This window comes from Bradyrhizobium macuxiense, assembly GCF_007993935.1.
GTDB classification, from domain to species: domain Bacteria; phylum Pseudomonadota; class Alphaproteobacteria; order Rhizobiales; family Xanthobacteraceae; genus Bradyrhizobium; species Bradyrhizobium macuxiense_A.
In genome coordinates, this window is record NZ_VITY01000003.1 from 1 (window position 1) to 55,798 (window position 55,798).

The window sequence follows — 55,798 nt, forward strand, 5'->3', positions numbered from 1 at the left end:
TCGCCAGCTGGCAGGTCGCATCAATCGACTTGACCAATGGCGGACCTGTCAGTGATGTGTCGGAACAGGTGTCAGCAATGTCTCCGGTCTAAACACTCGACCGGGCGATCCAGTACACCGCGGCTTTTCGGCTCAATAACGACGGCCTCTGGAATACTGGATCACCCGCTTTCGCGGGTGATGACGCTGCGGACGCCGCTTGAAATGTGAATCGGTATCTACCCTCGCGTCGTCCCGGGCAAGCGAAGCGCGACCTGGGATCCATAACCACAGACCAATGTTGTTGCGCACCGTTGGGGCCACAGCTTGCTTCAACAACGTAACCCTGTGGTTATGGGTCCCTGCTTTCGCAGGGACGACGGATGGAGAGAGCGATCCTACTTCGACGCCAGCGGCACGTAGTCGTACTCTCCGACGCCTTGCAGGATCAGGAAGGTCAGCGACGTCGTGCCGGCGTTGGTGACGAGGTGCGGGCGGGTCGGGCGGACGGCGTAGACTTCGCCGACCTTCAGGTTCACTTCCTCTTTCGGCTCCTGCAGGAACAGCCGCATCTGGCCCTCCAGCACGTAGAACGTGTCGGAGATGTTGCTGTGGGTGTGCCACGGCACTTTCTGGGTCGGCGAGAGCTGCAGTTCCATGATGCGAAAGCCGGGGCGGGCGGCGTGCAGGGCGCGGCGTTCGACTTCGTAGAGGTGGCTGGCATCCTTGAGCGGTTGTCCTGACTTCACGGTGGCCTCCCAGAGATCTTCTTGTGATGCGCGATGCTAGTCCTGTTCGGCTGTCCATGAAACGCTCGGAATGAGCATGACCGATGCGCGCGGACGAGCCGTCGGATCGTGATGGTTGCGTGACGTCACGGCGTTGTGGATGCTCGCTGCGAGACGTCGAGTTCCGCGAAACGTGATCGTGCGGTTCAGCGAACGTTCAGGTCGGGGCGAAAAAACTCAGGGAGTGCAGTTGGTCCAACTCAGCAACAAAGGGAAACTCTCATGGAACGCCGCGATTTTCTGAAGATCGCCTTCGGTGTCGCCGCCGGAGCAGCCACGTTCGTAGCGACAGCCCAGGCGGCACCGCTCGCGCCGCTTCCGCTCAACCAGGATGCACGTGCGCCGGCGGGCAGCGACGCGCATCCGGCCGTCACCACGGGTGACGAGGTTGATCACATGAAGCCCGAGCAAGTGCGCTGGCATCATGGCCATGGGCGTTGGCATCATCGGCACTGGCACCACCGGCATTGGGGCTGGCGCCACCGCCATTGGGGCTGGCGGCACCACCATTGGCGTCGTCATCACTGGCGCCACTGGTGATTGAGCCGTCGACCGTAGGCGCCTGCCGCGCTCATCACAAGAGAAAAACCCCGCGCGAGGCGGGGTTTTGTTTGCTCGAGATGTGCCGCGATCAGATCGGGCGGCAACGGCCGTAACGCCAGCCGAAGCCATAGGGGCAGGCGCGGACGCGCGGCGCCACCACGACCGCGCCGGGCGCGACGACGACGGGGCGCTCAACCACGACCGGGCCGGGGGCAACGACGACGGGACCACGATTCCTGACGCAGCCGCCATAGGGACCACGATGCCAGCCGGGGCCGCAGCCACCAGCCGCATCCGCGGCGCTGATACCGGCGAATGCGGTCGTCACCAAAACTGCCGCTGCAAAAAGATACTTCATGACTTCTCCTGTTATTTGGGCCGCGCTGCGGCACCGCAACAAACTTTTAGATTACCGATTCGCCCGGCCGGATCATTGCAGAAGCCGTGCCCGATGTCGCCGACCATAATGTTGCGGGCTGAATGCGACATGAATGTTGCAGCTCACCGCTGCGTCAGTGCGCCGCAAGCAAGCTCAGCATCGTTTCGAAATATTTCGTAGCCGCGTACGCAGCGCACGTCACGACGCGGATGCAAATGTATCGGAGCGCGAGACAAGCGTGACCGAGAGGGCGCGCACAAAATTGCCGACGCTGATTTGAATGCGCGATGTTACTCGCCGGCGCCGAACAGCGCCGCGAACCGCTTCTCGCCATTGCGCGAGAAATTGACCACGCGGCTGCCGGGCGTCGCGTCACGCGCGGCCCATTTCAATTCGGTGAAGCGGTCCATCATCGCCGCGCCCAGCGTGCCGGCGAGGTGGTGCCGCCGCTCGCTCCAGTCGAGGCAGGCCTTGCACACCGGACGGCGCGGATGCGTCAGCGCATCGGCGTCGATCTGCAGCTCCTCGGCCATGAAGCGCTTGCCTTCGCCGGTCAGCTCGATCGCCTGCTTGCTCTGGCGCACCAGCTTCTGCCGCTTCATGCTGTCGAGCATCTGCACGCCGAGATCGCCGGCGAGATGGTCGTAGCAGATGCGGGCGCGGCGCAGTGCCGGATCCTTCGGCCCGGTGCGCACGCGCATGTGGCCGGCGCGGGCCGCGATGCCCTGCAGGCCTTCGAGCACGTCGGCGACGTCGGGGTCGCTGAGGCGATAATAGCGGTGGCGGCCCTGCTTCTCGGGCTCGATCAGCCCGCCGGCCTCGAGCTTGGCGAGATGCGAACTCGCCGTCTGCGGCGTGATGCCGGCCTCCTGCGCCAGCTCGCTCGCGGTCAGCGCGCGGCCGGTCATCAGCGCGGTCAGCATGTTGCAGCGTGCGGGATCGCCGACCAAAGCGGCGATCCGGGAGATGTCGGGTCCTGCTTTCATAGTTCGATGATAGCCGAAGCATCGAGGTCGGGCAAGGCGGTAGTGTCTCACCACCTCGTCATTGCGAGGAGCGCAAGCGACGAAGCAATCCATCTTCCCGCATATGCGGAGCGATGGATTGCTTCGCTGGCGCTCGCAATGACGGAAACCACCAGGAGGCACACCCAATGACCATCACCGTCTTTATCCGCTACCAGCTCGATCCGTTCAAACGCGCAATGTTCGAGGAGTATTCGCGGAACTGGCTCTCGATCATCCCGCGCTGCGGCGGCGATCTGCTCGGCTACTGGATGCCCCACGAGGGCACCAACAACATCGGCTTCGCGCTGATCTCGTTCGAGAGCCTTGCCGCCTACGAGGCCTATCGCGCGCGGCTGCGCCAGGACAAAGAGGGCGTGGCGAATTTCAACTTCGCGGAAGAAAACCGCTTCATCCTCGCCGAAGAGCGGACCTTTCTGCGCAAGGTCGAGCTATAGTCGCTCCATAACAACAATGAGCGGAGGCGCCCATGATCGCCGTGATCTTCGAAGTCTGGCCGAAGCCGGAGCACCGGAATCTGTATTTCGACCTCGCCGCCGAACTGAAGCCGATCCTGCAGGAGATCGACGGCTTCATCTCGGTCGAGCGGTTCGAGAGCCTCACCGAGAAGGGCAAGTTCGTGTCACTGTCATTCTTCCGCGACGAGGCCGCGGTAGAAGCCTGGCGCAACACCATCGAGCACCGCCGCACCCAGGCCAAGGGCCGCGCGCGGATTTTTGACAATTATCGCCTGCGCGTTGCGAGTGTGATGCGCGACTACGGCCTGAACGAACGCGAGCAAGCGCCTAAAGACAGTCGCGCGGTACATGAGCAGCACTAGCAGCGCGAACTGCGCGTGCCTATGTGTGCGCGGCCAATGACTCTAGGGAGCGACCAATGCCACTGCCAACTGCTGACAAACGCTCAGCCTTCAAGAAGCTGCACGAGAGCGGGTGCTTTATCATTCCAAATCCGTTCGATGCCGGCAGTGCCCGCGCATTGCAGCATCTCGGCTTCAAGGCGCTGGCCTCGACCAGCGCGGGCTTTGCCTGGACCATCGCCAAGGCCGACAACCGTGTCACCATCGACGACGTCTGCGATCATCTGACAGCGGTGTGCGCGGCGGTCGATATTCCCGTCAATGCGGATTTCGAGGGCGGCTTCGCGGTCGAGCCCGAGAAGGTTGCGATCAATGTCGCGCGCGGCGTCAAGACCGGCGTCGCCGGGCTCTCGATCGAGGACTCCACCGGTGACGCGGCCAATCCGCTGTTCGAGCACAAGCTCGCGGTCGAGCGCATCAGGGCGGCGCGAAAGGCGATCGACGCCGACAACAGCGGCGTGTTGCTCACCGGCCGCTGCGAAGCATTCCTGTGGGGGAAGAAGGACCTCAATTTGGTGATCGAACGGCTGCAGGCCTATTCGGAAGCCGGGGCAGATGTCCTCTATTCGCCGGGCATTTCGACGAAAGAGGAAATTACCGCGGTCGTGAAGGCGGTGGCGCCGAAACCGGTCAACCTCCTGATCGGCGGCGCGTCCGAGCTGACGCTGCAAGCGGTGGCCGATCTCGGCGTACGGCGGATCAGCGTCGGCGGGGCGCTGGCGCGGATGGCCTGGACCGGCGTCATGAAGGCGGCGAAGGAAATGGCCGAACAGGGCACCTTCACCGAATTCGCCAACGGCTATCCCGGTGGCGAGCTCAACAAGATGTTCAAGTAGACCTTGCGTGCAAAAAAGCAGCGGGCCGTTGGGCCCGCTGCTCGCGCCTGGTCAGTGTCGTCAGTTATTGCTTCGACGTCCCGTCCGGCGGGGCGGCGGGCTTGTTCATGTCAGATTTGTTCATGTCCGACGGCGGGCTGGCCGGCTGCGCCGGCGCCGCGCCCGTGGTCACGCCGGGCTGGCTGTTGGGCTTCGGCGTCAGGTCGCGCATGCCCGGAGGCGCCCCGGCCGGATTGGTCGGCTGTTGCTGCGCGGTCTGCGTCGACGGCGTCGTGCCCGCCTCGTGGACCGACGTATTGTTCAACCCATAGAACAGCGCGCCGAGCACCACGGCCACCGCAACTGCGAACATCGCGATCTTGGTGCTGCTTGCCGAGCCCTCCCGCAGTTCCGGGTCCGGCTGCAACTCGTTGTCCAGGCTGTTGAAGCGCGCCTGACGGCGGATTTCGTCATCGGTCAGGTTGGCGCGATACGGATCGTCAGGGTTGTAAGCCATTGCAAAGTTCCTCCGTTAGCACCTCAAAGCTAAACGCAGGGGACAATGGCTGGCGCGTCGGGATGTTCCGCGCCAATGTTGCAACCAGTTCATGCAGGAACCGGCGATTCCCAGCGGTTCCAAACCTGTTCCATGAGGCCTTTTCAATGTGGACCATGCCGCCCACCGATTCGGTGCTGCACGTGCTCTCGTTCATTGCCGTTGCGGCGCAATCGATGACGGCGGCGCTGGCGGCCGGCCGACGCAGCATGGATTGGGCCGGCGTCTGTATGCTAGGCGCAATCACCGCGCTCGGCGGCGGCACCATCCGCGACGTGCTGCTCGGGCATTATCCGCTGCTCTGGGTCGCGAACCCGATCTACCTTGCGGTCGCGGCGGCCGGCGCCTTCGCGACCATCCTGCTGGCGCGGCTGGTGGTCAGGCTCAATCTCGCATTCCTGGTGCTCGATGCGATCGGGCTCGTGGTGTTCACGATGGCCGGCTGCGACGTGGCCTGGCAGGTCGACGCCTCGCTGCCGATCGTGATCGTCTCCGGCATGATCACGGGCTGCGCCGGCGGCGTGCTGCGCGACATCCTCTGCAACGAGGTGCCGCTGCTGTTTCGCAGCGAGCTCTACGCCAGCGTCTCCGTGGTGACGGGGTTGTTCTATGCGACCGCGTTCGGACTGAACCTCAATCCGCAGGTCTGGACCCTGCTGACCTTTGCGCTCGGCCTCAGCTTCCGGATGCTCGCGATCCGCTACCGATGGGAGATGCCGAAATTCGTGTTCTCCGGCGAGCAGCGGTGAGCCGCTGTTTCGCCGTCCGCGTCTTCATTATTTCGCCGTCCGCGCCTTGGCGACCTCGTCCGCCGTCACGGCCGGCGCCGAATTGCCCCAGGAATTGCGGATATAGGTCGCCACGTCCGCCACCTCCTGGTCGGTCAGTTTCGGATAGGCCGGCATCGAGCCTGCGTTGGGCGCGCGCGGCGTTGTAACTGTCTGCGCGCCGTCGAGGATGATGCGCAGCGTGCTCGCCGGATTGGCCGATTGCAGATTGGCGTTGCCGGGCAGCGGCGGATAGATCCGTGGGCTACCGGAGCCGTCGAGCTCATGGCAGGCGACGCAGGCGCTGCGATAGATCCGCTCGCCGTTGCTCATCTGCGCCGGCGCGGGCGCGGTGACCTCTGGCTCCGGCGCGCCGGCGGGCAGGCTCTTCAGATAGGCGGCGATCGCGCGCACATCGGCGTCGCTCATCTTCGAGGTCGAGTTAACCACCACCTCGGACATCAGCGGACCGGCATGGCTGTGCCCGTTGCGGCCGCTCTGCAGGTATTCGACGATGTCTGCGACGCTCCACGATTTCAGTCCGCCGCGCTCGGCTGCGTCGAGCCGCGGCGCGAACATGCTCTGGACCATGCTGCCACTGAGCGCCTGGTCGCGCCTGTCGGCGCCGAGCGCATTCTTCGGCGTGTGGCAGGCGCCGCAATGGGCGAGCGCCTCGACCAGATAGCGGCCGCGATTCCATTCTGCACCCTTGCTCTGGTCCGGCTGGATGATGCCCGGCGTGAAGAGCAGCGCGTTCCAGGCCCGCATCAGCACACGGTAGCAATACGGCCAGCGCAGCTGCGGCGGCGGCGCCCTGTTGCTGACCGGCGCCAGCGTCGCGAGATAGGCGCGGATCGCCAGGATGTCGTCGCGGATCAGTTTCGTGAATGAGGGGTAGGGGAAGGCAGGATAATAGTGCTTCCCGTTCGGCGAGACGCCGCTGCGCAGCGCGCGGAGGAAATCGTCGTCGCTCCAGCTGCCGATGCCGGTATCGCGATCGGGCGTGAGGTTCGCCGAGAACACCGCACCGAACGGCGTGTCGACCCGCTTGCCTCCGGCGAAGGGCTTTGCCGGATCGGCGGTGTGGCAGCTCGCGCAGTCGCCGGCGATCGTGAGCGCCTTGCCGCGGGCGATGATGTCGTCGGTTGGCGCAGCGGCGCCTTCGCGGGCCGCGAACGCACTGCACAACAACACACCGACCAGAATCGCGCCCGCCGTTCGAAATCGTCGCCGCATCCGTTCACCTTCCGCACCTTCCGGTCCACAAGACGCGTTACGCCATTTCGCCGCAGGCCTGTCCTGCGACAGAAACCGAAACGGCCCTCTGATATTCCCGGCACGATATTGCGATTTTTGAGCGACGGGCCTGGTCGCCCAGAATTGTGCTGCGCGGGCCGGAAAATCCGACATAGACTGGTTCTAACAAGCTCGGATGACTAGCTAAAAAGCAGCCGTCGCGACCAGCGAAAAGAGGGCTAAATGGGAATCAACCAAGGGCCTATCAGCCTCGACCAGAAATACACCCAAGGCACCGGCCACGTCTTCATGACCGGCATCCAGGCGCTGGTCCGCCTGCCCATGGCGCAGATCAGACGCGACCGCGCCGCAGGCCTCAACACGGCAGGCTTCATCTCCGGCTATCGCGGTTCCCCCCTCGGCGGCTACGACCAGCAGCTGTTCGCCGCCCGCAAGCATCTCGAGCAGTACAACATCAAATTCCAGCCCGGCGTGAACGAGGACTTAGCTGCCACCGCGATCTGGGGCTCGCAGCAGCTCGGGCTGTCGGCCGGCGCCAAATATGATGGCGCGGTCGGCATCTGGTACGGCAAGGGCCCCGGCGTCGACCGCTGCGGCGACGTGTTCCGCCACGGCAATGCGGCGGGCTCCGCCAAGCATGGCGGCGTACTCTGCCTTGCCGGCGACGACCACGGCGCGAAGTCCTCCACCGTCCCGCATCAGTCCGACCACGCCTTCATCTCCGCGCTGATGCCCTACCTCTATCCCTCCAGCATCCATGAAATGATCGAGATGGGCCTTTTGGGTATCGCGATGTCGCGCTACTCGGGCTGCTGGGTCGGCATGAAGGTGATCACCGAGACGGTCGAGACCACGGCCGAGATCGACCTCACCGACGAGATGACGCCCTTCATCATCCCGGCCGATTTCGAGCTGCCGCCGGGCGGGCTGAACATCCGCTGGCCCGACGACCGCTTCGAGCAGGACCGCCGGTTGCAGGACTACAAGGGCTTTGCCGCGATCGCCTTTGCCCGCGCCAACAAGGTCAACCGCATCACCATGGATTCGCCGAGCGCGCGCTACGGCATCATGGCCTCGGGCAAGAGCTATGAGGACATCCGCCAGGCGCTGCGCGAGCTCGGCATCACGCCTGAGATCGCCGCCAAGATCGGCCTTCGCCTCTACAAGATCGGCATGCCGTGGCCGCTGGAGCCGGAAGGCGTCCGCAACTTCGCCGTCGGCCTCGAAGAGATCTTCATCGTCGAGGAACGCCGCGAGATCGTCGAGAACCAGGTCAAGCAGGAGCTGTTCAACTGGCGCGACGACGTGCGCCCGCGCATCGTCGGCAAGATGGACGATCACGACAAGCGCTTCCTGACCTTCGCCGCCGAGCTCAGCGTGGCCTCGCTTGCGAGCTCGCTGACCGAACGGCTGCTTCGACTTAATCTCAATCCTGAAATCGCCGAGATGCTGCGCGCCAAGGCCGACTGGTTCAACGGGCGCCAGTCGAGCCAGATGCAGGCGACGGCGCCGGTCAGCCGCACGCCGTATTTCTGCTCGGGCTGTCCGCACAACACCTCGACCAAGGTGCCGGAAGGCAGCCGCGCGCTCGGCGGCATCGGCTGCCACTTCATGGCGCTGTGGATGAACCGCTCGACCGAGACCTTCACCCATATGGGCGGCGAGGGCGTGCCGTGGGTCGGCATCGCGCCGTTCACCAACGAGAACCACATCTTCGCCAATCTCGGCGACGGCACCTACTTCCACTCCGGCATTCTCGCGATCCGCCAGTCGATCGCCTCCAAGGCCAACATCACCTACAAGATCCTCTACAACGACGCGGTCGCGATGACCGGCGGCCAGCGCCATGATGGCGATTTGTCGCCGCAGCAGATCACCTTCCAGCTCCACGCCGAAGGCATTCGCGAGATCTATCTGGTCTCGGAAAATCCCGGCGCCTATCCGGCCGATACCATCGCGCCCGGCGTCAAGCTGTTCCATCGCGACGAGCTCGAGAACGTCCAGAAGATGTGCCGCGACACCAAGGGCACCTCGGCGATCGTGTTCGTGCAGACGTGCGCCGCTGAAAAGCGCCGTCGCCGCAAGCGCGGCCAGATGGAGGATCCGGCGCGCCGCGTGCTGATCAATCCTGCCGTCTGCGAAGGCTGCGGCGACTGCTCGGTGCAGTCGAACTGCATCTCGGTCGAGCCGCTGGAGACCGAATTGGGGCGCAAGCGCACCATCAACCAGTCGACCTGCAACAAGGATTATTCCTGCGTGAAGGGCTTCTGCCCGTCCTTCGTCACGGTCGATGGCGGCACCCTCAAGCGTCGCGCGCCCACCGAGCTCGGCGATATCGGCGCCTTGCCGGAGCCGGCCTCGAAGCCTGCGCTTGACCGGCCCTACAACATCGCGGTCGGCGGCGTCGGCGGCACCGGCGTGCTGACGATCGGCGCGCTGCTCGGCATGGCCGCGCATATCGAGGGCAAGGCCTCGATGATCCTCGACATGTCCGGCCTCGCGCAGAAGGGCGGCGCGGTGCTCAGCCATGTGCGGCTCTCCGAGCACACCGCCGACGTAACCTGCTCGCGCATCGTCACCGGCACGGCGGATCTCGTCCTCGCAGCCGATGAGGTCGTGGCGGTGTCGAAGGACACCATGACGCTGTGCGAGGCGAGCCGCACCGTCGGCATCATCAACAGCCACATCATCCCGACCGCGGATTTCATCCTCAACCGCGACTTCAACTTCCAGAGCCGCAAGGTCACCGGCGTGCTGGAGACCGAGCTGCGCAAGGACTCTTCCTTCTTCGACTTCACCAAGCCGGCCGAAGCGCTGCTCGGTGACTCCATCGCCACCAACATCATGATGATGGGCTTTGCCTATCAGCGCGGGCTGCTGCCGCTGTCGGCGGAGGCGATCCAGCAGGCGATCGAGGTCAACGGCGTCTCGATCAAGATGAACACGCAGGCGTTCCAGCTCGGGCGTCTGGCCGCGGCCGATCCGGCGCGGCTCGCCGCGATGATGAAGGGGCAGGATGAGGACGCAGCCCCGGTCAAGTCGCTGGATGCGATGTCGCTCGACGAGACCATCACCCACCGCATGGCGCTCCTGACCGACTATCAGAACGGGCGGCTCGCCAAGCGCTATCGCAAGCTGGTCGACCAGGTGCGCGACGCCGCCGCCAAGGGCGGCTATGGCGAGGCGCTGCCGCGAGCGGTCGCGATCAGCTACGCCAAGCTGCTCGCCTACAAGGACGAGTACGAGGTGGCGCGGCTGTTCACCGACGGCCGCTTCGAGAAGCAGCTGCGCGACCAGTTCGAGGGCGAGTTCAAGTTCAACTTCAATCTCGCGCCGCCGATCCTCGGCGGCGGGCTCGATGCGCAGGGCCGTCCGAAGAAGCGCGTCTTTGGGTCGTGGATGATGTCGGCCTTCAAGGTGATGGCGCGATTCCGCTTTTTGCGCGGCACGCCGCTCGACATTTTCGGCTACAACGCCGACCGCAAGCTCGAGCGCGATCTGATCGCGGGCTACGAGAAGGACGTCGCGACGGTGCTCGGCCTGTTGTCGCCGCTCAATCACGACATCGCGGTCGAACTGCTGTCGCTGCCCGAGCGCATCCGCGGCTACGGCCCGGTGAAGGAGCAGGCGGTCAAGGAGGCGAAGGTTCGCTACGCGCAACTCGCCGCCGACCTCGCCAACCCGCCGCCGGCACCACGGCAGATGGCGGCGGAGTAGGCTGGCGCGCAGTTGCGCTAGTTCATCGATCGATACAACTTGCGGTAACGATGCCCGCCGGGTAGAGAAGCGTGTGAGGGCGCTTCTCTAATGCAGGTGAGGCATGACGCTACGCGGTCTTCTGATCTTGGGCTTCATTGTGCCCGCACTGGCGGTGTTGGGTCTCTACTGGAATCAGCACGGCATCGAGCGAGTGATGCGCGATGGCTATGTCACGACGGGAACGATCACGTCGGCGGCACAGACGTCGTCAAGATTTCCCATCTCATTCGACGATGGATCGCTCCGCTACGTCGACGAGCATCTGTCCATTGGATTGCGCTGGACCGGAAAGGACGGCGTTGAGCGAACGCGGACCGGCGTCGGCGTGAGCGGCGCCTTTGCCGCGCGCATTCTGGTGGGCAATCGTGTCAAGCTCGTTCCTGTCGCCATTCGTGCGATCGACGACGACGAGTCGCTCCCGGTCGTGATCGAGGATGCGAATGACCGCCTGCAGGATATCCGCTCACAGTCCGGCTTCATGGCGAAGTTGGCGGTGCTTTTCGCCGTCCTGCTGGCCGCGTTGATCGGCTGGCAAAAATGGTCGCAAAGCCGCGGTCCGGGCTCGGCGGAAACCGGGCAAAACCAGCGGCGCGCAATTCCCGTCGCTCTCGCGATGATGACGGCCATTACGTTTCCGGTCGGAGCCTTCATGCTTGTCAGCTCGTATTTGGAGCAGGGGGCGGCGGCAGAGATGCTCGACCACGGCGATGAAGCCAGCGCCGATATCACCCGCGCGGTTGCCGAAGTGCAGAAACCCGGCGCTGCCCCCAGCTATCTCGTCACGCTGGCGTGGACCGACAAGAGCGGACAAAGGCAGACGTTTGGGCCAACTCATATCAGCGCCGGGTTCTGGCGGCAGATCACGCGCAATGACGTGCAGACCGTCACGCAAACGAAGATCCGCTACCTCGAAGGCAGGCCGACTGTTCGTCCGCTCATTGTCGGCGATGCGGCCGAGCGGCTCTTTCAAGACCGCGCCGGCGTGACGGGCGGGGCTGTGTTCCTTGCCCTTGGCTTGGTCCTGGCGGGGCTGACGATGTGGCGGTTTCGCGCGAACGCGAATGCGGCTTCAGTGCCTTCCGCCGGAACATGAGCGCAGGCAAATAAGGTGCGCTTCTCGCTCCCTCGCTGAGCGATGGTGGCGCGCCTGCGTTGGTCGATGCGCGCGAGCCGATATGATTGCCGTCCATAATCGTATCGGTTCGCGTCCCTCACCGTAGTCTCGCCTGACGGAATATTTCCGCGCTTGCCAAGGTCGCGTCGCCGGTTCAGAAAAACGCTGGAGCGAAAAACGCCAGCGGAGAGCGATTTGACCATCAAGGGCAAGGCCTACATTGCCGGGATCTACGAGCATCCCACCCGGCATGCACCCGATAAATCAACAGCGCAGTTACATGCCGAGGTCGCCAAGGGCGCGATCGAGGATGCCGGGCTCACCAAGGACGACATCGACGGCTATTTCTGCGCCGGCGATGCGCCGGGCGGGCTGTGGCCGATGGTCGATTACCTCGGTCTCAACACCAAGAAGCTGCGTCACGTCGACTCCACCGAGACCGGCGGCTGTTCCTATCTGATCCATCTCGGTCACGCCGCCGAGGCGATCGCCGCGGGCAAGTGCTCGGTCGCGCTGGTCACGCTGGCGGGCAAGCCGCGCACCGGCCCGATGCCGCCGCGCGCCTCCGGCGCCGAGGCGGATTTCGAGTTGGCCTACGGGGCTACCACGCACAATGCCTATGGCATGTGTGCCATGCGCCATATGCACGACTATGGCACCACCTCCGAGCAGCTTGCCTGGATCAAGGTCGCTGCCTCGCATCACGCGCAATACAATCCGCATGCGATGCTGAAGGAGGTCGTCACCGTCGAGGACGTGCTGAACTCGCCGATGATCTCGGATCCGTTGCATCGGATGGATTGCTGCGTCGTCACCGACGGCGGCGGCGCGATGATCGTCACCACGCCGGAGATCGCCAAGAGCCTGAAGAAGCCGCTGGTGCGCCTGATCGGTCACGGCGAGGCTGCGAAGGGTCCGCGCGGCGGCAAGGATCTCGACCTGACTTACTCCGCCGGCGTCTGGTCCGGCCCGCGCGCCTTCGAAGAGGCGGGCGTGACGCCGAAGGACATCAAATACGCCTCGATCTATGACAGCTTCACCATCACGGTGCTGATGCAGCTCGAGGACCTCGGCTTCTGCAAGAAGGGCGAGGGCGGCAAGTTCGTCGCCGACGGCAATCTGATCTCGGGCGTCGGCAAGCTGCCGTTCAACACCGATGGCGGCGGCCTCTGCAGCAACCATCCCGTCAATCGCGGCGGCATGACGAAAATCCTCGAAGCTGTGCGCCAGTTGCGCGGCGAGGCGCATCCGAAGGTGCAGGTGAAGAACTGCGACCTCGCGATCGCCCACGGCACCGGCGGTCTGCTCGGCGTTCGCCACGCCGCCTCTACCTGCATTCTGGAGCGTGCGTGATGTCTGAAGCCAAGAAGTACAATGCCCCGGTGACCAACCCGGAGACCGCGCCGTTCTGGGAAGCGGCGAAGGCGGGCAAGTTCATGATCAAGCGCTGCACCACCTGCGGCGAGGCGCATTACTTCCCGCGCGCGATCTGCCCGTTCTGCTTCTCCGACAAGACGGTGTGGGAAGAGTCGAGCGGTGAAGCCACGGTCTACACCTACAGCCTGATGCGCAAGTCGCCGACCGGTCCCTATGCAATCGCCTATGTGACGCTGAAGGAAGGTCCATCGCTGCAGACCAACATTGTCGATTGCGATCTGGAGACGGTGAAGATCGGCCAGAAAGTCAAGGTGGTGTGGAAGCCGACCGACGGCGCCCCGCTGCCGTTCTTCACGCCGGCCTAAAAAGTACCTTCCCCCCTTGCGGGGGAAGGTGGCAGCCGAAGGCTGCCGGAAGAGGGGTGTCTCTCCACGGACGGGTCTCTCTGTGGAGGCAACCCCTCTCCCAAGAGAGTCTGTTGCGCCAACTGTGTAGCCCTCTCCCGCAAGGGGAGAGGGCGCATCAACCCGCAGCGCAGTTGCAAAAAGGGATTCGGGGAGAAAACAACAATGCCAATCGTGTACGAACAGCTGATGGCCCTGAAGAACCTCGGCCAGAAATACAGCTACAGCGATCGCGAAGTGATGCTCTACGCCTATGGCATCGGTCTCGGCGCCGATCCGATGGACGAGAAGGAGCTCGCCTTTGTCAATGAGGGCGTGCTGACGCCGCGTCCGCTCAAGGTGGTGCCGACCTTCGCGTCGGTCGCGGCCTGGGGCGCCGGTCCCGGTGAGATGAACCTCAACCGCGTGATGGTGGTCGACGGCGAGCGCGACATCACCTTCCACAAGCCGTTCGCGACCGCAGCCCACATCACGGCCGACTCGACCGTGCTCGACGTGTTCGACAAGGGCAAGGACAAGGGCGCGGTGATCCGCCACCAGACCGTGCTCAAGGATGAGAAGGGCGACAAGCTCGCCACGCTCGTCGCCTCGCGCTTCGCTCGCGGCGATGGCGGCTTCGGCGGCCCGTCGGACGGCCAGCCCGAGCCGCACAAGGTGCCGGAGCGCGCGCCGGACAAGGTGGTCGACATCACCACGCGGCCCGACCAGGCGCTGATCTACCGGCTCTGCGGCGATCGCAACCCGCTGCACTCCGATCCGGAGTTCGCCAAGAAGGCCGGCTTCCCGCGGCCGATCCTGCACGGCATGTGCACCTACGGCATCACCTGCCGCGGCGTGCTGCAGACCTATGCCGACTATGACCCCACGGCATTCAAGCAGCACGCGGCGCGGTTCTCCTCGCCGGTATTCCCGGGCGAGACGGTGACCATGGAGCTGTGGAAGGACGGCAACGTGGTGTCGTTCGAGGCCAAGGTGAAATCGCGCGGCGTCACGGTGATCAAGAGCGGCAGGACGGTGCTGGCGTAGCAACACGTCGCGGCCGTCGACTCCCTCGCCCCGCTCTTGCGGGGAGAGGTGAAGAAGAAACAACAACGGAGAAACAACCATGGGATTACTCGACGGCAAGGTGGCGCTGATCACGGGCGCCGGCGGCGGACTGGGTGAAGCCTACGCAAAGTTGTTTGCGCGCGAGGGCGCGGCTGTGGTGGTCAACGATCTCGGCGGTCCGCGCGACGGCTCGGGCTCCGACAAATCGATGGCCGACAAGGTGGTGGACGCGATCAAGGCCGAGGGCGGCCGCGCGGTCGCAAACGGCGCCGACATCTCGACCCTGGCGGGCGGTCAGTCGGTGTTCGACGACGCCATCAAGCATTTCGGCCGCGCCGACATCCTGGTCAACAACGCCGGCATCCTGCTTGACGAGACCTTCCACAAGGCCAAAGAAGCAAACTGGGACAAGGTGCTGAAGGTGCATCTCAAGGGCACCTTCTGCTGCACCCAGCCGGTGTTCAAATGGATGCGCGACAATGGCGGCGGCGTCATCGTCAACACGTCCTCGACCTCGGGCCTGATCGGCAATTTCGGCCAGACCAACTACGGCGCGGCCAAGGGCGGCATCTGGGGCCTCTCCAATGTGCTGGCGATCGAGGGCCGCAAGTACAACATCCGGATCTGGACCCTGGCGCCGGGTGCGCTGACCCGAATGACCGCAGACCTGCCGCGCTACAAGGAGAACCCGGGTGCGGCGCTTGGCCCCGACGGCATCGCGCCGGCTGTGCTGTACATGGTCAGCGATCTCTCCGGCGACCAGACCGGCAAGGTGCTCGGTGTCTCCGGCCCGCGCGGGGTCCGCGAGATGCGGATGATGGAAATGGAAGGCTGGACGCCGCCATTCACGGGATGGAAGGCGGAGGATATCGTCACCCACGCCAAGGAGATCTTCTTTTCCGAGGAGGAGATCAAGAAGTCGGCGCGGCGGTTCAAGTAAGTCCGGGCAAATGCCGTTCCGGTCCGATGCGCGGCATCGGACCGGATTCGATGACACGCGCGCGGGGGTAGGGGCTTCCCGATGCGCAATGGCGCACCGGGGAATGACGCTGTATAGAGGGCGGAAACAGATGAGGCACAAATGACCAAACTCACCGCCCAGGCCGCAGGAACCTTTGCGATCGCGCCGACCCCGTTCCATGACGACGGCCGCATCGACGAGGCATCGATCGACCGGCTGACCGATTTCTATACTGAGGTCGGCTGCGATGGCGTCACGGTGCTGGGTATTCTGGGCGAGGCGCCGAAGCTCGATGCCGCCGAGGCCGAGCAGGTCGCGCTGCGCTTCGTCAAGCGCGCCAAGAAGCTGCAGGTGATCGTCGGCGTTTCGGCGCCGGGCTTTGCCACGATGCGCTCGCTGGCGAAGAAGTCGATGGATGCGGGCGCCGCCGGCGTGATGATCGCGCCGCCGCCGCATCTGCGCACCGACGACCAGATCACTGGCTATTTCAAGCAGGCGCAGGAAGCGATCGGCGACGACATTCCCTGGGTGCTGCAGGACTATCCGCTGACGCTGACCGTCGTGTTCACGCCCGCGGTGATCCGCAAGATCGTGATGGACTCGCCGTCCTGCGTGATGCTCAAGCATGAGGACTGGCCGGGCCTCGAGAAGATCTCCACCTTGCGCAACTTCCAGAAGGACGGCTCGCTGCGGCCGCTCTCGATCCTGGTCGGCAATGGCGGCCTGTTCCTCGATTTCGAGACGGAGCGCGGCGCCGACGGCGCGATGACCGGCTATGCCTTCCCCGAGTTGCTGATCGACGTCGTCAACATGTCCAAGGCGGGCAAGCGCGATGCCGCGCACGATCTGTTCGACGCGCATCTGCCGCTGATCCGCTACGAGCAGCAGCCCGGCGTCGGTCTCACCGTGCGCAAATACGTGCTGCAGAAGCGCGGCATCATCTCGTCCAGCGCCCAGCGCAAGCCCGGTGCTGTGATCACCCCGCAGGCGAAGGCCGAGGTCGACTATCTGCTCTCCCGCGTGGCGCGCGTCGACCGCCGCGCCAATCTGCAACCGCAATCCAGTGCAGCAGGCTAAGTGATGACCGAGATCGTTGCCCCGCGCCTTGCCTCGACCGTGCTGCTGCTCCGTGACGGCAGCAGCAGCGAGATCGAAGTCTTTATGATGGTCCGCCATCACCAGATCGAGTTCAACTCGGGCGCGCTGGTGTTTCCCGGCGGCAGCGTCGACAAGAACGACAAGGAGATCGCCGCCAATCCCGCGCTCTATTCGGGCGGGGAAGGGCTCGACGGCGATGCGCTCGGTTTCCGCATTGCGGCGATCCGCGAGACTTTTGAAGAGAGCGGCATCCTGCTGGCGCGGCCGCAGGGCTCGAAGGATCTGGTCGATGCCAAGCGTGCGAACGAGATCGCGACCGCGCATCGTGCGGCGTTGAACGAAGGCAAGATCACGTTCCTGAAGGTGCTCACAGACAACGGCATGGTGCTCGCGCTCGACGAGCTCGTGCCCTATGCGCACTGGATCACGCCGGAGGGCATGCCGAAGCGCTTCGACACCTGGTTCTTCCTGGCCGCCGCGCCGCCCGAACAGCTCGGCGCCCATGATGGCAAGGAATCGACCGATTCGATTTGGGTGTCGACGCGCGAGGCGCTCGAGGGCGGCGAGACCGGCCGCTTCAAGCTGCCGTTCCCGACCACGCGCAACCTGATCCGGCTCGGTAAGCAGCCGAATGTCGGCGCCGCGCTTCACGACGCCAAGAAAATGTCGATCGTGACGGTGACGCCCGTCATGACCAAGACCGCCACCGGCCGCCAGCTCCGCATTCCCAAGGAAGCGGGCTACGACGGCGAGGTGTTCGACGTTGGCGCGCTGGGATGAAGTTTCCATAGGCGGCGCAACACGTTCGGTGTCGTCCCGGCGCAGGCCGGGACCCATAACCACCGATATTCATTGTATCGCGACGCTGGGGCCACAGCTTTTTTTCAACAACTCAACCCTGTGGTTATGGGTCCCGGCTTTCGCCGGGACGACGATGGGATTCACACTTCGGCCTGAACCGAAGGATTATCACCTCGCTGCATTGTAGATTCCGTCTCAACCATCGAGACGGAATCCTCAACCCATGACCACCACGCCCCGCCAGCCCAGCATGGGCCTCGAGCTCGCTTTGCTGCTCGCGCTCGCCACCCTGTGGGGCGGCTCCTACACCTTCATCAAGCTCGGGGTTGCGACCATCCCGCCGATCACGCTGATCGCGGCGCGCACCGCGATCGCAGGCCTGCTGCTGCTCGTCATCATGCGGATGCGCGGGGTGACGATGCCGACCGACGGCGCGACCTGGCGCCGCTTCATCTTCCAGGCCTGCCTCAACAGCGTGATCCCGTGGACCCTGATCGCATGGGGCGAGCGCTTCGTCGACGCCGGGCTCGCCACCATCCTCAATTCGGCTTCGCCGATCTTCACCTTCCTGTTCACCGCCGCGATCACCCGCCACGAGGCCGCGAGTCCGCGCAAGCTGGTCGGGGTGATATCAGGGATGGCCGGCATCTGCCTGATCGTTGGCGTCGATGCCTTCCGCGATCTCGGGCAGGGCATCCTGGCTGAGGTCGCGATCGTCGCCGCCACGATCTGCTACGCCTGCGCCGCGATCTTCAGCCGCGGCTTCAAGGGGCTCGACCCGATGGCGCCGGCCGCGGGCTCGCTGCTCGCGGGCGCTGCGATCCTGATCCCGCTTAGCCTCGCCGTCGAACGGCCCTGGACCTTGACGCCGTCCACCAGTTCGCTGCTCGCATTGCTGGCGCTTGCGGTGTTCTCGACCGCGATCGCCTTCGTGATCTACTTCCGCCTGATCCAGACCCTCGGTTCGGTCGGCACCACCGCACAGGCTTACTTGCGGGTGCCGATCGGGGTCGCGCTCAGCGTCGCATTCCTCGGCGAACGGCTGAGCCCGACGGCGTGGATCGGGCTCGGCTGCGTCGTGATCGGCGTCGCCGCGATGACGATTCCGGCGCGAAAGATCGCCACGGCCTGAGGCCATCGCCGCGACGACGATGCCTCGTGATGGGGGCGCCGCGGCCTGACGTTTGACCCGCCGAACAACATCAGGAGGCCGGCATCCTGTCGGACCCGGCTTGGCTGCCCTGTGCCGGAATCGGCCACCTGCGCCCGGCCGGGTGACAGAGGTCACACCGCCGGCGAACCCGAGCCTGCAGCATGTTTCCCCAAGGCCCGTAATTTCCCGTATATTGGGGTGCATTGGACCCCGGCCTTGATGACATGACCGCTGAATTGCCGCCGAATTCGCAAGCGCCGCGTGCGTTCTCCCTCTCGATTGGCCAGCTCACGTTCGGCAGCTTCCTGCTGGTCCTCGCTGTGATCATCATCACATCCACGGCCAGCGTGATCGCGATCCGGCACATCGATACGACCTTTGCCGAGCTGCAGCGGCTGCAAAGTGTCGGCGACATCGCCGAGGATATAGACCGCCGCACCAACGAGCTGCGTTTGGCGGCGCGGGACTTCGTTACCGAGCCCGGCAACCAGTCGGCCCAGGTCGCGCAGGCGGCCCAGTCGCTGAGCGAGATCCTGAAGAAGACCCGGATCGAGCTGGCGCCCGAGCAGCAGGACATGATCGACGGTGTCACCCAGCGGCTGGCGACCTATCGCAGCGGGATCGAGCGCATCTCGGCGCTGCTTAGCGGCCGCGCCGAGATCGTCGCCGGACTGCCGCCGCTGCGCGACGCGTTCGACAAGGCGGTTGCCGAGAGCAACGACACGGCGCTTGCAAACACGCTGTCGCAGACCCAGAGCCGCATCGCCACCGCGCTCTTGGCGCACAACACGTCGGCCGCCGAGCAGGCCGCGCAAAGCATGCGGGCGATGACGATCGCCGATCCCAACCTGCGCAGCGCGGTCGACAATTATGCCGAGGCGATCAGCGCGATCTCGCTGCGCGAGGGCCAGATCGCCGACATCGATCGGGAGGTGCTCGGCGCCGAGGGCCGCCTGATTCAGAAGGTCACCGAACTGTTGCGCGAGCTCAGCTCGCGCCGCGGCCATGTGCTGTCGCGCGATTTTGCGCGGACATTGGCTGAAGCGAAATGGCAGAGCATCGTGCTCGGCACCGCGGGCGTGCTGATCGGCCTGTTCGCGTCGGTGCTGGTGGTGCGCCGCACCGTCCGCCCGCTCGCCAGGATCGCCGGGTCGATTCGCAAGGTCGCGGGCGGCGAGAAGAGCGCGTTCATCCCCGGCGCCGACCTCGATAACGAGATCGGCGACATCGCGCGCGCCGCCGAGGTGTTCCGCCAGACCCTGGTCGACGCCGACAGCGCGCGCGAGGCCGCACTGCGCGCGCTCGCCGAGCAGCGGCTCGCCGAGGAGAGCTACCACAAGCTGTTCGAGGCATCGGTCGACGGCATCTACGTCACGACGCCGGGCGGCACGCTGCTCAACGCCAATCCGGCGCTGGCGCGGATGATGGGCTATGCCACGCCGCAGGACCTCATCAACGGCATCGGCGACATCGCCTCCACCGTCTATGTCGATCCCGCGGCGCGGGAGCAGTACCAGCAATTGATGGCGCGCGACGGCACGGTGCGTGACTACGAGTATCAGGTGCGCTCGCGCGACGGCACCGTGCTGTGGCTCTCGGATTCCGCGACCGTGGTGCGCAACGATCAGGGCGAGGTGATCCGCTACGAGGGAACGGTGCGCGACATCACCGACCAGAAGCGCGCCGAGGACGCGATTGCCGAAGGCCGCCGCATGTTGCAGATGGTGATCGACACGGTGCCCGCCGTCATCAACGTCAAGGAGCGCAATCTGCGCTATGTGCTGATGAACCGCTACATGGCGGGCATCTTCGGCGTCGAGCCGCAGGACGCGATCGGCCGGACCACCGCCGAGCTGATGCAGCGCTATGGCGCCGCCAAGACCGACGAGAACGACAAGCGCGTGCTGTCGGTGCGGCGCGAGCTCGGCTTCTATGAGGAAGAGTACAAGGACGCGGCGGGCAACATGCGGCAATGGCTGGTCAACAAGCTGCCGATCCTCGATGCGCAGGGCGACATCGAGAACATCGTCACGGTGGCGCTCGACATCGGCGAGCGCAAGCGGTCCGAGCAGGAGATGCGCAAGGCGAGGGATTCCGCCGAGGCCGCGCTGCGCAACCTGCGGGAAACCCAGAACTCGCTGATCGAGGCCGAGAAGCTCGCCGCGCTCGGCCGTCTGGTGGCCGGCGTCGCCCATGAGGTCAACAATCCCGTCGGCATCAGCCTCACGGTCGCCTCCGCGCTGGAGCGCAAGACCGCGAACTTCGAGGCTCAGGTCGAGCGCGGCGACCTGCGCCGCTCCAGCCTCAACGATTTCCTGAACACGGCGCGGGATGCCTCCTCGCAGCTCGTCGCCAATCTGAATCGCGCCGCGGAGCTGATCCAGTCGTTCAAGCAGGTCGCCGCCGACCGCAACTATTCCGACCAGCGCACCTTCGATCTCGGCGATCTCACCGAGCAGGTGGTGATGAGTTTGCGGCCCGGCCTGCGCAAGCACAATCTGACGCTCAACGTCGATTGCGAGCCGAATCTGATGATGAATTCCTATCCCGGACCGTATGGCCAGGTGCTGACCAATCTGTTCCTCAACGCGGTCGCGCATGCCTTCCCGGACGGCAAGGCCGGCGAGGTCGAGATCCAGGTCCATGCCAAAGACAACGACTATGTCGAGGTGATCTTCGCCGACAATGGATGCGGCATGAGCCTCGACGTTCGCCGCCGCGCCTTCGATCCGTTCTTCACGACGCGGCGCGACCAGGGCGGCACCGGGCTCGGGCTGCACATCGTCTACAGCATCGTCACCACGCGCCTCGGCGGCCGGCTCTCGCTCGATTCCGCGCCGGGCAACGGCACGCGTATCCAGATGATCCTGCCGCGGGTCGCCCCGCTGGAGCAGGCCGCGGAGTAGGCGGGCGCCGGCGCCGGCTCCGTCACCTCGAGGACTGCCGCTATTTCTTCATCTCGCCGGCAAGCAGGTTCTTGTAGATCTTGCCGTTCTTCATGATGACCAGGAAGTTCTTTGCGGGATCTTCGACCAGCCTGATGTTGTCGATCGGATTGCCGTCGACCAGCAGCAGGTCGGCCAGCGCGCCTTCCTGGACCACGCCAAGCTTGCCGGGATATGGATTTCGCGGCCCGGACAGACTGAGCAGTTCAGCGTTGGTCGATGTCGCCATCGTCAGCGCCTCGGCCGCCGTGTACCAGCGGGTGAGGTCGGCCAGCATGGTGCCTTGCCGGTCGGCCAGCGCCTTCGAGAACAGGACATCGGTGCCGAATGCCGTCTTGATCCGGTATTTCCTCGCCAGCGCATAGACCCGTTCGGTCCCGGCAACCACTTGCCGCATCTTGTCCTGTTCCGCCGGCCCCAATGCGCTGGCGCCCGCCAGATCGAGGAAGGGCTGCGTGCTCAGCCAAATTCCCTTCTCGGCCATCAGGCGGGCCGTCGCGTCGTCCATGAGATGACCGTGCTCGATACACTTGACGCCCGCCGCGACCGACCGCTGGATCGCAACCGGCGTATAGGCGTGCACGGCAACGTAGGTGCCCCAATTCGCGGCGGCGTCGACGGCGGCACGCAGCTCCGGTTCCGTGAATGTCGATACGTCGAGCGGACTAAACGGCGATGCGACGCCACCGCCCGCGGTGAGCTTGACCTGCGAGGCGCCCTGCATGAGCTGCTCGCGCGCGCGCACGCGAACCTCGTCTGGGCTGTCCGCGATCATGCTGCCGCCGATTTTCTCCATGCGGCTGAGCATGCCGCCGATCGTTCGTGGCAGATCGGACAGCTGCCGGAAATCGCCATGGCCGCCCGTGATGGTGATTATCGCGCCTGACGGGTAGATGCGGGGCCCGGCCACGAGTCCGTCGTCGATGGCCCGCTTGAGCCCGAAGGTGGGCCCGCCCATGTCGCGAACGGTGGTGAAGCCCCGCATCAATGTGTCGGTCGCTTCCGCCGCAGCGAGCAGATTGTTGTAGCCGACGTCACCCGCGATCGCAGCCGCCGGCGTCGGGCGCACCAGCATCGCATGCCAATGCGCGTCGATCAGTCCGGGCATCAGGACGCGCTCGCCGCCATTGATCACCTGCGCATCGGCCATGATCGCTGAGGTCGAGATCGTCTCGATCTTGTTGTTGCGGACCAGCACATTCGATGGCGCGGACAGCGTGCTGTTGTTGCCGTCGAAGATGCGGACGTTCTGGAACAGGACCGCGGAATCCTGCGCCTGCGCCGCCGGCAAAACGCCGAGGCTCATGCCGATCGCCGCAAGCAGCACGGAAATCCGGACGATCCCGCTCTGTGTTCTCACACCTGACATGTTCGGTCTCCCCCCAAAATGCTGCTACGCCGGCCGGTCGGCGGGCCGCAAGGCATAGGTCAACCAGCCGATGCCGTGGGACATCAGATCGATGCCCAGTAATAGTCCAAGCACCCAGAGCCCGGTTGCCGGAAATCCGCTCAAAATGATGAGGCCCGCGATGACGCCGAACACCCCGGAGGCCGCCAGGACCCAGCCGGACTGCCGCCAATGGCCGATGCCGATCGTCACGCGGACGAGCCCGGAGACCAGCAGTATCAGGCCGAGGACGTAGGTCAGGATCAGCGCGCCGGTCACCGGCTGGCTCAACAGCACGATTCCGGATGCAATGTAGAGGGCTCCGAGCAGCAGCTGCCATAGGAAACCTCCCCACCCCTTGGTCCAGAAGGCGTGCACGATCTCGAAGCCGCCTGCGAAAATCGCCGTCCAGCCGATGAAGATCGCGCTGACCACGGTGAAGAGCACGACATCGCCGAGGACGAAGACGCCAGCGACGATCATGGCGATCCCGAGCAGGACGCACATCCATAGCGGCGGCTGTGCGATGCCAGTGAGACCTAACGCGGAGCTGTTGTCGGTGGTCGCCATGTTATCCTCCTCAATTCCCGGACCAGGAAACGCGTCGCGGATCGGCGGTGCGGCGATCCGTCGGCGCGGATCAGCTGGTTCGTTCGCGGTTGTCCGCCGCGTTGTCATCCGGAATCTCTCCCGGCCGGTAGTTCGGCAGCTGCCCTGCCGGAATGACCGCGAGGAGGGCGAGGCCCGCCATGATCAACAGCCCGATCTTCAGCGCCCGCAGCCGTGCTTCGGTGTTGACCCGGACCGCTTCCTCGACCTGCTGTGGCGTGCCGCTCGTGGCTTCGAGCACGCTGCGCAGCCGGTCGTTGCTGACGAAGGTGATGTTGTTGAGGTCAACCTGGCTTTGCAGCTCCTTCGTCAGCACCGGGCTGGCCGTGATCCTGCCGAGGGCGATCGTGCTTAGCAGACCAACGAGAAGTGCGCCGGCGACCGCCGTACCTACCGCCGCCGCGAGGTTTTGCGTGGTCCCGCGCAAGGATCCGACGTCTCCCGCCAGAGCCTTGGGCGAGGCCGTCACCAGGACGTTAAAGAGCAGCGTCACCAGGGAGCCCTGGCCGATGCCGAACAGGACGAGACCAAGTAGAACGGGAATCTCGCTCCAGTCGTTGCGCACGACGAAGGCGAGCCACAGCAGCGCGATGGTGCAGAGCGCAAAGCCGAAACGTCCGATCTGGCGCGGTGTCAATCTGCCGTAGAGATTGACGATAAGCATCGCCGAGAAGAAGACCGTGAGGTTGAACGGCATCATCGCGATCGCGGTGGCGATCGGCGAGCGTCCCTGCACGATCTGGATGTAGAGCGGCACCGTGAAGTTCAGTGCAGCCTCCAGCGCGACCACCGCGAACAGCGCATAGACCGCGCAGCGCTCCTCGGGCGAGTCGATCACCTCCAGTGCCAGCAGCGGGGTTTTTCCCGCGGCCTGCTGCCGGTGTGTCCAGCTCAGAAATGCCTGTCCGAGCACGATGCCGATCACGATCATGATCGGCGCCGGCGAAACGCCCAACAGATCGAACGGCGCGTTGGGACGGGCGAGCGCCAGCCCCCAGCCGTTGAGATTGTTGAATCCGAAGCTGATCAGAATGATTGCGCTGGCGGCGAGGGCGACGCCAACCAGATCGATCTCGATGTCGGGGCGGCCGCGGTCGGGCTTCAAGCGAAAGCTCAGCAGGAAGACGATCGCCGACACCGCGATCAGGATTCCGAACGCCGGCCGCCAGCCGATATAGGTTCCGAACACTCCGCCGATCACGAATGCGAGCACGCCGGCAGCCGCGCGCGCCGAGCCCAGCGCGCCGAGGGCCGTGGCCTGCTGGCGCCCGGCATAATTCTCGGCGATCAGGGCGACGAGCGAAGGCACGATCACCGCTCCGGCGGCACCGCAAAGCGCCTGCGCCGAGATCATGGTGGTGGCCGTGGGGCTGAATGTCATCAGGAGTTGCGATGCGAAGAACAGGACGACCGCAAGGCGGAACACCTGCAGCGCGCCAAATCTTTGCGCGAGTTTCGCGCCAAGCATGACGAAGCCGGCCACAAGCATGGAATAGGCCACGATACCGGTCGCCACCGTGGTGGGGGGCACGCCGAAGCTTATCACCATGCCGCCCATGGCAACCGGGAGCGATGCGACATTGTACGACATGATCATCTGGCCGAGCGCAATCGCGATCATCGGGACCCATGATGCGCGCTCTTCCTGGTGGATGCCGCCGATCGACATTGTCTGCGCCATGGCGTCCTCCGATCTTCTCGGCTTCTGCGATCGGCCCGACCGTGGGAATGCCGATCGTGTGACGACCGCTCAGCCGTCCGGCTGCGACACGAGCAGATCCATCCCGAGCCGCTGTGACAGGAATTTTGCGGCGAGCTGGCCTCTCACGCTGTTGCCGGCGGCATCCAGCGGCGGGGCGAACGTGCCGAAGCCCCCTTTGCCAGGGGATACCGCGACGATGCCGCCGCCTATGCCGCTCTTTCCCGGTAGGCCGATATCGTAGAGCCAATCGCCCGACGTCTCGTACAATCCGGCGGTGACCATCACTGCCAGGGCGTAGTGGCATACGGCTGCGTCGACCACGCGTTGCCTGGTCACCGGGTTCACGCCGCCGTCGGCCAAGGTCGCGCCCATCACGGCCAGATCCCTGGCGCTGACATTCAGCGAACATTGCCGCGTGTAAAGATCAGTCGCCTGCCTGGCGTCGCTGTAGATCCGCTCGTAGCTCTCCAGCAAACGCGCGATGCTTCGATTGCGGAAATTGGTCTCGGAGGCGGATGCGTAGACCTCCTCGTTGAGCGAGAGAGGCCGGCCGGCGAAACGTGATAACCCGTCGTGGATGAATTGCCAGCGGTCCTCGACGGACCGTCCCGGCGCGAGGCTGGTCGCAGCAATGGCGCCGGCGTTGACCATCGGATTGGTGCGCCCGTTTCCCTGCTCGATCGCACCGAGCGAGTTGAAGGGAAGACCGGTGGCGTTGGCGCCAAGCTTTTCGCGTGCCGCCTCCGGGCCGATCGTCTCGCAGATCAGCGCAAACAGGAACGGCTTCGAGACGCTCATGATGGAGAATTCGTGGTCGACGTCTCCAGCGCCATAGACACGGCCACCAGTTCCGACGACACAAACACCAAACAGCTCCGCCGGAACCCGTGCGAGCGCCGGGTAAACCTGCGACGTCGTTCCATCGGTGTTCGACTTGAATCGCCGGTGCGCGTCTTCCACAAGCGCCTGCACCATCTCCGGACCGGGTAGATGACCGGTCGAGATGTAGGCCTGCGCTCGCTGATCGACCGAAAGCGACGCCATCGCATCACTCCGTCCGAACGGACCCAACGGTGGCCGGTTCCATTCTAGAACACGATGCGTGGGGGCAGTCAGCGCCAAAGTTTTATTTGAGTCAACCTACAACCGGCGCCTGGTGCTGCAACCCAGCCATCAACATTTGCGAACAATCCACCTGGGGGATGTTCAGTCAGCGAGGCTGACGCGATCGCCTTCCAGTCGCCGACGCAACCCGCAGTCGCTTCAGTTTGAATCTAACGGCGGACGTCGCTGCGGCGCGCAATCAACGACCGATTGCAACGTTTTCGTTTGAGGGAGTACGATTGCGGCGCGTGCGTGCGTGCCGAAGCGAGTGTGGGAGGCGCGGGGCATCAACCGTAGAAATGAGATCTACCATGGTGGCGCAAACAAGTGACGGACATCTGTTCCTGTTCAAGAAGCTTGGCGGCCTGTTCGCGATCATAGCCGGATGCCTGCTGACAGCCGTGGGTGTGACGTTCGAGTCCACCGACACGACCGTTATCGGCATCCTGCTTCTGGTGCTGGGTGCCGTCTTGCTCGTGCTCAAGATCATGAGACGAAATCAGCAGCCCGGATAGCCGGGCTGCATCGGCGTCTGCTGCGGCGCTTGCGGAGCGAGCCTTGAGGATCAATGGCGCCCGATGGCGGCCGTCGATTCTTCGAGACGGTCGTGTTGCGCCCTCGGGATCACGGGCCGGACGATCGATATTCGATCAGTATCGATCGATACGCGAACGGCATTGGACCGTCCGCGACAACACTCCTACGGCTCGCTCAACCGACCCAGCGATCAGCGGGCGGTACGAGCAGGGGAGGAAGACATGATTTCACGGCGCAATCTGGTGGCCGGTATCGGCGCGGGCATGGCGAGCGCATTGGCCAGCCGCGCCATGGCGCAGTCGTTCCCGTTCAAGCCCAATCAGCGCTATCCGGATCCGGCCATCGAGATCCTCGACCCGAGCTTTGCGAAGTACCGGCTCTACAGCTCTACGCTGGAGCAAGTCGCGACCGGCATGCGCTGGGCGGAAGGGCCGGCCTATTTCCCCGAAGGCGGTTATCTCTTGTTCAGCGACATCCCCAACAACCGCATCATGAAATACAGCGAGAAGGACGGCAGCCTCAACGTCTTCCGCAGCCCCGCCAATTTCGCCAACGGCAACACCCGCGATCGCCAGGGCCGGCTCGTGACCTGCGAGCATTCGGTGACGCGGCGGATCACGCGCACCGAGAAGAACGGCAAGATCACGGTGCTTGCCGACAGTTTTGAGGGCAAACGGTTCAATGCGCCGAACGACATCGTCGTGAAGTCCGACGACACGATCTGGTTCACCGATCCGGTGTTCGGCATCGCCGGCGAATGGGAGGGCTTCAAGGCCAAGCGCGAGCAGGACAACACCAACGTGTTCCGCATCGGCACCGACGGCAAGCTGACGGCCGTCATCACCGATCTGGTCAATCCGAACGGGCTGGCGTTCTCGCCGGACGAGAAGAAGCTTTACGTGGTCGAATGGAAGGGCACGCCGAACCGCAGCATCTGGAGCTACGACGTCAATGCGGACGGCAGCGTCTCCAACAAGTCCAAGCTGATCGACGCCGCCGACCAGGGATCGCTCGACGGCTTCCGCGTCGATCGCGACGGCAATCTGTGGTGCGGCTGGGGCAGCAACGGCGCGCTGCAATCGGAGCCGACAGATGTCAACGGCCGCGAGGTCTATCAGCTCAAGGGCCGGCCTGAGGATCTCGACGGCGTGATGGTGTTCAACCCGCAGGGCAAGCCGCTCGGCTTCATCCGCCTGCCGGAGCGCTGCGAGAACCTGACCTTCGGCGGACCCAAGAACAACCGCCTCTACATGGCGTCCTGCCATTCGATCTACGCGCTCTACGTCGACGCGCACGGCGCGACGTGAGGTCTGGCTAGGAAGAGCAGCTACGAGCGCGGGCCTCTGTCACCGTCATCCTGAGAGCCTGACCGAAAAAGGAGTGAGTGATTTCGGTGGGCTGTGATTCCTTCGGATTTGCGAAGATTCGAGGGAGTGCACCATGCCATGGACCAAAATCACTCGTGCTCAGTATCTGCGGAATGGACTACGCTACGCAAGCGACATGACCGATGCGGAGTGGCGGCTGATCGCTCGGAAGCTGCCGCCTCGGCGTCGATTGGGCCGGCCGCGCAAAGTTGATCTGCGCAAGGTGGTCGAGGCAGTCTTGTTCATTCTGTCCACCGGCTGCCAATGGCGGGCTTTGCCGCGCGAGTTCCCGCCATATTCGACCGTGCAGGGCTATTTTTATGCTTGGCGCGACACTCGCCGATGGCACAGGATCGTCAGGTCTCTTGTCCGACAGGCGCGGCGCAAGCTCGGTCGCAAGCCGACACCGACGGCGGCCGTCATCGACAGCCAGAGTGCCCCGACAACACAAGCCGGCGGCCCACGCGGCTTCGATCCGGGCAAACGGGTGCATGGGCGCAAGCGGCACATCGTTACCGATACCAACGGGCTCCTGCTGGCCGTTCACGTCCATCCCGCCAACGTTCAGGATGTCCATGGTGCAGTCCCCTTGCTCGAACGCCTGCGAGATCGCCTTCCCAAGTTGCGACATGTCTTTGCTGATCGCGTTTATCGCGGAAAACAGCTCGTTGATGCACTCTCCCATTGCGGGCCGTGGACCATCGAGATCGTCCAGCGCCCGCCGGGGGTCAAAGGCTTCCAGCTTCTGCCACGGCGCTGGGTCGTCGAGCGCACCTTCGCCTGGTTCGGCAGGTGCCGACGCCTCGCCAAGGACTTCGAAGCTTCGGCCTCAACTGAAGTCGCCTGGCTTCTCGTCGCCCATATCAGGCTCTTGACCCGACGCCTCGCCATGCCCTCAAAATCTTGAGCTCTTTTTGAGTCAGACTCTGAGGAGCCGCGAAGCGGCGTCTCGAAGGATGTACGGCCCGGCTAGTGGCCGTCGACCCTTCGAGACGCGCGCAAGGGCGCGCTCCTCCAGCGACAAAGGCGAAGCCTTTGCGCGGGGGTGACGGGTCCAGCAGCGATTCCCGAGCAGCTAATTGATATCCGCGAGCTTGTGCAGCGTGGCGCCGAAGATCAGGCTCGCCTTGCCGACCAGCGCGGTTCCACTCATGGTGCCGCGGGTGTCGGTGAAGGTGCCGGAGACGCCGATGCCGACCGGCGCGGGCCCGCCAAACAGCGGGTTGTCGGTATCGCGCGGGGTGGTGTGGCGTTGCACAAGGACCTCGCCCTTGAACGCGTCGCCCTTCACCGTGTAGCTGCCGGTGTAATAGAGATAGGCATCGCCGCCGAGAATTTGTCCGTCGCGGAAGAGAATCACTCCGCTGCCCTTGCCGACGCGTCCGTCCAGCAGGGTGACGTGGATTGAGTACAGCCCGTTCTTCATAACGTCCCATTGACCGGCTGCCACGCCCGCAGCAATCCGGATTGGTTTTTTATGCCAAAGCGAGCAACCTCGTGCAATGCGGCAGGTTGATTCCGGGGTGTCCGGAGTGGCCGTGAACCCTCGGTTCCTGCCAGGCGGTGTGACGGCGCGATGACAGCGGACCGTGCGCGCGAATCGAACTGGCCCGCGAAATGCATAGCTCTGGTTGCACTGGCCGGTGAGTGCTGGAGCAACATACATGACAGACAGGTTGGAAGCTGGCGGCCGCTTTGCGGGCCGGAATGACGATCCCGGAACTTTGGTTGGCCGTCGCCGCGGCCGAACCAAAGTGTTTCTGCCGCTTGGTCTGGTCGCGCTTGTATCGGTCGCAGCCGCGCAGCTAGCGCACGCCCGCGATCCCGACGGCCGCTACGCCAATTCGCCGCTAAAGGAATGGTTCGACGGTCTGCGCAGCGGTAAGGGGCCGTGCTGCTCGGATGCCGACGGCAGTGCAGTCAGCGATGTCGATTGGGAATCGAAAGACGGACACTATCGTGTGCGCCTCGAGGGGACCTGGATCGACGTGCCCGACGAGGCCGTGGTCACCGAGCCCAACCGGGCCGGCCGCGCGATGGTCTGGCCGATCAAGAGCTACATGGGCGTCACGATCCGCTGCTTCATGCCCGGCAGCATGACCTAGCGCGGCAGTCGCTCACACGTACTTCTTGTCGCGCTCGAGCAGTTCGATCGAGATACCCTGCGGGCCGCGGATGAAGCAGATCCGCACGCCCGGGCGGATCGTGGTCGGCTCCTTGGTGAACTCGACGCCCTTGGCCTTGATCTCGGCCGCGACCGCGTCGATGTCCTTCACCGTCAGCCCGAAATGATCGAGCCCCTGATAGGGCGTCACCGGCGGGGCGTTGACGCCGTCGCCTTGCGTCACCTCCGCGATGAAAACCTTGGCGCCGCCGAGCCGGACGTCGATACGGCCTGGGCCACGGATGATCTCGCCGCCGAGGATGTCGCGCAGCCAGGTCGCGGTGGCCTCGGGATCGGGACTGCGCAGATGGACGTGGTCCCAGGTGACGACAAGCATTGCGCTCTCCTTGTTGTTCTCGCGCCGCGTCGGCGCGCGGCACTCGCTCTCGGGCGGTGCAAATCTAGCGATCGGCCGGCTGTGATGCCATCCCGTGCTGCACGTCGCAAGATTGTCGTCCCGGAATGAAACCATTCCGGCCGACGGCGATTGTTCTCGCGTGGCCGCTCGGCCTGCGGCCGTCCCGGATGCCGCATGTTGCGATCGCTGCGGCCTCTGTGCTGGCGGGGGTCTGGTCGGGCGTCGAGGGTGAGGGCACGACGATGCGGATCGGCTTGGCGTCGTTTCGAAATGTTGCCGCCGGACGTCTCGGTGACGGCGGCTTCTACGCCAGCTTGCTGCTGTCGTTGATCGCAATCGCCGGGATCGCCGCCTGGTTCTTGCTCCCCGAGCCGAGCGACGCCGGAGACCGGGATATCTGGCCGGTGTCTTCGACCGTCATCCGTACCGCGCAGGATGTGCCGACCGGGGTGCAGTCTGCCCAGGCGGCAAGGGAGGCGCTGGCCGCACCTGCGGACGAGCCGGCCACGGTCGGCGTGGCCATCGCCCCGCAGCCGGCCGAGGAGGCCAGGTCGTCCCAGCCGGGCGCCGAACGATCGCCGCTGGACCGGGTGCGGATCGCCTCGCAATCCTGGCGTCGCGGCGGCCTCGGATCCAAGATGCTGGTCACCCTGACGCTGCGCAACGCCAATGATTTCCCGGTCAAGGATATCGAGATCGCTTGCGCCTTCATCCGCCGCGACGGCAGCCCGATGACCGAGCGCAAGCGGCTGATCCCTGACACCATCGCCATGAAGAGCCGCAAGACCTACTCGCAGATGTTGATCGGCTTCGTAAATATGAACGCAAACAAGGCCAAATGCTCTGTCGTGACCGCCAGCCGCGCCTAAGCCCTGCATCTCGAAAAAGTGAGCGGGAATTGACTGGCCGGGTGAACCGTAACGGCCAGGCAGGAACTAACTAATAAGCCGACCGTTAGAGGACGACCCGGAAGCGCGGGATGGCGACTGTCCGGGTGATCATGCGCAGACGATGAATTCGCTGCGCGATGACTGATGTCGTCGCGCCGAGATGAACCGCGCCCGTGGCGCGGGGGGAGCTACCAAAATGCCTGTGGCGCGTTATTTTCTGTACGTTGGTGGAGTGCTGCTCGCGCTGCTCTTCGTCGTCAATGCCATCGTGCCGCAGGAGGCCGTGGTTCCCGGCCAAAGCCAGACCATCTCATCGCCGGCCGCCGACAAGACGATGGTCCGCATCAGGTCGACGCAGAAATTGCCGGAGCGGGTGGTATACGATACCAGCCAGCCGATCATCGTTCCGGCGCAGGTGAACGCGGTTGCCGCGGCCGTCCCGCCGGCAACGGGCGACGCATCGGCGCAGACCCGCGTCCGCAACACGTTTGCCCAGTTCATTCCCGAGAAGGCTGACGCGCAGAAGGCCGTGGCCGAGGCGAAACCGGCCGACCAGCCGGCCCAGGCCCAGCCGCAGGCACCGAAGAAGCACAAGGTTGCGCGTTACCATGCCCATCCCCAGCAGCCGATGCGGCTGGCGCAGCCCGGCATGTACCAGCCTTACCGCGTCGCGCAGCAGCAGCAGCCGCGTATGGGCTTTTTCGGCGGTTTCGGCACCTGGTAGGCAGGGTCGCTCGGCAGCCGGCAATCGATGCGCCGCCGCAAATGCTTGCGGCGGCATTTTCATGTCCGCGAGATCAGGCGGCAACCGGACGCAACTAGCCGTCCGGGCCGTTCAGGCCGGTTAGCGCGGCAGGCGCGGAATCTTGTCGGCGAAGCCGTTGTAGCAGGTCAGCCGCTCGTCCTCTTCCTTCACGAACCGGCATTCGTTGACGCCCTTGGCAGGGGCGGCCTTCGGCTTGGGCTGCGGCTTGAAGATCTCGTCGTAGCACATCAGCCGTTCCTTGGTGGCGTCGTCGATGTCCTGACAGGCCTGGAGCTTCTGCGCGACCGATTGCGGCTTGCCGGGCGCAGCAGCCTTCTCGCCCTTCTTGGCCGCCGACTTCTTGCCGACCTGGACCAGCGGCTTGTCGCCGACCATCGGCTGCGAGGCCGCCGCGGGCTTGTCGGCCGCGGGCGGTGGCGTGGTGGCTGGAGAGGTGCCTTGGGCAAGCGCGGCAGCCGGGCAGAGAAGCGCCAACGCGAGGATGATATGTCTCATGTTGAAAATGTCCGAAATGGCGTGATGACCGGAAGGATGGCGCCGGGGATCGGAAAAGCCCGGCAAGCGCCGAGGCTTATCGCAAGTTCTGCCCGAATCCTACCCCCAGAGATAACCCACCCGGCACCGATCCACTGGCAAAAACAGGGGCAATTCGTCGCCGGTCCGACCGCAACCGAGCGTGATTTGCCTTTGCGGGGCCGGGCGGCTATCACGACGCCATCTGCGCGACTGGCGCTTGGATGGACCACCATCGGGGAGCGCAGAGACTGAACGCCGCGCGCCTGGGCACCGCTTCGAAACGGAGGTGCCATGACGGCGAACATTCTTGATGGGCATGCACATGCCCAAATTGTCATCGACAAGGTTGCAAGTGAACTGGACCGGCTGCCCCGCGCGCCCGGGCTTACGGTCGTGCTGGTTGGCGACGATCCGGCCAGCCAGATCTATGTGCAGAGCAAGGTCAGGATGGCCGAGCGGCTAGGCCTGCGCGGCGAGGTCGAGCGCCTGCCGGATGACGCCAGCGAGGCCGACCTGCTTGCCAGGATCGCGGCGCTCAACGCGCGCGACGATATCGACGGCATCCTGATCCAGCTGCCGCTGCCGGCGCATATCGACGCCCTGCGCGTGATGGCGGCGGTCGATCCCGCCAAGGATGTCGACGGCCTCCACGCCCTCAACGCCGGCCGGCTGTTTCACGGCGACGATGCTTTGGTGCCGTGCACGCCGCTCGGCTGTCTCAGGCTGATCAAGTCGATCCGGCCAGATCTCACCGGCGCGCATGCCGTGGTGATCGGCAGCTCCAACATCGTCGGCAAGCCGATGGCCGCGCTGCTGCTGCAGGAGCAGGCGACCGTGACGCAGACCCACATCCACACCCGCGGCATCAGCAACATCTGCCGTCAGGCCGATATCCTGGTCAGCGCGGTGGGCAAGGCTGGGCTCGTGCGCGGCGACTGGATCAAGCCGCAGGCGATCGTGATCGATGTCGGCACCACGCGCGTCGAGAAGCCGGACGGCGGCTACGCGGTATGCGGCGATGTCTCCTTCGACGAGGCGGTGCAGGTTGCCGGCGCGATCACTCCGGTGCCGCGCGGCGTCGGACCGATGACGATCGCCTGCCTGATGGAGAACACCGTGAAGGCCGCCAAGGCGAGGTCGGCCCGGCTGCAATAGCGCAGTACGCCCGCGGCAAGACGCGAGCGGCCGGGTGCCGCTCGCGTGCCGTGCGCGAAGTTCATGACCTCAGAGGTAATGGAAAGCCCGCAGCGTTCGGCTATCGTCATGCGACAGACGGAGGCGCGCGATGCTGTATGCGGAAGATCTCTCCGAGGGCCAGACATTCCGGCTCGGGACTTACACGATCGGCGAGGCCGAGATCCTGGAGTTCGCCGGGAAGTATGATCCGGTGCCGATCCATACCGATCCCGTCGCCGCTGCGGCGGGCCCGTTCGGCGGGCTGATCGCAAGCGGCTTCAACACCATTGCGATCTATCAGCGGCTCGTCGTGGAGGCGATCTGGAGCAAGGTGGCGGGCATCGTCGGGCGAAGCTTCGAGATCCGTTTGCCGAGCCCGGTCCGCCCGGGAACGACGCTCACCGGCCAATCCCAGATCCAGAAGATCACCATCAGGCCGGAGCGGCGCGACGCCGTCGTGATCTTCAAGACCGAGCTCGTCAACGACGAGCAGCGCCCCGTGCTCGTCCTCGTGCTCGATGCGCTGATCCACATGCGCCCCGTTGAGCAGGCGCGGACATAGGCGCCGCACCGATCGTCGATCTGGTGGTCGCGCAATGCCGGGGCTAGTATGGCGAGCCTGCGGCCGAACTGCAGCGTATCAATGACGTCGTCCTTGACCCGGCCGGGCAGCAAGTTCGCCGATGTGGTGCAGGGCGGATGGTTCAGACGTGAAGCGGAGCAAGCAGACGCGTGGAGAGATCGAGGCCAAGCAGCGCAAGGCCGCGGCATGGCACCACACGCTGGCACAACGCGCCGCCGAACGCCGGCGCCTTCGTGACTACAAGATCGCGCTGGCGCGCGACGAAGTTCCGGTGGTGACGTGCCAGCTCGCACCCTCGAACAGCTATTCGATTCCTGATTTCGTCGAACGCGGAACCTATCGGCCCGAGCCTTTCGTCTGCAAGGATTGCGGCGTTGCCGAGGTCTGGACGCCGCTTCAGCAGAAATGGTGGTACGAGACCGCGAAGGGCGACGTGTTCACCAAGGCCGTGCGTTGTCGCGCCTGCCGCACCAGGGAGCGCGTGCGTAAATCCGCCGCGCGCCGCGTGCATCTGGAAGGGCTCGCCCGGAAGAAGAAGCCCTCCGCCGCGTCATGAGCGGGCGCGTGACGCCGCGCTGCTCCTTCACAGAGATGTGGATGTGGAACCCGCGCGCGGGCGGTCAATGCGTCGCGCGCGCGGAACGTTTCGTTGCCTGATCGGTTCGAGACTTTGAAGCCCCCGGCGAGGGGTGCGGGCGGGGAGGAACCAGCCAGGGAAGCAGTCACGGCCGGAACCAACGAGAAGGAGCAGCGGATGAAGCTTAATTCCACGCAAGTCAAGCAGACCATGTCGCAAATGAACGCCCAGGTGCTTCCGGACGATCATCCGGCGGTGGCGCAACTGAACAGCGTGTTTGGCGAGCACACGTTCTTCGTCGATACCAGCGGACTCAAGGTCCTCGAACCCGCGCAGAGCTCCGACATGCCGGGACAGACCGGCGAGGTGGTGAGCCTTGCCGAATGGAGCGATCCGGAGCTGACCTCGCTGCGGCCGCACGAGCCCGAGCCGACCGGCGTGCTCATCATGCTTGAACCCAGCAAGCACTGAAGTGCGTTTCCGAGCGAAGCCGGTACCGGCTCGCGCAAGGAGAATGCGACCAGACCAGGGGATTGAGAGCATGATCCGATTCAATCGGACCATGCTCTGAGTGCCGCATCGGACGGCACCGCAATCGGCCTTCCTGCCGGCGACAGTCTCCAACGTCACGTCAAGAGGTGCCGAAAGTCACATGGCAAATCAGCGCCGCCTGCGTATGCATCGTTAGAGATGGGTATCCAGGCGGTGAGGAGCAGATGGGGATCGTGCGGCGCTGGAGCTCTGACGAGGACGAGAAGCTCAGAGAACTCGCCAGGGCCGGCAAGAACGCTCTCGAGATCAGCAACGAATTGACCCGCAGCGCTTCGGCGGTGCGGCGGCGCGCCGAGGTCCTGTCGGTGCTCATCATGGCGAAGGCGCTTCGCGCGCGCCCCTCGCATGTCGCCACCCATCTCGAAAGAGTAGCGATCGACGCGATCCGAACCCGCCGCTCGTTTCCCGCGGGCGTCGGCCCGAGCACCATTGCCGGAATGATCGATAAGGGCTGGATCGTCCCGGAGCTGGGGCGGCGATATCGCGTCACCGATGCCGGCGTGGAGGCGGTGCGCCGGAAGATCCCGAGCGGCTGAAGGCAGGCAGCAATCCGGCGGACGGACACAGCATCTGCCACGGAAGGCAAGATTTAGCGCCCGAGACGGCCGCTTGCGTCGTTGAAGCATCGGGGACGCTGACAGCCGGCAGGTCTCCGGCGTGTCCAACCGTCCGGCCCGATCGCACCGATGCTCAACGCCCAGCAGGCTCCAGACGACCGATACCAGCGTTTTGCCGATCTTGCGCCGTTCGTCCGTGAAGCGATCGACACCATTGCCGCGTTGACCCCGGCCCAGCGGGTCGATGTGGACTTCCTCGAACAGGAGTTCATCCCGGCGCTGGGACTCAATGACGAACTGCTGCATGAGCAGCCGCCGGAGCTCGCGCCGAGCTTTGGCAAGGGCTTGCACCTTTGGCAGTATCCGAACCAGCTCGCGCCCTATCTGGCCTGGCTTGCGCGCAACGCGGCCGGCATCACCTCGTACATGGAAATCGGCTGCCGCTGGGGCGGCATGTTCATCCTGGTCGCGGAGTGGCTCAGGACCAGCGGCGCCGACCTCAAGAGGGTGATTGCACTCGATCCGATCGCGCCGACGCCGTTCATCGCGACCTATTTCGATCTGCTGCAGGAGCAGGCGCGCATCGAGCCGATCTACATGCAGGCGTTTTCAACCTCGCCGCTGGTCGCCGCGCATGTCGACCGGCTGAAGCCCGACTTCGTCTTCATCGACGGCGATCACAGCCTGCGCGGTGCGATGCAAGATCACCTGCTGGTGCGCGCCCACGCCAGCATCATCGTGCATCACGACATCCACTCCCAGGCCTGTCCGGATACGACATGGCTGTGGAAGGCGCTCAGGGAATTCGAAGCGCCGAGCTTCGATGCGTTCGAATTCACCAGCCAGTATCCGTCCGTCAACGGCGCGTTCCTCGGCATCGGCGCCATGAAGCGGCGGTCCGCGCAGGCGTAGGGACAGCTGCCGGCGCTCGTCGCGATCACGAATTCGCCGGTCGCTCGCCGAGGTTCAGCTTGCTCTTGTCGCCGCCGGCCCAGGCCAATGTCTTCGGGTCCATCACGCGGAACCAGAGCGGCGGGATCGCGGCGAGCCCGAACATGCCGGTGTAGCCGTTCGGCAGCCGCGGGATGTCGTCGAAATCGCGCAGCGACTGGTAGGGGCGCATCGGGTTGGCGTGGTGGTCCGAGTGACGTTGCAGGTGGAACGTCATCAGGTTCGAGACGATGTGGTTGGTGTTCCAGGAGTGGCGCGGTTCGACCGCCTGGTAGCGGCCGTTCGGCAGCTTCTCGCGCAACAGGCCGTAGTGCTCGACATAATTGGCCTGGGTCAGCGCGTACCAGCCGAGGAAGTGATGCGCGACGATGAACGGCGCGACCTTCCAGCCGAACAGCGCAATCAGGATGGCCGCGACGACCAGCGTCAGCGCAAAGCCCTGCAGGATCTCGTTGTTGACCGACCAGACCGGCTCGCCGCGCCGGGTCAGCCGCTCGGCCTCGTTGCGCCAGCCGCGCCTGAAGGCGCCCGGCAGTTCGCGCGTTGCGAACGTATAGATCGATTCACCGAACCGCGCGCTGGCGGGGTCTTCCGGAGTTGCGACCCAGGTGTGATGGCCACGATTGTGCTCGACGCGGAAATGGGCGTAGCCGACCGCGCAATTGGCGAGCATGCCGAACAAGATGTTGAGCCGGTCAGACTTGTGGCCGAGCTCGTGCCCGATCAACAGCGCGCCGCCATTGATGGTGCCGACGCCGAGCAGCAGCGCGACATAGGACCACCACGGCAGCTCTTGCGTCCCGAAGAAGGCGATCAGCGCGACGTAGTTGATCCAGGGAAACGCCACGGTGATGCGCGCAAGCCGGAGGTAATACGGATCGGCCTCCATCGCGGCGACCACCTCCGCCGGCGGATTGTGGGTGTCTTCACCGAAGAGGACATCGAGCAGCGGGATCAGGATGAAGATGAAGACGAAGGGGATCAGCGTCACCAGCGGATTGTGCGTCCGCACGAAGAGCCAATAGGACAATAGCGGGATCAGCGGCGGGATGAACGAGAGCATCCAAAGATAGCGCTTGCCGTCCTTGTAGGTGATGGTTTCGCCAGCGGCGTTGGTGCCCGTGAAGATCATCGCATTCCCTCCAGCTGCTCTTTCGAGGCGGCATTCGCCGTTGTTTCGGCAAGCATGCCGCGAGGCGGGCCTGCGCCGCCAGTTCCCAATAGGCCAATTTTGTGGCATTTTGCGCCAAACCATTCGGCTGGACGCTCGCGAGGGAGGGCGCCGACGCAATGCAGGGATCGGAGGCGGATGCCCTTCGGGTGCCGGTGTCCGCGAGCTACGCGCGGGCGCTCGTGCGGGCGTTCGGCAAGACGCGGGGCGAGCGCGACGAACTGCTCAAGGGCACCGGCGTCGAACAGGACCTGCTCGACCAGCCGGGCGCCCACATGCCGGTGTCGTCGCTGGTGATCCTCGCCGCCAACATCACCCGGGCGCATGGCGAGCTGTGGCCGTTGTCGGCCGCGGCGGTGTGGTCGACGTCGCTGCAAGGGGCGCTCGATGTCGCGACCAGGACGGCGCCGACCATCGCCGCTGCGTTGAACATCGGCGCGCGCTTCGGGTCGACCCGCGCGCCCTTCATCCGCAACCGGCTGCGTAAGACCGCGCGCTCGATCCAGATCGAAATCGCTCCGGCGGTGCCCATGGAAGGCGCATTGTGGCGCGCCGTGGCGCTGGCCGTCAGTCTCAACATCCACGCCGCCTATCTGCAGCTGCTCGAGGATGCGATCGGACAGGCGACCCTGAAATTTCCCTGGCGGCCGCCAGCGGGCGCCGAGCGGCTCATGCAGCATTATTCATGCGCCGTGGAATTCAACGCGGCCGCCTTCATCTTCGACGTGCCGAACGCGCTGTGCGCGCGGCCTTCGCCGTTTGCCGATCCGGAATTGCACGCCAAGGCGATCGAAGCGCTGGAGGCAGTCGAGAAGCCGCGCTCGGACACTGCGGCGCTGGCGCGGATGGTCGAGAGCCTGATCGCGGCGCGGCTGCCGCATCGTCTGGCCGAGGAGGAGGCCGCGCGCCTCGTCGGCACCTCGCGGCGGACGCTGGTGCGGCGGCTGGCGGAGGCAGGCTGCGCCTTCCGCCCGCTGCTCGATGGCGTGCTGCGCGAGCGCGCGCGGACCATGCTCGCGGAAGGCACGCAGTCGCGCGACGAGATGGCGGCTGCGCTCGGCTACACCGATGCGACGAGCTTCAGCCGCGCCTGCCGGCGCTGGTTCGGCGCGAAGGGCGTGCGGGCCTAGCTCAGCGGCGCGCTGTGACGCGGCTGCGCGGGCTCGCCGCCGTTCGACAATTGAGGTTGGATGACTGGGGGATCGTTGCGCTTTTGCTTCGAGGCCCACGCGATGAACGGGTAGGCGAGGAGCGCCAGATATCTGGTGGGCATTGGATGATCGATGCCGAACGTCGTCGCCTTCCTCGCCTTCGGCAGGTAGGCGCTCCCGAACAGCACATCGTAGAACGAAATGAAGCCAGCGAAGTTCTTGTCCCTGGCTTCGGCCTCGCTGCTGTGGTGCCAGTGGTGAAACTCCGGCGACACCAGGATGTAGCGCAGCGGCCCGTAGTTCAGGCGCACGTTGGCGTGGACCAGCCAGGTCTGCCAGAAGTAGACGAGGAGGTAAGTGCCGATCGCTTCGGTGGAGAAGCCGAGCGCGTAAAGCGGAAACAGCGCGCCGGCCTTCATGAAGATTACGTCGAGCGGGTGCTGGTGAATCGCAGCGAGCCAGTCCAGCTCCTCGACCGCATGATGAACGGAATGGATCTGCCACATGGCGGGTACGATATGCAGGATGCGGTGCGTCCAGTAGATGCCGAGGTCCGCGATCAGGATCACGATGGGCACTTGGACCAGATACGGAAGATTGCCGATCGCCTGCGTCACCGCCGCAGGCAGGACCGATCGATTGACCAGAATGGCCACCGTCGTGATGGCGATCACGCCGGCCAGCACCAGCCACCCGTTGATGAACAGGAAGGCCATGTCAGTCAGCAGGCCACGCCTGAAGATCTTCTGAGGCCTCGCAGCGAACAGTCGCTCGAAGGGCACGAAGATCAAAACCGCCAGCAAAAGCTGGTTGAATCCCAATAGATCGCGCATTCAAAATGGCCGCCCTGAAATGCCGGTAGCCTATCACCTCGGCTCCCGACGGCGTCAATAGGAAGGAAAGCCCAAACCGAGGGATCGTTAAGAACGCACGTCGAGCTGGAGCGCCAATCGGTCTGGTTCCAACTCGCCGGTCGCGGCGGGAAACCAGACAAATCCAATCGATCTTGCTGCCGCGCAGAGATGCTGCGGACAAATCGCCGCGCTGCTCGATGCGGATGAGAGCTTGGCGACATCGATCCCCGGCAGGCGCCGGAGTGCCGCAACACTCGAGAATTGGTGTCACCCGTCATGTCCGCTTGGCTTCGTTTCATCGAACCGCACGGGCGACCGATATGGACTTCACGTTCGAGGTCTGATACCGACGCGAACGCGGGTTTTGGGCAGGGACGCGTTGAAATGTGGAAGGTTTTTCCGTTGTGAATAGTCCGCCTCTTGCAGACCGTATTGCGCTGCGAGCGCGTCCGTTGCACGTTCTCGTTGTGTACCTTGTTGCACTCGTGATCGGTCTTTCGACTTCCGTCGCGTCGGCGCAGACAAAGGCGCTCGATGTGCCCGAGAAAAACATCGTCGCCGCTCCGCGTGGCGAGCGACTGCTGGTGCTGCTGAACTTGCAGCCTGATCGGGACAAGCTGCGTGCGATGTCTGCGGAGGACGCGAGCGGGACTTTGATCGAGACCGGCAAGCGTTACGCTGCGGATATTTTGAACAGCGATCGATACCGCGGCCAGTACAAGACGGCGGAAGTGATATTCGCCTTCGTCGTGGACATGGATGAATACAGCCGTCCGAACTACGGCGGCATGGTGAGGGTCGGAACAGTCTCCTATCAGCGCGAGGAGGCCGGTCTAAAGGTCGTTTCGACGCAACTCGACACCGGCGTTATCCGATAACGCATCAGTGGTGTGGATGAGCCGAATTGATGCTCGCCCAAGTTCAGACGGTTGACGAAATTGCATTCCAAATCTCCATTGCGCCTCAAGAACCCGATCGGAAAGATTGTCGTCGTCGCTCTTTTGGCGATCGTGGCGGTCGGCGGCGCGGCTGCCATCGGCCTCTACGCATATCCCAAGGTCCAGATCATCGCGCGCACCGTGATGGCGATCTCGGCCGAGCAATCGAAGCAGAGCGCCGATCTGGCCAGCATCAAGAGCGAGGTGACGAAACTCCAGACGAGTGTCGCCAAATTGGAGACCGAAGGACGCCCGTCGCCGGTAGCTCAAGAGCAGCCTTCACCCGCCGCCGATCCTCTCGTTAACGCCGGTCCGCGGCTGCGGGAATGGGCCTTCCTTGACGACGTCGATGTCTATCAGAAGGCCGGGTTGATCGAGATTTATGGCGGCGTCCTGACCCAGCGGCGTACCGGCCCGGTCGCCGTGCGATCGGCGATCTTGACGACGACTGCGCCGAAGACGTGGCTTGTCTGGTCACCTGACTATTCACCGCTGATCGACGCCCAGCGGATCGAGCTCGATCTCGACGCCGAGACGATCCAGGCGGGAAAACTCACTGTCGGTGTCATCCTTGCCGACAACAGCTTTGTGGGCTGGACGGCGCGGCTGGGGCCGGACATGCCGGCGGATCCGTCGCTCAAGCCGGTCGCCGTTCCGAACGATATCGCGGAGCCCGTCGGACGCGCCGCCGCCTCGGTCGAGGCACTGCTAGCCGTCGGCGACGGACGCTATGTGGGCGATGTGCCGGCAACGCTGAAGGCTGCTCTTGGCGGAGCGGCGCCGGCGAGACGCGCCGTGAAGGCCTGGGTGCTGGCTGTCGAAGGCGGCGCGCCGGGCGCGATCGCCGTGCGCCGGCTTGCCCTGAGTGGTCCGAAGCAGAGTGCTGTCGCGCCTGCGACGTCTGCTCTCGCCGGTCAGGTTCAGGGTGTCCCGATCACGCCCGGCGATCGCATCGAACTCGTTCTGGAAAACAATGAGGTGCGGTCGAACGAACTCGCACTCGATGGAAGCTTCGGGTTTGCCGACGTGCCGACACGGCTTGCGGCGTCCCTGCGCTACCGCTTCAAGGGCGAAACCCATTACGCGTCCCTGGGCCGGTGGTTTCGTCCGCTTGCCGGCACGATGGTCATGAATGTCTTCGTGAAGCCCGAGTATGACAATCCTGGTGGCAAGGAGCCGAACCCGGCAGAGACCGACATCAAGTCGGAGTTCGACTCCGACGGCCACGGCGGGCTCACCATCTTTCGGTATGCGGCCCATCGGCGAACGACATGGCCGGGGAGCGCCGGCTATCCGCGCGAGTTCGTGGGTCGGTCCTTTGCCAACAATTTCGGATTTCTCGACCGCGATCGCGCCTACGACAATCGCGATCGCTGCCTCAGAATAGGCGCTGTGGGCGGCAGCACGTACGTTGCCCTGCAGGTGAAGCCTTTCGAGAAGTTCACCACCGTTCTCGAGGCAGAATTGGGCAGGCGGCTTGGCCGCTGCGTCGAGGTGATCTCAGCCGGGCGCGACAATGGCGATCTCGCCGCCAACTACCGCGTCATCCGCGACTACATCATGAAATTCCAGCCGGATGTCGTCGTGATCGAGCATATGGTTGGACTTGCGACGCAAATGGATCCCCGGATCCTCAAAAGCACGCTGGGCTGGAGCTACGAGCACAACGTCGTCGACAATTTCTACTTTGACGCTTCCGGTGCGCTCACTTTTCGATCCTGGGATCCAAGTTGGGCTCTCGACGCCGTTGCGCCGACCAACGAGCAGCTCATTCGCAACCTCGGGACCGCTGATAGTTTCACGATCCCCTATGCCGATTTTCCGCCAGAGGCCAAGGCGTCGTTCGATCTGTTCGCGGCCATCGCACAGAAATTGCGCAGCGATTATCCGAAGACTCGTTTCGTCATGGCAACCGGACACGATCAGGCAGGGTGCCGTCGCCGCAACGATTGCGATGGCACGTTCGAGATGCCGGACGGTCGCATCGTGAGGAAGGGCGTCGCGCAAGCGATGGAAAACTTTGCCAAGCTTTGCGTGCAGGCAGGGATCGATTGCGTGCAGCCGCCGGTACCGGAGATTCCGTCAGCCGCGGACGAGACTATTACTTATGCGTATGATGCTCATTATTCCATTCGGGGACATCAGTGGCTTGCCAGGAATCTTGCCGACCAGTTGTTCGCAATTCTTTCCAAGCCGCGTCCGGAGCCGCGCAAATGATGTCGAGGGCGCTGGCATTTGGCCTGGCCCTGGTCACAGCCAGCCTGTCCGCATCGTCGGCGCGCCCAGCGGATATCCGGCCGCTGCCGTATCCGTTTGGGCACATGATCACGTTCTCGAGCGATGTCGACTACCAGGCGCCATGGCACGGCAATTCGATTCATCGCTATCTCAATGAAGAACTCGGGCTGCCGATCACGGACAGCTTCTGGATCAGCAGCACGACCGGCGCCGACGATGTCAGCGCGCTTTTTCGGTCCTATCAGGGCCTGAGCACGCAGCCGTCGCGCGTCGATGGGCATTCGGTCTACGGGCTCTTGCTCCGCCAGTGGCACCGCGGAAACATCGATACGATCCATTCGTGGAGCGACGACATGGTTCCGCAGTACCGTCACGTCTTGCCGGAGCCGCAGCCGCTTTCCGCAACTGGGATTGCGCTGGATCTGACCGCGACCGGAGACTGGATGGCTGCGTTCGAGGCGTTGGGCGGTCGGGGCTCGCGCGGATATCAGCAATTGCGGATGATATTCGATCGGGAGCCGCCGAAAGACCTCGTCGTCGAGGCGCGGTTCGCCGATGGCAAGGCCTACGTATTCTCCAAGGAGATGACAAGCCGATTCCGGAGCGTCGGTACGACGCCGTCGTTCGACAATGCTTCGGTCACCATCGTGTTGAACGAGCCCTGGCCGACGGGGCCCATGCCGGCGAGGGATCCGCCGTTTCCGGCGTTGTCGGCGCTGCAAATCAAGGCGAGTTCGTGCGCGCCGTCCTGCGCCGTCAAGCTCATCGCCATCGAGCGCGACAACTTCAGCCGCTGGTCGGTGCTGGCGCAGAAGCCGGCTCTTGAGGCCCTGAACATCCGTCCCACGGTGCTTACCTCCCATGGAGGTCACACCTACCATCCGGACTTTGAAGGTCCCGGGGAGCATTATCGTCGCGACTTCAATTTCGGCGACGTGCGGCTCGAGTCGATCGGTCTTGCAGGACAAGCGGGGACGCACGGCTATTACGCCGACATTCTCAGGGAGCTGGGCTTCAGGAGCGTGACATCGATCATGAACGGGGATCGGAACGAGGCGTGGTCCTGGCACCTGCCAGTTCCTGCCGTGACGTCCATCTACCCCGGCTTTTACGCACTTTCGAAAACCCACGCTCTATTCGGAGACGCCCAAGATTCCCTCGCGGATACCGAAGCGCGGCTCGCCGCTCTCCAATCCACTGCGGCGGGTTTCAAGCTGGAGCCCTATGTCTGCACGGTCAGCATCTATTGCCGCGCTTCTTCCCAGGGGTCGGTGGCTGGCGCGGAAATCGCTCTCGACCACCACCTCATCGAGAAGGGGGTTCACGTCGAGCACCAGTGGTACATTCATTTCGGCACGGTGCGGTACGATCCGACATTCACGGCGACGCCTGAAGCGCCGTTTCCGGCCGTAACGATGGATACGTTTCGCGACCTGTCGCGCGACTATTACAACCCGGCGGGCGACTTGCCGGAAAGTCGTCGTGTCTGGGTCCCGGCTGGTGCGGTCTGGGCGAACTACCGGATCATGCGCGACAAGATCCCCGAACACGTTGCGGTTGATGCCGCAACCTCCGAGATCAACATTACCCCGTTCGCGGACCCCGTCTTGGGGCAGAATTTGCCGGATGCGAGAGCCGGCACGCGGGACCTCCATGGCATCACGATTTACGTGCCCCACGCGGAGCATGCGACCGTCAAGCTCGACGGTAAGCAGCTGACGACCTTCACGCGCAATCCGGCAGACTCAACCGGACGAGAGTCGATCACGATCGTGGACGACGACACGCCGGCGACGGTCTTCAATCGATTGCCGCCGGACCGGGCGGGCAAGCTCGAGGTCGCGAACGCCGACTACAGCTGGCAGACATTGTCGGATCGGACGGCGGAGGCGCCTCCGGCCTACGCCAGGCTGGTTGCGACATCACGCGAGGCGACGCTCAAGTTCTCGCCGAGCGATCTGCAGTTCTTCAACGTCACCCATCTGTCCTGGTCGTACCGCATCCGCAGGGATGATGGGACGGCGCCGCGCGGGCGTCTTGCGGTGATCTGGCATATGGGAGAGGGCGCGACCGTGGCTGTTGCGGAGGGAGCCGGGTCTTCCCTGCCGCAGGGCGCGGACACCGGGCGATGGGTGCCATCGGTTGCCAGGGACGGGCAGTGGCACACGGCCACCTTTGCGCAGCATGATTTTCTCTGGGCGCCCGGCTACGAGAAGTGGCGCGCGCAACCCTTGGTTCTTGGCGAGATCCGGTCGGTCGAAATCAAGCTGGTCGATGCCGCACCGGGCGACATTCTTGAGATCGGTGCGATGCAGGGCCTGCGTCCGAGCGGAAATGCGGTTGATTCCGAACATCGACTTCTTCTTGCTGGCCGTGTTCTGGCATCATCGGGACAGCCGCAACAGGGTGTCGAGATGACCGCGCGGATGGAAGACGGGACGGTGCGCACCACGGCGACGGACGCGAGCGGCTATTATGTCTTCGGGCGGATCGAGCGTGGCGCGATCGTCGCGGTCACCGCGCGGACAGCCGCCGGCATCTGTGCGCCTCGCCGCGGCGATGCGATCGAGCTGCGGCAGAACGAAGCCGAGCTCGACATCGACCTCGGGCGCTGCAACCAGCTCAACTGAACGGGTGCGATAGTCGTTGCACCTGCGGCACCCGTGTGCGGCAGGGGTAGTGGCGCGCTCGGAGAGATCGCAACTTCAGATGTAAACAATTGTAAATCCGCCGTTTTTCAGTTCGATCCCAGGACGAGTGTTGATTTGAGTGGTTGGGCGCTGCGCTATCGGTTCCGCAGTCAGTTATCCACAGCCTGATTTGGCAAGCCCAAAGCCACCGAAGTCCCCTCACGCGCTGCTTGAGGTAGCAACAAGCTAACTTGAAACTCAGGATTAGCACTCTCGTAATCGGCGACCGTAAGGAAAACTGACGATTATCGGAAATGCTATGAGCAGCGGACATTTTGCACTGCCGCTGTATTGGTGCCGGGGGCGATCTAGCATCGCATTTCTGACGTTCAACCACCGTTTGCAGAAATCATTGATCGGGGACGGGCTCCGGAATTGGAAGCGCTGCGTTCGCTTTGCAACCTGCGCGTTCGTTATCGTCCAGAATGCGATTATGTCGTGCCTTGTTGCAACCTGCGAACCAGCATCTGATCAGTGATCCACGGGACGGCCACAGAGGCGGCGGTTCACGATCGTAGTGAATATGATTTGAGAAAAAAGGAGATGGTTCAAATGCAGGAGAAGACTGCGAGCAAGCGTCTGGTGCTTCCGCGTGAGGCCCGTTCGCGCATACCGTGCGGCAACACGAAATTGTACGGCTTGATCAACGAAGGTCGGATCGTCGCATACAAGAACGGTCGCCGAACGATGATCGATCTTGATAGCATCGAGGCATACCACGCTTCGCTGCCGCGTATCGCTCCGAAGCCGAAGGTCATGTCTAAGTAGGTGGTTCCCGATGCCCGCGACCTTCAACATCAGCGCCCACGTTTTTGATCCCGCTTAGGGCGGTCCCCGCGTGGCATCACGAGGGCGACGCCACGATACGGGCGATCAACGACGCGGCGTAACCGCAGACAAGCCGTGCCCCAATTCAATATTCAAGACCAGTGTCGGGCGGCTGAGCGCCCGCGCCCGCCGCACGGGCTGTAACAGCACCGTGCGGCGACCAGAGAACCAGAGAACAGAGAGCAAAAAATGAAACCGTTTCGCAAAGGGATCAACGAACAGTGTTCGCCAGCGAAGGCGAGCCTGTTGACCAAGGTCAAGTCCAATGCATGCCAATGCGCCGCCTGGCGGCTCTGCGTCGCCTATCGCTTGTACGCCTGATACCAAGTGCCTCACGATCGATTTTCTCAAGACATTGTTCGCTCATACGACCCAGCCCGTCTACGTTTGCAGTTTCACGAATGAGCGCATCGAGGGCGCCGAGCGTCACGTGATGACGCGCAAGCCGATCGAGATCGAAGCGTTCAAATCCCAATGGGACATCGCAGGGCGCGGGATGTTCTTCGCGGTCGGCACCGTCAAAGGCAACAAGCGCCACAAGCCGACGATCGCAGAAACGATCGGGCTTCATGCCGACATCGACTTCGACAAGGTCGACGGGACGCCGGACCTTGCCAAAGTGTTGCGGCAAATTTCCCGGCTTCGCTATCCGCCGTCCGCCATCGTCAAGAGTGGCGGCGGCGTGCATCTGTACTATCTGTTCAAGGAAGCGATCGACACGCAAGGCGTCGCCGGTGACGTGAGCAACATCGACCGCATCGAGGCCGCGCTTCGCCAGTTGGCCGACATCGTCGCCGGTGATCTCGCCGTGTGTGAGGTCTCGCGCGTGCTGCGCTTGCCGGGGTCGCACAATACCAAGCGTGATGAGCGCATGCCGGTTGAAGTGCTCGAACTGCACGGCGATCGGCGCTATGAACTCGACGACCTCGAAGAGTGGTTTGCCGAGCAGTCGCCGGTGATGCTGCGCAAGTCACGTGAGGCGGCGAAGCCCGCTGGTGAAATCGACTTGTTGGCCGAGTATGCCGAGAAGCACGGCTTCAAAGCGCCGATCGATGTCGAGAAGAGGCTCGCTGACATGATGTTCATGGGCGGGGACGACAGCAGCGTGCATCAGACACAGCTCTCGGTGACGGCGTCGCTGCTCAATCGCGGCATGCTTGTCGATGATGTCGTGCCCTATGTGCTTGAAGCGACGCGGCGGGCGGCTGGCGAGTATGCGAGCCGTTGGAACTGGCGTCGGGAAGAGCGTAAGGTTCGCCGCATGTGTGAAACTTGGATCGAAAAGCATCCGCAGAAGGAGGACAAAAAGGAAGAGTATGCTCAGCGCGTGGCGGTTGAAAAGTATATCAGCGAGCGGAAGATCGAATTTAAGACCATCGAGGGTGGTGCGGGTCGCGGCGAGGGCAGGCAAGTCGAGCGCGTGAGCACGGCGTCGCAGCAGAACGGCAAGGTCGTTGCGATGCCTGTCACCGTCACGAAACAGCAGCAGCATGAACTGCTTGGCCGAGCGGTGCTTGCTGGGCTCATCGGTGACAACGAGCGCCTGATCAACACCAAGAACGGCGCCTGGTTTTACTCGGCCGGCATCTGGGAATTGCGCACAGATAAACAGTGGCTCAATGTCCGCATCGAACAGGCATGTCGCCGTCTCAGCTTTAAGAATACCACCAAGCTGATCAACGATACGCGCAATTGGATTGAGCGTGATCCCGACCTGTGGCGCGACGGCGAAATTCCCTGGGACCAGCATGGTAAGGTGCCGACGCGCTCCGGGCTGATCGACCCGCGCACCGGCACGCTTGAGCCGTGCAAGCCCGAACACTATGCGACTTGGCGCGTTGAGGTGGACTATAAGCCCGACGAGCCGTGCCCGTGGTGGTGCATGGCAATCAACGATATGTTCGGCGATCGTGAGCCCGACGAGCGGGCTGCGCTGATCTCGACCGTTCAGGAATTGATGGGCACCGCGCTCATCGACAAGAAGCCGCGCGCACTATCGAAGGCGTGCGTGTTTTGGGGCAACGAGAACCGCGCCAAGTCGACCGTGCTCGATGTCGTCGCCGGGTTGTTCGGCGGCAATCCGATTGGCGCCTCCCTCACTGCGGTTGAAAGCCCGCACGGGCTGATGCCATTCGTGCGCCGCGCGCCTTGGATTTTGCATGAGGCGTTCGGCGGGCAGTGGCATCTCTCGGCGTCGGTCAAGTCCATCGTCACGGCCGACCCCGTGATGATCAACGTCAAGAACGGCCCGATGCTCACGCAAGTGATCCGCTCGCCGATCTTCTGGGCGACCAATTTTCAGCCGCAGTTCAAGGAAGCAACGCGCGCGATCGTGAACCGCATGATCGTCATCGAGGTTACGCGAGAATTCGACGAGGCGAGGCCAATCGGCGCCGCCGCTGAGGCGGTCAAGCGCGGCTTCAGCAAGCCCGGCGAATTTGTCGTCGCGACCGAACTGCCGGGCGTCCTGAATTGGGCGCTGGCGGGCCTGCGGCGGGCGCTGGGGCGGGGGTCGATTGCGGCGACGGATAGCATCCGCGAAACGGCGGAGGCGATCCACCGCGACAGCAACCTCGTGGCGGGGTTTCTGCCGGACTGCGTCGAATTTGATCCGAAAGCGCGGATCAAGGTCGCAGACTTCTGCCTGGCATTCTCGGCGTGGTTCGTCGAGCAGAAGGGTGAGGACCGACGGCCGCCATCCAATGACAGCATAAGGAAGGCGCTGAAGGCGGTCGGCGACGGCCGCATCGTGACCGAGCGCACCAAGACGAGCCGATACTACTGCGGCGTCGCGCTGAACAAGCTGGGGCTGCGCTACCATCAGTCGGCTTACGAGAGCCACATTTTCGAGGGGAAGACTGCCCTGACGAAGGCGCCAGGTAGCGATGTGAACTCCCTGATCCCGGCAGCCTGGGACGAAAGGGAGAGCATCATCGCGATGCGGGCGTATCACCAGCGCGTCACCGATGCCACCTCTGGCGTCACCGATCAGCGTAATGAACGGCGTGACCTGGCAGAGATCGTTGGCGAGGACGACGATGATGAGTGACGGGTGACGCGTCCAGCGCGGTCGAGCGCCGCGCGTCACCGAGCGCGTCACCGAGTTAATTGTCTGTTCTGGTGCGGTTTTCTCTAGTTGATGACACGGGTGACGCCAATATCTGGCATTGGATAGAAAAGGAGGATGAAAGGAAGAAGTTGGAGAAACAATGTTGCGGAACGGCTAGGTGTGTCGGAGTAGGGCGTTTACGGCGTCAACCGCGTCACGCGTCACCGAAATCAGGTCGTCGAGGCACGGCGTCGCGGGTCCTTCCTGGCACCGGGGCAATGCGGGTCGCGCTTGCGCCCCCGGTATGACCAGTCCCAGCATTTTCTAAGACCGACAACAACGACAGGGAGTTTAGATGTGAAACTGATCTCCGCATTCGGCGCCGCCGACATGCTGGAACTCGACCGGCAAACGGTCCGCCGCGCGTTGCGCCACGTTCGGCCGGACGGGCACGAGAATAAGCAGCCCCGTTGGCGCCTGAAGACGATTATCGACGCCGTCGATCGACACTTCGGGCGGAATAGCGCCGCCGTGGCGCCCACTGCGACCGCTGCCCTGGACGCTCTCTTTGAGGCGTTCGATACCGGTTGTAAGCGCCTCGACGGCTTGCCGGACCTCGAAGCTCGGCGCCGCGAGGCGCGTCGGCTGATGGCGGCGCTGGTCGACCTGGATGCCGCTATGCGCTCCGGTGCCCGCGCATGCCGTGAGGATGAACTGCGGGCCGCGCTACGGTGCGACGAACACTTCCGGATTGCGATGCGCAACTTCGAGCGGCCCTGCGGTTGGACGCAAGAGCAGTGCTGGGCCTTGTTGACCGAAGGTGCCGAGCAATGAACGAGGAGGGGCATGACTGATTTAAGAGATGACGACCCCGAGCATCTTGCGGAAATGTTGGAGGCGGCTGCTGCCATGGTTCGCCATCGGTCGAAGCGGCGCACTTGGATCGATCAATTCCGGAACGATGAGGTGCTGGTCGCCTCAGCGGCTGCACTGGTGGCGGGGGTCGACCCCGAGACGATCCGACGATGGTGCGCCGCGACTGCCGATACGGATCGGCCCCTGGGATACCGGGTTGCCGATCTGTGGCTCGTCGATGCATTCGAGTTACTGCATCAGATCGAGAAGCGGCGCGATCTTCATGCACGCCGTAGGGTGGAAACAGAATTGAAGGCATATTGGGCTGAGCGGGCGCAGGCGCGGCGGTCGCAGGGACTGTGCCTGGATGTGGTGACGAGACGCGAGGTCGAGGGGGCGTGACGTCCGGTGTCTGCTTACTGGGGTCTAGCGGACTTTGGCGGAAGGTCCGGCGACTTCCGAGTGTGACCAAAGGCGGACATCGCCGGACCGATTTGCTAGGATTAGCCTGACGGCTATTGGGATGCGGCATGGTCTACAAGTTCGATCCGATGTACTTTAATGGCACCATCTTTGATCTTGATGATACGTGCGTGATGGCCAAAGGCTGGGCGCAATTGAGCAGTGACCGTATCCCAGCGTCCTACTTCCCAAAATCTCTTGTGTTCACCGCTGCTTCCGCGAAGCTGCCTGACATGTTTCACATGTCCAGAGGCTTCTTTGTTTTCTCGGAACGAGCGCGGGTGGTGGTAGAGCACTGGGCACCTGGCCAGCTCGAATTTATTCCAGTCGCCTATCACGCAAAGCCCAAGGTTGCCGCCACACTCGACTTTGCGCACGCCTATTACTTTATCAACGTGCTCGGTCGTGCGCAGCGGATGCAATGGCGGAGCACTCCCTCATATAAAATCTACACGCGAGACGACGGCACCGAACTTTTTATGCCGTTGCCCGGCCTCGACAAGTGGGAGCTTCGAGAGCGAGCGCCCGGCGAACCTCTAATCTGGCGGGACACGCCATGGCGGGATGGCAACAAAGAATACGGTTGTCAGAGCGACCCCTTCATAGAGGACATCCTTTGGCGTGAACTTGATGCAAATTTCCCCGATCAACTGCATGCGCTTCGCGTCGGAGGGGATTGACGGCGACTTCCGGTTTTGGCCCTTTGTCGAAGTCCTCGCCCCAGCTCGCAATGACCCGCTTCTAGGCGCAAAGCGGACGAGGTACCGAGTAACGCACGCTCGACAAACGCCCGAAATGCGGCCGATGCCACGACAACCTGCATCGAACGTGGCCCCCGCCACACCGCCGATCTAGTAAGCAAAGTCGTGCGGCCTAAGCTACCTGAATGCGAAATCCATTCAGAAAAACACAGATGCAGAAGCTTGAAACCACCATCACCTCGCTGACGAAGCGTGGCGAACAGCTCGTCGCCATGCGCGCGGCAGCCCAGGACGCTTTGGACGAAGCTACCAAGGCCCGCCAAGCAGCGCTGTTGTCGGGCGATCTCAACGATCAGCGCGCGCTCGATAACTTGCGCGGCGCCGTGGACATGACAACGTCCTCCGTTACGGCGTTGGACGACGCGCTCGCCGTCCTGGCCCAGGAAAAGGTCGAGGCGGAACGCCAGCTCGCTGCCGAACACGATCGCATCGATCGCGCGATGGCGGCTGACAAGCTGGCAATGCAGGTTGCTGCTATCGAGGCAGCGTTGCCGAACTTCCTTGAGCAGTCGAGCGTTCTCGCCGACGCTTTGTCGGCGATCAGTCATTGGCATTTCGAGGCCAGCCAGATCGCGGGTTTCGTCCAGAACACCAGGGGGCAGGTCGAAATCGCGGCCAACTTTGCTTTGGCCGAGCTTCGGACGATGCCCGACGCGATCAGGCACGGTCGGCAAGCAATGCCGCCGCTGATGCCTTCGACCGCGCTGGTCTCGGCGGCGGCAGAACCGACGCCGGAAATGCAAACTGTCTTCATGCTGCGCTCTGCGTGGTTTCGTGACGCGCACGAGCAACGGAAGTTCGCGGGCCAATACGAAGATGCGATCATGCCGATCGGCACGGCGTGCCGTGCCCTGGACCAACGCATCGCGGTCGATGTGACCGATCCGCGCCGCGCGCAGCTCCGTGGCGTGCGCGGCGGGGACTTCAGTCCTCAGGCGGCTGATGTCATCGATCTTGACACCGTCGAGGAGCCGAAGAACGCGGCACCCGTCGAGCCCGATCGGGTGCTGCGCGATGCAGCTTTCACCGTGATCGACCGCAGCGCAGATGCGCGCACGATCCAGATTGAGGTGCCGCGCCTGTGACCGTCAAAGCCGCGCCTCCCGGCTGGGAACCCCATCGCATCGAAACGCGTATCGACGGCTATATCGCGACGCGCGGCGGCCGTATCCCCGTCGCCGTGGCGAAGATGATCGCCCACGCTGCGCGGCAGCCGGGCGATGGCGCCGTCGCTGCTATCCGCGCGCGCATGATCGCGCGGCACAAGGAGGTGCTCGGCCATGTCTGAAAAAGCTCCGGCTGAGGAGGGACCAGCAAGCCTTCTCGCCAAGAGGGAGGCCGCTGTCGAGGTCGGGTTGGTTGGCGATCTCGGCGGCGGCCTCGATGTGGAGAATGACGACTACGATCGCTTGCTCGCGTCGCTCGGCCGTACGTTTGAGGATGACGAGCGGATCGCGGTTCACGAAGCTGGGCACGCTGTCTGCGCGCGTCTGTTGGGTCATGACGTGGGCGGCGTGACGGTGAACCCCGACGTGTCCCATGGCTCCGAAGGACTGTGTTGGGGTGTTGGTCACGCTGAGGCGTTCGTGGAAGGCCGTGGTGATGCGTCCGACGTTCGGGACGCGCTTCGCTCGGTTATGCCGAAGGCGGGCGAGGATCGTCAGCCTGTGGCAGATGTCTTCGCCAATGTTTACGCCAAATGCATTGAGTTTGTTGCCGGTCGAGCGGCGGAGCGTATGCTGCTCGAAGGAGAGCCGCCTGAGCCTACCGATGATCTTCGGCAGACACGTGAACTTGCCATGCTCATCGGTTCTAGCGAAGAGGCGATTGCTACCTTTATCGCGCACTGCGATGTGGCTGCGCTCGATTTGCTGATGCCACATGGCGATGTCGTGATGGCGCTGTCCATCATTTTGCGCATCAAACGAACGCTGGATGGAGCGGAGATCGATCAGATCATCCAGGATATGGAGGCGCGGAAGGTAATGACGGTTGAGCGCCAACGTCGGGTTGACTGGCGCAAACGCGAACTGGTGGCGGGCCGATTTCGCGCTGAATTTGATCATCTCAACGCCGCGCCGCTGTCAAATATCGTTCAAAATAGGTGGTGTAATCAGCGATGAGTTTGATCGGAAGTCGCGACGGATGTACTTGTGCCTGACGATCTCGAATGGCCCCGACGGCGTCGTCGTCGGGGCCATTGCTTTTGAGGTACTTTTTAGCAGACCAATACCGACCTCTAGGTCGTTACGTTCGTCTGAGTTGCCAATTGCTGCCAGCTATTCATCAAGCGCGCCAGATCATCGGCAGAAAGGCCATAATTGTCGGGCATAGATTTATATTTGACGCCCGAGAACGACTTAATCTCTGATGTAATCAGGGCTTCACCTTGAGACGACGTGTCCGCGCCCGGCCAATACACAGCGCCAGCATGATGACGCTCTGTCTTCGCGTCAAACACGACTTGCCCGCCGCTTCTAGAACCATATCGAGTGAAGTCCTTCACGTCGCTCCAACGATACTGCTTCTGCATCGCGCTGGTTGCTCGAAACCCATCAGCATCGAGCCGAAGAGAACCCTTCAGCCCTCTTCTTCCGAAGACCACGACAAGCAACCCAATAAAAACACCGATGAAAGCTAGGAATACGCCGTCTCCCTTTGCGGCACTGCCGGGCCGAAGATCGCTCGATATCACCACAAACGCGAGCAGAGCGGCTATGGCGGGGCCGGTAGCAATAACCGTCCACCACTTAAATGGTGAAGCGCACAGACAGAGAGGTCCGGGAAACTCCGCGATTAGCCGCTCCACTTGATTTGGATCATCTCGGGTTGATTTGAGCATGAATGCTGGCAATGATGCTGAAAGGTTAGCGGCTGTTCGCCCGCGTCCGGGGTAGAGAGTATCGGATCGTCAACGACGCCCCGAAACCCTTTTTGGGCGTAGCAACGATTTTGTCCTCAGAGGGATTTTGCTCGTCGTACATAGCTTGGCAGCAGGAAGGCATCTGATGGGTGGGTCCCGGATAACCACCTAGCCGTCGATGGAGTGCGCCCGAATTCAAATCCAATGATCGAGCACCGCGCAGTTCAGCCTCGCGCAAGTGCCTCTGAATTTCGACGCGAAACTGCTCTTTTGTTGGCAAGCAACTCTCCTTCGAATGCAAATGTACTGCCTGGCGAAATCAATGGGCGCGAACCTTAATACAGTTCGGGCCTCCTCTTAATTCGTTCAAATTCCGCTAGGGCTGGCGAGAGTTGGGGGAGAGTGTCGAAAGTGATCTTAAGCTCGAACTTTTGAGCGCCATTCTTGAGCGCTTCTGTATTTCGGCTCCATTGAAGGTGCAGATCGTCGATCACGCGAACCACGCTCGCGGTAAT

General features: G+C 63.7%; 56 protein-coding genes and 1 riboswitch (1 of these 57 cut by a window edge). Of the genes, 39 read left to right on the top strand and 17 right to left on the bottom strand.

Annotated elements, in window-relative coordinates:
- Window positions 1–377: 377 nt before the first annotated feature.
- Complete coding sequence (locus FBZ93_RS07875) at window positions 378–728, bottom strand: cupin domain-containing protein (RefSeq protein ID WP_146985391.1); 351 nt, start codon at window positions 726–728, stop codon at window positions 378–380.
- Between the two features lie 261 nt (window positions 729–989).
- On the opposite strand from FBZ93_RS07875, the gene FBZ93_RS07880 reads away from it, so the two are divergent.
- Window positions 990–1,307: a twin-arginine translocation (Tat) gene (locus tag FBZ93_RS07880; protein WP_146985392.1), complete on the top strand. Its 318-nt coding sequence runs from the start codon at window positions 990–992 to the stop codon at window positions 1,305–1,307.
- Between the two features lie 91 nt (window positions 1,308–1,398).
- Here the strand turns inward: FBZ93_RS07880 and FBZ93_RS07885 are convergent, their stop codons facing one another.
- Window positions 1,399–1,668 (bottom strand): GCG_CRPN prefix-to-repeats domain-containing protein, encoded by a 270-nt coding sequence (locus FBZ93_RS07885; protein WP_146985393.1) that lies wholly within the window; start codon window positions 1,666–1,668, stop codon window positions 1,399–1,401.
- A gap of 311 nt (window positions 1,669–1,979) precedes the next feature.
- Window positions 1,980–2,675, bottom strand: coding sequence for an ArsR/SmtB family transcription factor (locus tag FBZ93_RS07890; protein WP_208763976.1), 696 nt, complete (start codon window positions 2,673–2,675; stop codon window positions 1,980–1,982).
- Between the two features lie 167 nt (window positions 2,676–2,842).
- On the opposite strand from FBZ93_RS07890, the gene FBZ93_RS07895 reads away from it, so the two are divergent.
- Genes FBZ93_RS07895 through FBZ93_RS07905 form a run of 3 tightly spaced genes read left to right on the top strand, consistent with a single transcriptional unit; the run spans window position 2,843 to window position 4,409 of the window.
- On the top strand, window positions 2,843–3,151 hold the full coding sequence (locus FBZ93_RS07895; protein WP_146985395.1) for an NIPSNAP family protein: 309 nt from the start codon (window positions 2,843–2,845) through the stop codon (window positions 3,149–3,151).
- 32 nt (window positions 3,152–3,183) lie between these two features.
- Window positions 3,184–3,534, top strand: coding sequence for an antibiotic biosynthesis monooxygenase family protein (locus FBZ93_RS07900; RefSeq protein WP_050420445.1), 351 nt, complete (start codon window positions 3,184–3,186; stop codon window positions 3,532–3,534).
- Between the two features lie 56 nt (window positions 3,535–3,590).
- Window positions 3,591–4,409: an isocitrate lyase/PEP mutase family protein gene (locus tag FBZ93_RS07905; RefSeq protein WP_146985396.1), complete on the top strand. Its 819-nt coding sequence runs from the start codon at window positions 3,591–3,593 to the stop codon at window positions 4,407–4,409.
- A 64-nt stretch (window positions 4,410–4,473) separates the two neighbouring features.
- Here the strand turns inward: FBZ93_RS07905 and FBZ93_RS07910 are convergent, their stop codons facing one another.
- Window positions 4,474–4,905, bottom strand: a complete 432-nt coding sequence (locus FBZ93_RS07910) for a hypothetical protein (RefSeq protein ID WP_146985397.1) — start codon at window positions 4,903–4,905, stop codon at window positions 4,474–4,476.
- Window positions 4,906–5,051: 146 nt separating this feature from the next.
- Here FBZ93_RS07910 and FBZ93_RS07915 point away from each other — a divergent pair, with 146 nt between their 5' ends.
- Window positions 5,052–5,693, top strand: coding sequence for a trimeric intracellular cation channel family protein (locus FBZ93_RS07915; RefSeq protein WP_146985398.1), 642 nt, complete (start codon window positions 5,052–5,054; stop codon window positions 5,691–5,693).
- Between the two features lie 27 nt (window positions 5,694–5,720).
- On the opposite strand, the gene FBZ93_RS07920 is transcribed toward FBZ93_RS07915, so the two are convergent.
- Entirely contained in the window at window positions 5,721–6,947 is a 1,227-nt protein-coding gene (locus FBZ93_RS07920; RefSeq protein WP_146985399.1) for a c-type cytochrome, read from the bottom strand.
- A 243-nt stretch (window positions 6,948–7,190) separates the two neighbouring features.
- Here FBZ93_RS07920 and FBZ93_RS07925 point away from each other — a divergent pair, with 243 nt between their 5' ends.
- From FBZ93_RS07925 to FBZ93_RS07970, 10 genes are all read left to right on the top strand, one after another.
- On the top strand, window positions 7,191–10,685 hold the full coding sequence (locus FBZ93_RS07925; protein ID WP_146985400.1) for an indolepyruvate ferredoxin oxidoreductase family protein: 3,495 nt from the start codon (window positions 7,191–7,193) through the stop codon (window positions 10,683–10,685).
- Window positions 10,686–10,788: 103 nt separating this feature from the next.
- Entirely contained in the window at window positions 10,789–11,820 is a 1,032-nt protein-coding gene (locus tag FBZ93_RS07930) for a DUF3592 domain-containing protein (protein WP_146985401.1), read from the top strand.
- A gap of 216 nt (window positions 11,821–12,036) precedes the next feature.
- Window positions 12,037–13,194 carry a thiolase domain-containing protein gene (locus FBZ93_RS07935; RefSeq protein ID WP_050420450.1) on the top strand — a complete coding sequence of 386 codons (1,158 nt, stop codon included), beginning with the start codon at window positions 12,037–12,039 and terminating at the stop codon, window positions 13,192–13,194.
- Entirely contained in the window at window positions 13,194–13,583 is a 390-nt protein-coding gene (locus FBZ93_RS07940; protein ID WP_021080623.1) for a Zn-ribbon domain-containing OB-fold protein, read from the top strand. The genes FBZ93_RS07935 and FBZ93_RS07940 overlap by 1 nt, the downstream gene beginning before the upstream one ends.
- Before the next feature lie 204 nt (window positions 13,584–13,787).
- Entirely contained in the window at window positions 13,788–14,648 is an 861-nt protein-coding gene (locus tag FBZ93_RS07945; RefSeq protein ID WP_146985402.1) for a MaoC family dehydratase, read from the top strand.
- Window positions 14,649–14,727: 79 nt separating this feature from the next.
- Window positions 14,728–15,609 (top strand): SDR family oxidoreductase, encoded by an 882-nt coding sequence (locus FBZ93_RS07950; RefSeq protein WP_146985403.1) that lies wholly within the window; start codon window positions 14,728–14,730, stop codon window positions 15,607–15,609.
- A gap of 141 nt (window positions 15,610–15,750) precedes the next feature.
- Window positions 15,751–16,707 carry a dihydrodipicolinate synthase family protein gene (locus tag FBZ93_RS07955; RefSeq protein WP_146985404.1) on the top strand — a complete coding sequence of 319 codons (957 nt, stop codon included), beginning with the start codon at window positions 15,751–15,753 and terminating at the stop codon, window positions 16,705–16,707.
- A 3-nt stretch (window positions 16,708–16,710) separates the two neighbouring features.
- Entirely contained in the window at window positions 16,711–17,508 is a 798-nt protein-coding gene (locus FBZ93_RS07960) for an NUDIX hydrolase (protein ID WP_146985405.1), read from the top strand.
- A 244-nt stretch (window positions 17,509–17,752) separates the two neighbouring features.
- Window positions 17,753–18,661: a DMT family transporter gene (locus FBZ93_RS07965; protein WP_146985406.1), complete on the top strand. Its 909-nt coding sequence runs from the start codon at window positions 17,753–17,755 to the stop codon at window positions 18,659–18,661.
- A gap of 245 nt (window positions 18,662–18,906) precedes the next feature.
- Entirely contained in the window at window positions 18,907–21,588 is a 2,682-nt protein-coding gene (locus FBZ93_RS07970; RefSeq protein ID WP_146985407.1) for a PAS domain-containing sensor histidine kinase, read from the top strand.
- Window positions 21,589–21,628: 40 nt separating this feature from the next.
- Here the strand turns inward: FBZ93_RS07970 and FBZ93_RS07975 are convergent, their stop codons facing one another.
- The 4 genes from FBZ93_RS07975 to glsA all read right to left on the bottom strand — a co-directional run bounded on the left by FBZ93_RS07975 (window position 21,629) and on the right by glsA (window position 26,369).
- Window positions 21,629–22,996 (bottom strand): metal-dependent hydrolase family protein, encoded by a 1,368-nt coding sequence (locus FBZ93_RS07975; RefSeq protein ID WP_146985408.1) that lies wholly within the window; start codon window positions 22,994–22,996, stop codon window positions 21,629–21,631.
- A gap of 24 nt (window positions 22,997–23,020) precedes the next feature.
- Window positions 23,021–23,584: an HdeD family acid-resistance protein gene (locus FBZ93_RS07980; RefSeq protein WP_146985409.1), complete on the bottom strand. Its 564-nt coding sequence runs from the start codon at window positions 23,582–23,584 to the stop codon at window positions 23,021–23,023.
- Window positions 23,585–23,654: 70 nt separating this feature from the next.
- A complete protein-coding gene (locus tag FBZ93_RS07985) occupies window positions 23,655–25,304 on the bottom strand; it encodes an MFS transporter (RefSeq protein WP_246667404.1) in 1,650 nt (549 codons plus the stop codon).
- A gap of 69 nt (window positions 25,305–25,373) precedes the next feature.
- On the bottom strand, window positions 25,374–26,369 hold the full coding sequence (gene glsA, locus FBZ93_RS07990) for a glutaminase A (protein ID WP_146985965.1): 996 nt from the start codon (window positions 26,367–26,369) through the stop codon (window positions 25,374–25,376).
- Between the two features lie 371 nt (window positions 26,370–26,740).
- Between glsA and FBZ93_RS07995 the strand changes: the two genes are divergently transcribed.
- The 3 genes from FBZ93_RS07995 (at window position 26,741) to FBZ93_RS08005 (ending at window position 29,240) form a co-directional block, all read left to right on the top strand.
- On the top strand, window positions 26,741–26,944 hold the full coding sequence (locus tag FBZ93_RS07995) for a hypothetical protein (protein WP_050420457.1): 204 nt from the start codon (window positions 26,741–26,743) through the stop codon (window positions 26,942–26,944).
- 285 nt (window positions 26,945–27,229) lie between these two features.
- Complete coding sequence (locus tag FBZ93_RS08000; RefSeq protein WP_433995399.1) at window positions 27,230–28,273, top strand: SMP-30/gluconolactonase/LRE family protein; 1,044 nt, start codon at window positions 27,230–27,232, stop codon at window positions 28,271–28,273.
- A 133-nt stretch (window positions 28,274–28,406) separates the two neighbouring features.
- Window positions 28,407–29,240 carry an IS5 family transposase gene (locus FBZ93_RS08005; RefSeq protein ID WP_146985412.1) on the top strand — a complete coding sequence of 278 codons (834 nt, stop codon included), beginning with the start codon at window positions 28,407–28,409 and terminating at the stop codon, window positions 29,238–29,240.
- Between the two features lie 168 nt (window positions 29,241–29,408).
- On the opposite strand, the gene FBZ93_RS08010 is transcribed toward FBZ93_RS08005, so the two are convergent.
- The gene (locus tag FBZ93_RS08010) at window positions 29,409–29,759 is read right to left on the bottom strand and encodes a GrlR family regulatory protein (protein ID WP_026192881.1); all 351 of its coding nucleotides are present in this window, start codon (window positions 29,757–29,759) and stop codon (window positions 29,409–29,411) included.
- Between the two features lie 238 nt (window positions 29,760–29,997).
- Here FBZ93_RS08010 and FBZ93_RS08015 point away from each other — a divergent pair, with 238 nt between their 5' ends.
- Window positions 29,998–30,438 (top strand): hypothetical protein, encoded by a 441-nt coding sequence (locus tag FBZ93_RS08015; RefSeq protein WP_246667405.1) that lies wholly within the window; start codon window positions 29,998–30,000, stop codon window positions 30,436–30,438.
- 12 nt (window positions 30,439–30,450) lie between these two features.
- Here the strand turns inward: FBZ93_RS08015 and FBZ93_RS08020 are convergent, their stop codons facing one another.
- Window positions 30,451–30,834 carry a VOC family protein gene (locus FBZ93_RS08020; RefSeq protein WP_146985413.1) on the bottom strand — a complete coding sequence of 128 codons (384 nt, stop codon included), beginning with the start codon at window positions 30,832–30,834 and terminating at the stop codon, window positions 30,451–30,453.
- 125 nt (window positions 30,835–30,959) lie between these two features.
- On the opposite strand from FBZ93_RS08020, the gene FBZ93_RS08025 reads away from it, so the two are divergent.
- On the top strand, window positions 30,960–31,724 hold the full coding sequence (locus tag FBZ93_RS08025; RefSeq protein ID WP_146985414.1) for a hypothetical protein: 765 nt from the start codon (window positions 30,960–30,962) through the stop codon (window positions 31,722–31,724).
- 217 nt (window positions 31,725–31,941) lie between these two features.
- Window positions 31,942–32,469, top strand: a complete 528-nt coding sequence (locus tag FBZ93_RS08030) for a hypothetical protein (protein WP_208763977.1) — start codon at window positions 31,942–31,944, stop codon at window positions 32,467–32,469.
- Between the two features lie 120 nt (window positions 32,470–32,589).
- Here the strand turns inward: FBZ93_RS08030 and FBZ93_RS08035 are convergent, their stop codons facing one another.
- Entirely contained in the window at window positions 32,590–33,006 is a 417-nt protein-coding gene (locus tag FBZ93_RS08035; RefSeq protein ID WP_146985415.1) for a hypothetical protein, read from the bottom strand.
- Between the two features lie 217 nt (window positions 33,007–33,223).
- Window positions 33,224–33,303: riboswitch (ZMP/ZTP riboswitch) on the top strand.
- A gap of 15 nt (window positions 33,304–33,318) precedes the next feature.
- Here FBZ93_RS08035 and FBZ93_RS08040 point away from each other — a divergent pair.
- From FBZ93_RS08040 to FBZ93_RS08065, 6 genes are all read left to right on the top strand, one after another.
- Window positions 33,319–34,182: a bifunctional 5,10-methylenetetrahydrofolate dehydrogenase/5,10-methenyltetrahydrofolate cyclohydrolase gene (locus FBZ93_RS08040; RefSeq protein WP_146985416.1), complete on the top strand. Its 864-nt coding sequence runs from the start codon at window positions 33,319–33,321 to the stop codon at window positions 34,180–34,182.
- 130 nt (window positions 34,183–34,312) lie between these two features.
- A complete protein-coding gene (locus FBZ93_RS08045) occupies window positions 34,313–34,765 on the top strand; it encodes a MaoC/PaaZ C-terminal domain-containing protein (protein WP_146985417.1) in 453 nt (150 codons plus the stop codon).
- A gap of 148 nt (window positions 34,766–34,913) precedes the next feature.
- Window positions 34,914–35,342, top strand: a complete 429-nt coding sequence (locus FBZ93_RS08050; RefSeq protein ID WP_208763978.1) for a zinc-ribbon domain containing protein — start codon at window positions 34,914–34,916, stop codon at window positions 35,340–35,342.
- A gap of 198 nt (window positions 35,343–35,540) precedes the next feature.
- On the top strand, window positions 35,541–35,834 hold the full coding sequence (locus FBZ93_RS08055) for a hypothetical protein (protein WP_050420464.1): 294 nt from the start codon (window positions 35,541–35,543) through the stop codon (window positions 35,832–35,834).
- A gap of 245 nt (window positions 35,835–36,079) precedes the next feature.
- Window positions 36,080–36,451 carry a hypothetical protein gene (locus FBZ93_RS08060; RefSeq protein WP_146985419.1) on the top strand — a complete coding sequence of 124 codons (372 nt, stop codon included), beginning with the start codon at window positions 36,080–36,082 and terminating at the stop codon, window positions 36,449–36,451.
- 150 nt (window positions 36,452–36,601) lie between these two features.
- Window positions 36,602–37,384, top strand: coding sequence for a class I SAM-dependent methyltransferase (locus FBZ93_RS08065; protein WP_146985420.1), 783 nt, complete (start codon window positions 36,602–36,604; stop codon window positions 37,382–37,384).
- 25 nt (window positions 37,385–37,409) lie between these two features.
- On the opposite strand, the gene FBZ93_RS08070 is transcribed toward FBZ93_RS08065, so the two are convergent.
- Window positions 37,410–38,555, bottom strand: a complete 1,146-nt coding sequence (locus FBZ93_RS08070) for an alkane 1-monooxygenase (protein WP_146985421.1) — start codon at window positions 38,553–38,555, stop codon at window positions 37,410–37,412.
- A gap of 158 nt (window positions 38,556–38,713) precedes the next feature.
- On the opposite strand from FBZ93_RS08070, the gene FBZ93_RS08075 reads away from it, so the two are divergent.
- A complete protein-coding gene (locus FBZ93_RS08075; protein WP_146985422.1) occupies window positions 38,714–39,724 on the top strand; it encodes a helix-turn-helix domain-containing protein in 1,011 nt (336 codons plus the stop codon).
- On the opposite strand, the gene FBZ93_RS08080 is transcribed toward FBZ93_RS08075, so the two are convergent.
- Window positions 39,721–40,578 (bottom strand): sterol desaturase family protein, encoded by an 858-nt coding sequence (locus tag FBZ93_RS08080; protein WP_246667406.1) that lies wholly within the window; start codon window positions 40,576–40,578, stop codon window positions 39,721–39,723. The two genes, FBZ93_RS08075 and FBZ93_RS08080, sit on opposite strands and share 4 nt — an antisense overlap.
- Window positions 40,579–41,051: 473 nt before the next feature.
- Here FBZ93_RS08080 and FBZ93_RS08085 point away from each other — a divergent pair, with 473 nt between their 5' ends.
- Window positions 41,052–41,477 (top strand): hypothetical protein, encoded by a 426-nt coding sequence (locus FBZ93_RS08085; RefSeq protein WP_146985423.1) that lies wholly within the window; start codon window positions 41,052–41,054, stop codon window positions 41,475–41,477.
- A 164-nt stretch (window positions 41,478–41,641) separates the two neighbouring features.
- Here FBZ93_RS08085 and FBZ93_RS41710 read toward each other — a convergent pair whose 3' ends face one another.
- Window positions 41,642–41,770 carry a hypothetical protein gene (locus tag FBZ93_RS41710; protein WP_283810814.1) on the bottom strand — a complete coding sequence of 43 codons (129 nt, stop codon included), beginning with the start codon at window positions 41,768–41,770 and terminating at the stop codon, window positions 41,642–41,644.
- A gap of 355 nt (window positions 41,771–42,125) precedes the next feature.
- On the opposite strand from FBZ93_RS41710, the gene FBZ93_RS08090 reads away from it, so the two are divergent.
- From FBZ93_RS08090 to FBZ93_RS40520, 10 genes are all read left to right on the top strand, one after another.
- Window positions 42,126–43,754 (top strand): hypothetical protein, encoded by a 1,629-nt coding sequence (locus FBZ93_RS08090; RefSeq protein ID WP_146985424.1) that lies wholly within the window; start codon window positions 42,126–42,128, stop codon window positions 43,752–43,754.
- On the top strand, window positions 43,751–46,405 hold the full coding sequence (locus FBZ93_RS08095; protein WP_146985425.1) for a carboxypeptidase-like regulatory domain-containing protein: 2,655 nt from the start codon (window positions 43,751–43,753) through the stop codon (window positions 46,403–46,405). The genes FBZ93_RS08090 and FBZ93_RS08095 overlap by 4 nt, the downstream gene beginning before the upstream one ends.
- Before the next feature lie 612 nt (window positions 46,406–47,017).
- Complete coding sequence (locus FBZ93_RS08100; protein ID WP_089025356.1) at window positions 47,018–47,233, top strand: helix-turn-helix domain-containing protein; 216 nt, start codon at window positions 47,018–47,020, stop codon at window positions 47,231–47,233.
- A 325-nt stretch (window positions 47,234–47,558) separates the two neighbouring features.
- Entirely contained in the window at window positions 47,559–50,342 is a 2,784-nt protein-coding gene (locus tag FBZ93_RS08105; protein ID WP_146985426.1) for a hypothetical protein, read from the top strand.
- Between the two features lie 357 nt (window positions 50,343–50,699).
- Window positions 50,700–51,176: a hypothetical protein gene (locus FBZ93_RS08110; RefSeq protein ID WP_146985427.1), complete on the top strand. Its 477-nt coding sequence runs from the start codon at window positions 50,700–50,702 to the stop codon at window positions 51,174–51,176.
- 12 nt (window positions 51,177–51,188) lie between these two features.
- Window positions 51,189–51,599: a hypothetical protein gene (locus FBZ93_RS08115; protein ID WP_146985428.1), complete on the top strand. Its 411-nt coding sequence runs from the start codon at window positions 51,189–51,191 to the stop codon at window positions 51,597–51,599.
- Between the two features lie 128 nt (window positions 51,600–51,727).
- Window positions 51,728–52,339: a hypothetical protein gene (locus FBZ93_RS08120; RefSeq protein ID WP_146985429.1), complete on the top strand. Its 612-nt coding sequence runs from the start codon at window positions 51,728–51,730 to the stop codon at window positions 52,337–52,339.
- A gap of 233 nt (window positions 52,340–52,572) precedes the next feature.
- Window positions 52,573–53,505, top strand: coding sequence for a hypothetical protein (locus FBZ93_RS08125; protein WP_146985430.1), 933 nt, complete (start codon window positions 52,573–52,575; stop codon window positions 53,503–53,505).
- Complete coding sequence (locus tag FBZ93_RS08130; protein WP_146985431.1) at window positions 53,502–53,708, top strand: hypothetical protein; 207 nt, start codon at window positions 53,502–53,504, stop codon at window positions 53,706–53,708. The genes FBZ93_RS08125 and FBZ93_RS08130 overlap by 4 nt, the downstream gene beginning before the upstream one ends.
- A complete protein-coding gene (locus FBZ93_RS40520) occupies window positions 53,701–54,543 on the top strand; it encodes a hypothetical protein (RefSeq protein WP_167528969.1) in 843 nt (280 codons plus the stop codon). The genes FBZ93_RS08130 and FBZ93_RS40520 overlap by 8 nt, the downstream gene beginning before the upstream one ends.
- 116 nt (window positions 54,544–54,659) lie before the next feature.
- Here FBZ93_RS40520 and FBZ93_RS08140 read toward each other — a convergent pair whose 3' ends face one another.
- Together FBZ93_RS08140 and FBZ93_RS08145 are read right to left on the bottom strand one after the other, a co-directional pair.
- Window positions 54,660–55,262: a hypothetical protein gene (locus tag FBZ93_RS08140; protein ID WP_146985432.1), complete on the bottom strand. Its 603-nt coding sequence runs from the start codon at window positions 55,260–55,262 to the stop codon at window positions 54,660–54,662.
- Window positions 55,263–55,618: 356 nt separating this feature from the next.
- Window positions 55,619–55,798, bottom strand: the final stretch of a protein-coding gene (locus tag FBZ93_RS08145; protein ID WP_246667407.1) for a hypothetical protein. 1,347 nt of this gene lie beyond the right edge of the window; the window shows 180 of its 1,527 coding nt (coding positions 1,348–1,527); its start codon lies off the right edge, out of view; its stop codon occupies window positions 55,619–55,621.

What these genes read in the sequence shown, in the direction of transcription:
- FBZ93_RS07880 (WP_146985392.1), top strand. Translation starts at nt 990, where the DNA reads ATGGAACGCCGCGATTTTCTGAAGATCGCCTTCGGTGTCGCCGCCGGA.
- FBZ93_RS07885 (WP_146985393.1), bottom strand. Translation starts at nt 1,668, where the DNA reads ATGAAGTATCTTTTTGCAGCGGCAGTTTTGGTGACGACCGCATTCGCC.
- FBZ93_RS07890 (WP_208763976.1), bottom strand. Translation starts at nt 2,675, where the DNA reads ATGAAAGCAGGACCCGACATCTCCCGGATCGCCGCTTTGGTCGGCGAT.
- FBZ93_RS07895 (WP_146985395.1), top strand. Translation starts at nt 2,843, where the DNA reads ATGACCATCACCGTCTTTATCCGCTACCAGCTCGATCCGTTCAAACGC.
- FBZ93_RS07900 (WP_050420445.1), top strand. Translation starts at nt 3,184, where the DNA reads ATGATCGCCGTGATCTTCGAAGTCTGGCCGAAGCCGGAGCACCGGAAT.
- FBZ93_RS07905 (WP_146985396.1), top strand. Translation starts at nt 3,591, where the DNA reads ATGCCACTGCCAACTGCTGACAAACGCTCAGCCTTCAAGAAGCTGCAC.
- FBZ93_RS07910 (WP_146985397.1), bottom strand. Translation starts at nt 4,905, where the DNA reads ATGGCTTACAACCCTGACGATCCGTATCGCGCCAACCTGACCGATGAC.
- FBZ93_RS07915 (WP_146985398.1), top strand. Translation starts at nt 5,052, where the DNA reads ATGTGGACCATGCCGCCCACCGATTCGGTGCTGCACGTGCTCTCGTTC.
- FBZ93_RS07920 (WP_146985399.1), bottom strand. Translation starts at nt 6,947, where the DNA reads ATGCGGCGACGATTTCGAACGGCGGGCGCGATTCTGGTCGGTGTGTTG.
- FBZ93_RS07925 (WP_146985400.1), top strand. Translation starts at nt 7,191, where the DNA reads ATGGGAATCAACCAAGGGCCTATCAGCCTCGACCAGAAATACACCCAA.
- FBZ93_RS07930 (WP_146985401.1), top strand. Translation starts at nt 10,789, where the DNA reads ATGACGCTACGCGGTCTTCTGATCTTGGGCTTCATTGTGCCCGCACTG.
- FBZ93_RS07940 (WP_021080623.1), top strand. Translation starts at nt 13,194, where the DNA reads ATGTCTGAAGCCAAGAAGTACAATGCCCCGGTGACCAACCCGGAGACC.
- FBZ93_RS07945 (WP_146985402.1), top strand. Translation starts at nt 13,788, where the DNA reads ATGCCAATCGTGTACGAACAGCTGATGGCCCTGAAGAACCTCGGCCAG.
- FBZ93_RS07950 (WP_146985403.1), top strand. Translation starts at nt 14,728, where the DNA reads ATGGGATTACTCGACGGCAAGGTGGCGCTGATCACGGGCGCCGGCGGC.
- FBZ93_RS07955 (WP_146985404.1), top strand. Translation starts at nt 15,751, where the DNA reads ATGACCAAACTCACCGCCCAGGCCGCAGGAACCTTTGCGATCGCGCCG.
- FBZ93_RS07960 (WP_146985405.1), top strand. Translation starts at nt 16,711, where the DNA reads ATGACCGAGATCGTTGCCCCGCGCCTTGCCTCGACCGTGCTGCTGCTC.
- FBZ93_RS07965 (WP_146985406.1), top strand. Translation starts at nt 17,753, where the DNA reads ATGACCACCACGCCCCGCCAGCCCAGCATGGGCCTCGAGCTCGCTTTG.
- FBZ93_RS07970 (WP_146985407.1), top strand. Translation starts at nt 18,907, where the DNA reads ATGACCGCTGAATTGCCGCCGAATTCGCAAGCGCCGCGTGCGTTCTCC.
- FBZ93_RS07975 (WP_146985408.1), bottom strand. Translation starts at nt 22,996, where the DNA reads ATGTCAGGTGTGAGAACACAGAGCGGGATCGTCCGGATTTCCGTGCTG.
- FBZ93_RS07980 (WP_146985409.1), bottom strand. Translation starts at nt 23,584, where the DNA reads ATGGCGACCACCGACAACAGCTCCGCGTTAGGTCTCACTGGCATCGCA.
- FBZ93_RS07985 (WP_246667404.1), bottom strand. Translation starts at nt 25,304, where the DNA reads ATGGCGCAGACAATGTCGATCGGCGGCATCCACCAGGAAGAGCGCGCA.
- glsA (WP_146985965.1), bottom strand. Translation starts at nt 26,369, where the DNA reads ATGGCGTCGCTTTCGGTCGATCAGCGAGCGCAGGCCTACATCTCGACC.
- FBZ93_RS07995 (WP_050420457.1), top strand. Translation starts at nt 26,741, where the DNA reads ATGGTGGCGCAAACAAGTGACGGACATCTGTTCCTGTTCAAGAAGCTT.
- FBZ93_RS08000 (WP_433995399.1), top strand. Translation starts at nt 27,230, where the DNA reads ATGGCGAGCGCATTGGCCAGCCGCGCCATGGCGCAGTCGTTCCCGTTC.
- FBZ93_RS08005 (WP_146985412.1), top strand. Translation starts at nt 28,407, where the DNA reads ATGCCATGGACCAAAATCACTCGTGCTCAGTATCTGCGGAATGGACTA.
- FBZ93_RS08010 (WP_026192881.1), bottom strand. Translation starts at nt 29,759, where the DNA reads ATGAAGAACGGGCTGTACTCAATCCACGTCACCCTGCTGGACGGACGC.
- FBZ93_RS08015 (WP_246667405.1), top strand. Translation starts at nt 29,998, where the DNA reads ATGACAGACAGGTTGGAAGCTGGCGGCCGCTTTGCGGGCCGGAATGAC.
- FBZ93_RS08020 (WP_146985413.1), bottom strand. Translation starts at nt 30,834, where the DNA reads ATGCTTGTCGTCACCTGGGACCACGTCCATCTGCGCAGTCCCGATCCC.
- FBZ93_RS08025 (WP_146985414.1), top strand. Translation starts at nt 30,960, where the DNA reads ATGAAACCATTCCGGCCGACGGCGATTGTTCTCGCGTGGCCGCTCGGC.
- FBZ93_RS08030 (WP_208763977.1), top strand. Translation starts at nt 31,942, where the DNA reads ATGCCTGTGGCGCGTTATTTTCTGTACGTTGGTGGAGTGCTGCTCGCG.
- FBZ93_RS08035 (WP_146985415.1), bottom strand. Translation starts at nt 33,006, where the DNA reads ATGAGACATATCATCCTCGCGTTGGCGCTTCTCTGCCCGGCTGCCGCG.
- FBZ93_RS08040 (WP_146985416.1), top strand. Translation starts at nt 33,319, where the DNA reads ATGACGGCGAACATTCTTGATGGGCATGCACATGCCCAAATTGTCATC.
- FBZ93_RS08045 (WP_146985417.1), top strand. Translation starts at nt 34,313, where the DNA reads ATGCTGTATGCGGAAGATCTCTCCGAGGGCCAGACATTCCGGCTCGGG.
- FBZ93_RS08055 (WP_050420464.1), top strand. Translation starts at nt 35,541, where the DNA reads ATGAAGCTTAATTCCACGCAAGTCAAGCAGACCATGTCGCAAATGAAC.
- FBZ93_RS08060 (WP_146985419.1), top strand. Translation starts at nt 36,080, where the DNA reads ATGGGGATCGTGCGGCGCTGGAGCTCTGACGAGGACGAGAAGCTCAGA.
- FBZ93_RS08065 (WP_146985420.1), top strand. Translation starts at nt 36,602, where the DNA reads ATGCTCAACGCCCAGCAGGCTCCAGACGACCGATACCAGCGTTTTGCC.
- FBZ93_RS08070 (WP_146985421.1), bottom strand. Translation starts at nt 38,555, where the DNA reads ATGATCTTCACGGGCACCAACGCCGCTGGCGAAACCATCACCTACAAG.
- FBZ93_RS08075 (WP_146985422.1), top strand. Translation starts at nt 38,714, where the DNA reads ATGCAGGGATCGGAGGCGGATGCCCTTCGGGTGCCGGTGTCCGCGAGC.
- FBZ93_RS08080 (WP_246667406.1), bottom strand. Translation starts at nt 40,578, where the DNA reads ATGCGCGATCTATTGGGATTCAACCAGCTTTTGCTGGCGGTTTTGATC.
- FBZ93_RS08095 (WP_146985425.1), top strand. Translation starts at nt 43,751, where the DNA reads ATGATGTCGAGGGCGCTGGCATTTGGCCTGGCCCTGGTCACAGCCAGC.
- FBZ93_RS08100 (WP_089025356.1), top strand. Translation starts at nt 47,018, where the DNA reads ATGCAGGAGAAGACTGCGAGCAAGCGTCTGGTGCTTCCGCGTGAGGCC.
- FBZ93_RS08105 (WP_146985426.1), top strand. Translation starts at nt 47,559, where the DNA reads ATGCATGCCAATGCGCCGCCTGGCGGCTCTGCGTCGCCTATCGCTTGT.
- FBZ93_RS08115 (WP_146985428.1), top strand. Translation starts at nt 51,189, where the DNA reads ATGACTGATTTAAGAGATGACGACCCCGAGCATCTTGCGGAAATGTTG.
- FBZ93_RS08120 (WP_146985429.1), top strand. Translation starts at nt 51,728, where the DNA reads ATGGTCTACAAGTTCGATCCGATGTACTTTAATGGCACCATCTTTGAT.
- FBZ93_RS08125 (WP_146985430.1), top strand. Translation starts at nt 52,573, where the DNA reads ATGCAGAAGCTTGAAACCACCATCACCTCGCTGACGAAGCGTGGCGAA.
- FBZ93_RS40520 (WP_167528969.1), top strand. Translation starts at nt 53,701, where the DNA reads ATGTCTGAAAAAGCTCCGGCTGAGGAGGGACCAGCAAGCCTTCTCGCC.
- FBZ93_RS08140 (WP_146985432.1), bottom strand. Translation starts at nt 55,262, where the DNA reads ATGCTCAAATCAACCCGAGATGATCCAAATCAAGTGGAGCGGCTAATC.